This window comes from Rhodococcus sp. NPDC057135 (genome assembly GCF_042670865.1).
Classification (GTDB): Bacteria; Actinomycetota; Actinomycetes; order Mycobacteriales; family Mycobacteriaceae; genus Rhodococcus_F.
The window spans coordinates 1-56,528 of record NZ_JBHUUU010000014.1; the positions used below are offsets into that span (position 1 = coordinate 1).

56 protein-coding genes and 1 tRNA gene (1 of these 57 running past the window's edge) are annotated in these 56,528 nt (G+C 62.2%); 37 read left to right on the forward strand and 20 right to left on the reverse strand.

The features are described from left to right. Positions 1-64: 64 nt before the first annotated feature. Positions 65-1,027, reverse strand: a complete 963-nt coding sequence (locus ACFT1A_RS23590; RefSeq protein WP_378449000.1) for a DUF6542 domain-containing protein — start codon at positions 1,025-1,027, stop codon at positions 65-67. 217 nt (positions 1,028-1,244) lie between these two features. Here ACFT1A_RS23590 and ACFT1A_RS23595 point away from each other — a divergent pair, with 217 nt between their 5' ends. Further along, positions 1,245-2,420 carry an exonuclease SbcCD subunit D gene (locus tag ACFT1A_RS23595; RefSeq protein WP_378449001.1) on the forward strand — a complete coding sequence of 392 codons (1,176 nt, stop codon included), beginning with the start codon at positions 1,245-1,247 and terminating at the stop codon, positions 2,418-2,420. Beyond that, entirely contained in the window at positions 2,417-5,395 is a 2,979-nt protein-coding gene (locus ACFT1A_RS23600) for an AAA family ATPase (RefSeq protein ID WP_378449002.1), read from the forward strand. Before ACFT1A_RS23595 ends, ACFT1A_RS23600 begins: the two co-directional genes overlap by 4 nt. On the opposite strand, the gene ACFT1A_RS23605 is transcribed toward ACFT1A_RS23600, so the two are convergent. Further along, complete coding sequence (locus ACFT1A_RS23605; RefSeq protein ID WP_378449003.1) at positions 5,396-6,589, reverse strand: AI-2E family transporter; 1,194 nt, start codon at positions 6,587-6,589, stop codon at positions 5,396-5,398. It lies immediately after the preceding gene. A gap of 152 nt (positions 6,590-6,741) precedes the next feature. Here ACFT1A_RS23605 and ACFT1A_RS23610 point away from each other — a divergent pair, with 152 nt between their 5' ends. Further along, on the forward strand, positions 6,742-7,146 hold the full coding sequence (locus ACFT1A_RS23610; RefSeq protein WP_378449004.1) for a hypothetical protein: 405 nt from the start codon (positions 6,742-6,744) through the stop codon (positions 7,144-7,146). Positions 7,147-7,152: 6 nt separating this feature from the next. Here ACFT1A_RS23610 and ACFT1A_RS23615 read toward each other — a convergent pair whose 3' ends face one another. The 3 genes from ACFT1A_RS23615 to ACFT1A_RS23625 form a co-directional block, all read right to left on the reverse strand. Then, a complete protein-coding gene (locus tag ACFT1A_RS23615; RefSeq protein WP_003945213.1) occupies positions 7,153-7,362 on the reverse strand; it encodes a YbdD/YjiX family protein in 210 nt (69 codons plus the stop codon). A gap of 2 nt (positions 7,363-7,364) precedes the next feature. Continuing rightward, positions 7,365-9,647: a carbon starvation CstA family protein gene (locus ACFT1A_RS23620; RefSeq protein ID WP_378449005.1), complete on the reverse strand. Its 2,283-nt coding sequence runs from the start codon at positions 9,645-9,647 to the stop codon at positions 7,365-7,367. Between the two features lie 112 nt (positions 9,648-9,759). Further along, complete coding sequence (locus ACFT1A_RS23625; protein ID WP_378449100.1) at positions 9,760-11,337, reverse strand: FMN-binding glutamate synthase family protein; 1,578 nt, start codon at positions 11,335-11,337, stop codon at positions 9,760-9,762. Between the two features lie 93 nt (positions 11,338-11,430). Here ACFT1A_RS23625 and ACFT1A_RS23630 point away from each other — a divergent pair, with 93 nt between their 5' ends. After that, positions 11,431-11,913 (forward strand): CD225/dispanin family protein, encoded by a 483-nt coding sequence (locus ACFT1A_RS23630; protein WP_378449006.1) that lies wholly within the window; start codon positions 11,431-11,433, stop codon positions 11,911-11,913. 70 nt (positions 11,914-11,983) lie between these two features. After that, positions 11,984-13,063, forward strand: a complete 1,080-nt coding sequence (gene ychF, locus ACFT1A_RS23635; protein WP_030536245.1) for a redox-regulated ATPase YchF — start codon at positions 11,984-11,986, stop codon at positions 13,061-13,063. 47 nt (positions 13,064-13,110) lie between these two features. On the opposite strand, the gene ACFT1A_RS23640 is transcribed toward ychF, so the two are convergent. Together ACFT1A_RS23640 and ACFT1A_RS23645 are read right to left on the reverse strand one after the other, a co-directional pair. After that, positions 13,111-15,069 (reverse strand): hypothetical protein, encoded by a 1,959-nt coding sequence (locus ACFT1A_RS23640; protein ID WP_378449007.1) that lies wholly within the window; start codon positions 15,067-15,069, stop codon positions 13,111-13,113. A gap of 117 nt (positions 15,070-15,186) precedes the next feature. Next, entirely contained in the window at positions 15,187-16,176 is a 990-nt protein-coding gene (locus ACFT1A_RS23645) for a pseudouridine synthase (protein WP_378449008.1), read from the reverse strand. A gap of 188 nt (positions 16,177-16,364) precedes the next feature. On the opposite strand from ACFT1A_RS23645, the gene ACFT1A_RS23650 reads away from it, so the two are divergent. Then, positions 16,365-16,437 (forward strand) — tRNA-His (locus ACFT1A_RS23650). Between the two features lie 307 nt (positions 16,438-16,744). Here the strand turns inward: ACFT1A_RS23650 and ACFT1A_RS23655 are convergent. Further along, complete coding sequence (locus tag ACFT1A_RS23655) at positions 16,745-17,842, reverse strand: glycerophosphodiester phosphodiesterase family protein (RefSeq protein WP_378449009.1); 1,098 nt, start codon at positions 17,840-17,842, stop codon at positions 16,745-16,747. Positions 17,843-17,904: 62 nt separating this feature from the next. Beyond that, positions 17,905-18,774, reverse strand: coding sequence for a PE-PPE domain-containing protein (locus ACFT1A_RS23660; RefSeq protein WP_378449010.1), 870 nt, complete (start codon positions 18,772-18,774; stop codon positions 17,905-17,907). 107 nt (positions 18,775-18,881) lie between these two features. On the opposite strand from ACFT1A_RS23660, the gene ACFT1A_RS23665 reads away from it, so the two are divergent. The 7 genes from ACFT1A_RS23665 to ACFT1A_RS23695 all read left to right on the forward strand — a co-directional run bounded on the left by ACFT1A_RS23665 (position 18,882) and on the right by ACFT1A_RS23695 (position 23,555). Beyond that, complete coding sequence (locus ACFT1A_RS23665; protein WP_378449011.1) at positions 18,882-19,847, forward strand: L-lactate dehydrogenase; 966 nt, start codon at positions 18,882-18,884, stop codon at positions 19,845-19,847. Between the two features lie 40 nt (positions 19,848-19,887). Next, on the forward strand, positions 19,888-20,274 hold the full coding sequence (locus ACFT1A_RS23670) for a phage holin family protein (RefSeq protein WP_003945275.1): 387 nt from the start codon (positions 19,888-19,890) through the stop codon (positions 20,272-20,274). Beyond that, positions 20,271-20,636, forward strand: a complete 366-nt coding sequence (locus tag ACFT1A_RS23675) for a VOC family protein (RefSeq protein ID WP_347874286.1) — start codon at positions 20,271-20,273, stop codon at positions 20,634-20,636. Before ACFT1A_RS23670 ends, ACFT1A_RS23675 begins: the two co-directional genes overlap by 4 nt. 75 nt (positions 20,637-20,711) lie before the next feature. Continuing rightward, positions 20,712-21,206 carry an SRPBCC family protein gene (locus ACFT1A_RS23680; RefSeq protein WP_378449012.1) on the forward strand — a complete coding sequence of 165 codons (495 nt, stop codon included), beginning with the start codon at positions 20,712-20,714 and terminating at the stop codon, positions 21,204-21,206. Positions 21,207-21,238: 32 nt separating this feature from the next. Continuing rightward, the gene (locus tag ACFT1A_RS23685) at positions 21,239-22,567 is read left to right on the forward strand and encodes a WS/DGAT domain-containing protein (RefSeq protein ID WP_378449013.1); all 1,329 of its coding nucleotides are present in this window, start codon (positions 21,239-21,241) and stop codon (positions 22,565-22,567) included. A 20-nt stretch (positions 22,568-22,587) separates the two neighbouring features. Beyond that, positions 22,588-23,151, forward strand: a complete 564-nt coding sequence (locus ACFT1A_RS23690) for a mismatch-specific DNA-glycosylase (protein WP_378449014.1) — start codon at positions 22,588-22,590, stop codon at positions 23,149-23,151. Positions 23,152-23,204: 53 nt separating this feature from the next. Continuing rightward, positions 23,205-23,555 carry a hypothetical protein gene (locus tag ACFT1A_RS23695; RefSeq protein WP_378449015.1) on the forward strand — a complete coding sequence of 117 codons (351 nt, stop codon included), beginning with the start codon at positions 23,205-23,207 and terminating at the stop codon, positions 23,553-23,555. A gap of 61 nt (positions 23,556-23,616) precedes the next feature. Here the strand turns inward: ACFT1A_RS23695 and ACFT1A_RS23700 are convergent, their stop codons facing one another. Together ACFT1A_RS23700 and ACFT1A_RS23705 are read right to left on the reverse strand one after the other, a co-directional pair. Then, positions 23,617-25,314, reverse strand: coding sequence for a fumarate hydratase (locus tag ACFT1A_RS23700; RefSeq protein WP_378449016.1), 1,698 nt, complete (start codon positions 25,312-25,314; stop codon positions 23,617-23,619). 114 nt (positions 25,315-25,428) lie between these two features. After that, positions 25,429-26,550 carry a winged helix DNA-binding domain-containing protein gene (locus tag ACFT1A_RS23705; protein ID WP_378449017.1) on the reverse strand — a complete coding sequence of 374 codons (1,122 nt, stop codon included), beginning with the start codon at positions 26,548-26,550 and terminating at the stop codon, positions 25,429-25,431. A gap of 271 nt (positions 26,551-26,821) precedes the next feature. Here ACFT1A_RS23705 and ACFT1A_RS23710 point away from each other — a divergent pair, with 271 nt between their 5' ends. The 8 genes from ACFT1A_RS23710 to ACFT1A_RS23745 all read left to right on the forward strand — a co-directional run bounded on the left by ACFT1A_RS23710 (position 26,822) and on the right by ACFT1A_RS23745 (position 34,191). Continuing rightward, the gene (locus ACFT1A_RS23710) at positions 26,822-26,953 is read left to right on the forward strand and encodes a hypothetical protein (protein WP_285236466.1); all 132 of its coding nucleotides are present in this window, start codon (positions 26,822-26,824) and stop codon (positions 26,951-26,953) included. A gap of 332 nt (positions 26,954-27,285) precedes the next feature. After that, a complete protein-coding gene (locus tag ACFT1A_RS23715) occupies positions 27,286-28,290 on the forward strand; it encodes an alpha/beta hydrolase (protein ID WP_378449018.1) in 1,005 nt (334 codons plus the stop codon). Next, a complete protein-coding gene (locus ACFT1A_RS23720) occupies positions 28,287-29,273 on the forward strand; it encodes an alpha/beta hydrolase (protein WP_378449019.1) in 987 nt (328 codons plus the stop codon). Before ACFT1A_RS23715 ends, ACFT1A_RS23720 begins: the two co-directional genes overlap by 4 nt. A gap of 85 nt (positions 29,274-29,358) precedes the next feature. Beyond that, a complete protein-coding gene (locus ACFT1A_RS23725) occupies positions 29,359-29,838 on the forward strand; it encodes a VOC family protein (protein WP_214927046.1) in 480 nt (159 codons plus the stop codon). 110 nt (positions 29,839-29,948) lie between these two features. Continuing rightward, positions 29,949-30,911: an ABC transporter substrate-binding protein gene (locus tag ACFT1A_RS23730; RefSeq protein WP_378449020.1), complete on the forward strand. Its 963-nt coding sequence runs from the start codon at positions 29,949-29,951 to the stop codon at positions 30,909-30,911. A 168-nt stretch (positions 30,912-31,079) separates the two neighbouring features. Then, on the forward strand, positions 31,080-31,778 hold the full coding sequence (locus tag ACFT1A_RS23735) for a CPBP family intramembrane glutamic endopeptidase (protein WP_378449101.1): 699 nt from the start codon (positions 31,080-31,082) through the stop codon (positions 31,776-31,778). A 69-nt stretch (positions 31,779-31,847) separates the two neighbouring features. Next, the gene (locus ACFT1A_RS23740) at positions 31,848-33,248 is read left to right on the forward strand and encodes an amidohydrolase family protein (RefSeq protein WP_378449021.1); all 1,401 of its coding nucleotides are present in this window, start codon (positions 31,848-31,850) and stop codon (positions 33,246-33,248) included. A gap of 1 nt (position 33,249) precedes the next feature. Continuing rightward, complete coding sequence (locus tag ACFT1A_RS23745; RefSeq protein WP_378449022.1) at positions 33,250-34,191, forward strand: antibiotic biosynthesis monooxygenase; 942 nt, start codon at positions 33,250-33,252, stop codon at positions 34,189-34,191. Here the strand turns inward: ACFT1A_RS23745 and ACFT1A_RS23750 are convergent. After that, positions 34,179-34,409 (reverse strand): PLD nuclease N-terminal domain-containing protein, encoded by a 231-nt coding sequence (locus ACFT1A_RS23750; protein WP_378449023.1) that lies wholly within the window; start codon positions 34,407-34,409, stop codon positions 34,179-34,181. The two genes, ACFT1A_RS23745 and ACFT1A_RS23750, sit on opposite strands and share 13 nt — an antisense overlap. 889 nt (positions 34,410-35,298) lie before the next feature. Here ACFT1A_RS23750 and ACFT1A_RS23755 point away from each other — a divergent pair. Continuing rightward, positions 35,299-36,081, forward strand: a complete 783-nt coding sequence (locus ACFT1A_RS23755) for a DUF1906 domain-containing protein (protein WP_378449024.1) — start codon at positions 35,299-35,301, stop codon at positions 36,079-36,081. On the opposite strand, the gene ACFT1A_RS23760 is transcribed toward ACFT1A_RS23755, so the two are convergent. Together ACFT1A_RS23760 and ACFT1A_RS23765 are read right to left on the reverse strand one after the other, a co-directional pair. Further along, positions 36,068-36,568 carry a nuclear transport factor 2 family protein gene (locus ACFT1A_RS23760; protein ID WP_378449025.1) on the reverse strand — a complete coding sequence of 167 codons (501 nt, stop codon included), beginning with the start codon at positions 36,566-36,568 and terminating at the stop codon, positions 36,068-36,070. The genes ACFT1A_RS23755 and ACFT1A_RS23760 overlap by 14 nt on opposite strands. 235 nt (positions 36,569-36,803) lie before the next feature. After that, positions 36,804-38,249 (reverse strand): MFS transporter, encoded by a 1,446-nt coding sequence (locus ACFT1A_RS23765; protein WP_378449026.1) that lies wholly within the window; start codon positions 38,247-38,249, stop codon positions 36,804-36,806. A gap of 86 nt (positions 38,250-38,335) precedes the next feature. On the opposite strand from ACFT1A_RS23765, the gene ACFT1A_RS23770 reads away from it, so the two are divergent. Further along, positions 38,336-38,794: a MarR family winged helix-turn-helix transcriptional regulator gene (locus tag ACFT1A_RS23770; protein WP_230814148.1), complete on the forward strand. Its 459-nt coding sequence runs from the start codon at positions 38,336-38,338 to the stop codon at positions 38,792-38,794. Here ACFT1A_RS23770 and ACFT1A_RS23775 read toward each other — a convergent pair. The 3 genes from ACFT1A_RS23775 to ACFT1A_RS23785 all read right to left on the reverse strand — a co-directional run bounded on the left by ACFT1A_RS23775 (position 38,785) and on the right by ACFT1A_RS23785 (position 40,582). Further along, positions 38,785-39,186, reverse strand: coding sequence for a hypothetical protein (locus ACFT1A_RS23775; RefSeq protein ID WP_378449027.1), 402 nt, complete (start codon positions 39,184-39,186; stop codon positions 38,785-38,787). The genes ACFT1A_RS23770 and ACFT1A_RS23775 overlap by 10 nt on opposite strands. Before the next feature lie 78 nt (positions 39,187-39,264). Beyond that, on the reverse strand, positions 39,265-40,008 hold the full coding sequence (locus tag ACFT1A_RS23780; RefSeq protein WP_095972224.1) for a hypothetical protein: 744 nt from the start codon (positions 40,006-40,008) through the stop codon (positions 39,265-39,267). A 271-nt stretch (positions 40,009-40,279) separates the two neighbouring features. Next, positions 40,280-40,582 (reverse strand): 4a-hydroxytetrahydrobiopterin dehydratase, encoded by a 303-nt coding sequence (locus tag ACFT1A_RS23785; protein WP_283301546.1) that lies wholly within the window; start codon positions 40,580-40,582, stop codon positions 40,280-40,282. Between the two features lie 16 nt (positions 40,583-40,598). Here ACFT1A_RS23785 and ACFT1A_RS23790 point away from each other — a divergent pair, with 16 nt between their 5' ends. Continuing rightward, on the forward strand, positions 40,599-41,024 hold the full coding sequence (locus ACFT1A_RS23790; protein ID WP_378449028.1) for a (deoxy)nucleoside triphosphate pyrophosphohydrolase: 426 nt from the start codon (positions 40,599-40,601) through the stop codon (positions 41,022-41,024). On the opposite strand, the gene ACFT1A_RS23795 is transcribed toward ACFT1A_RS23790, so the two are convergent. Further along, complete coding sequence (locus ACFT1A_RS23795) at positions 41,002-41,178, reverse strand: hypothetical protein (RefSeq protein WP_019744526.1); 177 nt, start codon at positions 41,176-41,178, stop codon at positions 41,002-41,004. The genes ACFT1A_RS23790 and ACFT1A_RS23795 overlap by 23 nt on opposite strands. Positions 41,179-41,502: 324 nt before the next feature. Here ACFT1A_RS23795 and typA point away from each other — a divergent pair, with 324 nt between their 5' ends. The 6 genes from typA to ACFT1A_RS23825 all read left to right on the forward strand — a co-directional run bounded on the left by typA (position 41,503) and on the right by ACFT1A_RS23825 (position 47,900). Beyond that, positions 41,503-43,410, forward strand: coding sequence for a translational GTPase TypA (gene typA, locus ACFT1A_RS23800; RefSeq protein ID WP_378449029.1), 1,908 nt, complete (start codon positions 41,503-41,505; stop codon positions 43,408-43,410). Positions 43,411-43,561: 151 nt separating this feature from the next. After that, complete coding sequence (locus ACFT1A_RS23805; protein ID WP_378449030.1) at positions 43,562-45,346, forward strand: ABC transporter family substrate-binding protein; 1,785 nt, start codon at positions 43,562-43,564, stop codon at positions 45,344-45,346. Next, positions 45,343-46,227 (forward strand): N-acetyl-1-D-myo-inositol-2-amino-2-deoxy-alpha-D-glucopyranoside deacetylase, encoded by an 885-nt coding sequence (gene mshB / locus ACFT1A_RS23810; protein ID WP_378449031.1) that lies wholly within the window; start codon positions 45,343-45,345, stop codon positions 46,225-46,227. The genes ACFT1A_RS23805 and mshB overlap by 4 nt, the downstream gene beginning before the upstream one ends. 107 nt (positions 46,228-46,334) lie before the next feature. Next, positions 46,335-46,493: a hypothetical protein gene (locus ACFT1A_RS23815; RefSeq protein ID WP_019744522.1), complete on the forward strand. Its 159-nt coding sequence runs from the start codon at positions 46,335-46,337 to the stop codon at positions 46,491-46,493. A 93-nt stretch (positions 46,494-46,586) separates the two neighbouring features. Beyond that, positions 46,587-47,003, forward strand: a complete 417-nt coding sequence (locus ACFT1A_RS23820; protein WP_378449032.1) for a hypothetical protein — start codon at positions 46,587-46,589, stop codon at positions 47,001-47,003. A gap of 51 nt (positions 47,004-47,054) precedes the next feature. Then, entirely contained in the window at positions 47,055-47,900 is an 846-nt protein-coding gene (locus ACFT1A_RS23825; protein ID WP_378449033.1) for a uroporphyrinogen-III synthase, read from the forward strand. Here ACFT1A_RS23825 and ACFT1A_RS23830 read toward each other — a convergent pair. Then, entirely contained in the window at positions 47,860-49,431 is a 1,572-nt protein-coding gene (locus ACFT1A_RS23830) for a PH domain-containing protein (RefSeq protein ID WP_378449034.1), read from the reverse strand. The two genes, ACFT1A_RS23825 and ACFT1A_RS23830, sit on opposite strands and share 41 nt — an antisense overlap. Beyond that, positions 49,428-49,931 carry a PH domain-containing protein gene (locus tag ACFT1A_RS23835; RefSeq protein ID WP_214885416.1) on the reverse strand — a complete coding sequence of 168 codons (504 nt, stop codon included), beginning with the start codon at positions 49,929-49,931 and terminating at the stop codon, positions 49,428-49,430. The genes ACFT1A_RS23830 and ACFT1A_RS23835 overlap by 4 nt, the downstream gene beginning before the upstream one ends. 82 nt (positions 49,932-50,013) lie before the next feature. Here ACFT1A_RS23835 and ACFT1A_RS23840 point away from each other — a divergent pair, with 82 nt between their 5' ends. From ACFT1A_RS23840 to ACFT1A_RS23870, 7 genes are all read left to right on the forward strand, one after another. After that, positions 50,014-50,202, forward strand: coding sequence for a hypothetical protein (locus ACFT1A_RS23840; protein WP_283301526.1), 189 nt, complete (start codon positions 50,014-50,016; stop codon positions 50,200-50,202). A gap of 118 nt (positions 50,203-50,320) precedes the next feature. Beyond that, positions 50,321-52,879 carry a bifunctional FO biosynthesis protein CofGH gene (locus ACFT1A_RS23845; RefSeq protein WP_378449102.1) on the forward strand — a complete coding sequence of 853 codons (2,559 nt, stop codon included), beginning with the start codon at positions 50,321-50,323 and terminating at the stop codon, positions 52,877-52,879. Next, entirely contained in the window at positions 52,879-53,637 is a 759-nt protein-coding gene (locus ACFT1A_RS23850; protein WP_378449035.1) for a hypothetical protein, read from the forward strand. The genes ACFT1A_RS23845 and ACFT1A_RS23850 overlap by 1 nt, the downstream gene beginning before the upstream one ends. Positions 53,638-53,783: 146 nt before the next feature. Further along, a complete protein-coding gene (fdxA, locus tag ACFT1A_RS23855) occupies positions 53,784-54,107 on the forward strand; it encodes a ferredoxin (protein WP_003945248.1) in 324 nt (107 codons plus the stop codon). A gap of 5 nt (positions 54,108-54,112) precedes the next feature. Further along, positions 54,113-55,216: a succinyldiaminopimelate transaminase gene (gene dapC / locus ACFT1A_RS23860; protein WP_003945226.1), complete on the forward strand. Its 1,104-nt coding sequence runs from the start codon at positions 54,113-54,115 to the stop codon at positions 55,214-55,216. Between the two features lie 64 nt (positions 55,217-55,280). Further along, a complete protein-coding gene (locus ACFT1A_RS23865) occupies positions 55,281-55,961 on the forward strand; it encodes a rhomboid family intramembrane serine protease (protein ID WP_378449036.1) in 681 nt (226 codons plus the stop codon). Positions 55,962-55,973: 12 nt separating this feature from the next. Then, positions 55,974-56,528: the 5' end (the start) of an acyl-CoA synthetase gene (locus tag ACFT1A_RS23870; RefSeq protein WP_378449037.1), read on the forward strand. Its footprint extends 858 nt past the window's final position; the window shows 555 of its 1,413 coding nt (coding positions 1-555); it begins with the start codon at positions 55,974-55,976; its stop codon lies beyond the right edge, outside the window.

Consider the following 56,528-nt stretch of genomic DNA (forward strand, 5'->3'; position numbering starts at 1 on the left):
GTATAAGTGACACCTTCCAGATGGAAGGTGCCCCGCATTTTTTGATTCAAGGTGCAGCTGCGTTTCAGGACTCGTCGCGATCGCGGTACCGAACTCGCGGCGGCGGATACGCCGGAAGATCGACTCCGGGTGGGCGGCGGCGAGGGGGCAGCGGCGGCGATACGTCGTCACCCGAGGCGAAGAAGGGCTCCATCCGCTCCTCACGCCGGGGCGCAGGGGAGGGCTCGGGCGCTCGGCGGCGACCGTACGACGGGTAGTCGTCGTCTGCTGTCGGTCTGCTGTCCGGCTGAGGGCGACGCGTAGGCGGTTGATGCGTGCGATCGACCCTGGGTGGCAGTGGGCTTCTCCGGGGCGGCAGCGGGCGCTCGTCCTGGGTCGGCTCGCGCCTGGGGGTGCTTCGGTAAGCGGGCTGTTCGTCCACCTCGGGGGCGCGGCGACGAGGTGGCTCGGAGGCGGGTGCGTCGGTCACTCGGCGACGACGCCCGGTCTCGGGCGCGGGGTCGCGAGTGGCAGCTGCGGAGGTGTCCCGAGCGGCAGACGCTGATGTTGCCGAACGGCGGGAGCGGGTCGAGCGCGCAGGCCCGGTGGGGCGCTGATTGAGCAGAAAGTATCGGAAGCCACCGATGATCAGCACGACCACGGTTGCGGCCAACATGATCGGAAAGCGGTTGACCAACGGGTACGCGATGTTGATCGCGATGTCGCGCAATGCGGTGCTGTTGTCCTTACCGATGAGCGTGTGCCCGATCGGCACCGCGGCGAAGAGCAGCAGGGGCGGTTGGGCCATCGCGGTGAACAATGCCTTGTTCGAAGCGGCAACCACGGCAAAGAGACAGCCCAGGAAGTAGAACGTCGAGAACACCGCTGTGAGCTCGCCGCCACCTCCGGTGGCATCGATCAGTACGCCGACGGCGGTGACACCGGCAGCAAGCAGGATCACTCCCCACCAGGGCAGGCCGGGGACGGTCACGATGAGCGATCGCTTGTCCAGCGGTACCCCGGAGCGAGCACGTTGGGTTGCAGACACATAACGACATTAGCGGTTCTTGCGTTGTCGGCCGTGTTTGTGCGGGTCGTGGCTGGCGCATTTATCGACGCGATGGCGCGATGGTTTCGGGTTCTTCGTCAAACGAACCGGACGGATTGTGTGCAGGGTCACCGGACGCTCGTGGGTTGGGGCACACCGTCGAAACCGTCAGCGTGGGAGATCGGTGGTGTCGGTGGGCTGCTCTACCGTCGGATTCATGAAGATTCTGCACACCTCCGATTGGCACATAGGTCGCACCTTTCACGGCGTCGATCTGTTGGCCGATCAGGCGAGTGTGCTCGGTTCCATCGCAGATTCCGTCCGCGAACACGGCGTCGACGTCGTGGTCGTGCCGGGGGACATCTACGACCGTTCGATTCCCAGTTCTGATGCGGTCACCGTGTGTAATCGAGGCTTCGAGGCAATTCGGGCGGCCGGGGCGGTCATCGTCGCGACGTCCGGTAATCACGATTCCGCGGTGCGGCTCGGGGCCGGGGCATCCTTTGCCGCTGCCGGCGGATTGCACTTGATCACCCGCGTCGGCCAGATCGGTACTCCGGTGATGCTGAGCGATCAGTTCGGGCCTGTCGCGCTTTACGGGATTCCGTATCTCGAGCCGGAGATCACGCGCGTCGAGTTGGACGTGCCCCGGGCTCGTACTCATTCCGACATCCTCGGAGCGGCCATGTCGCGTGTTCGGCGAGATCTCGCCGAGCGAACGGCGGTCGACCCGTCGACTCGATCGGTATTGCTCGCTCATGCCTTTGTCGTGGGCGGTGAGGCCTCGGAATCGGAACGCTCCATTTCGGTCGGCGGAGTGGAGACCGTCGCAGTGGGCGAGTTCGACGGCGTCGACTACGTCGCCCTCGGACACCTGCATTCTCCGCAGATGCTCTCGGAGAGTGTTCGATACTCGGGTTCACCGTTGCCGTATTCGTTCGGTGAACGCAGCCACCGCAAGGCTGCGCTCCTGATCGAGCTCGACGCAACCGGTCTGTCATCGGTGCAGCGGCTCGATCTCCCGGTGATTCGAGGGCTGAGCCAGGTGGCTGGAACGCTCGAGGAACTTCTCACCGAGTCGAGGTATGCCGATTCCGAGCAGTGCTATGTCTCCGCATTGCTTACCGACCCGGTCCGTCCCGTCGATGCCATGCGGCAGCTCCAGGCCCGTTTTCCCTTTGCCGTTCATCTCGAATGGCAAAGGCCGGAAGGACAATCGGATCTCAAGTACCGCGACGCGGTGCGGGGTCGAACCGACATGGAGATCGCCCGCGGCTTTGTCTCCGCAGTGCGTAGTGACCCGTCCGAGCGTGAGGTCACGTTGATGGCCGAAGCGCTCAGCGCTGCCGCGCGCGCCGAGGAGTCCACGGTCGAACTGGGTGAAACCGCGTGAGACTGCACAAACTCGAAGTCAGCTCTTTCGGGCCATTTGCCGACACGGTCGAGGTCGACTTCGACCGTTTGGGTGCAGACGGGTTGTTCCTCCTTCACGGTGACACCGGGGCAGGTAAGACCACGATCCTCGACGCGGTTGCGTTCGCCCTGTACGGCCGGGTGCCGGGTGCGCGCAACGAGGGCAAGCGATTGCTGTCCGATCACGCGCCCGCCGGTTCGGTGCCGCGCGTGGAACTGGAGGCGACCATCAGTGGTCGCAGAATCAAACTTGTTCGCAGTCCGGAGTATTCGCGTCCGAAGAAGCGCGGGACCGGTTCGATCACCGAGAATGCCAAGGCCACGCTGACATGGTTGGACGGCCGCGGCGAAAATCTCTCGCGCATCCCTGACATCGGTGACGAGATCAACCGTCTCATGGGAATGAGCGCTGATCAGTTCTTCCAGGTTGTGCTGCTCCCACAGGGTGAGTTCGCCAAGTTCCTGCGTGCCGAAAGTGACGAGCGAGGCAAGCTGCTCGAGCGCCTGTTCGACACCAAACGTTTCGTTTCCGTGGAGGCATGGTTCGACGCCAAACGGAAGGCAAGTGCCACCGCGCTCGCGGCCAGGGAGCAGTCCGTGCGGCTGCTGCTTGCCAAGGTCGAGACCGCGGCGGGACTCGAGGTCGGAGCCGAAGCGCACCCACTGGAATGGTCGCGCAAACTTCTGGCCGAGGCTCAGGACACCCGCGATGCAAGTCTCGCCGAGATGTTGACTGCCAAAGACGCAGCAGCCGAGGCTAATCGGGTGCTCACGGCAGCGCAGCGAACCGCAGAGCTGCTAGCTCGCCGCAATCGTGCGACCGCTGAACTCGCGGCATTCAACACCGGCGCCGCGCACCGATCTGCGATCGCCGCCGAACTCGAGACTGCCAAGCGCGCACTGCCGGTGGCGACCATCGCCGGCGACGTAGAAGCTGCCCGCGTGGCTCTTGCCGCATCGCTCGATTCGATGAACACCGCGATGTCGACCTACACCGCACTCGACGGGCCGGACATTTTCGAGCCGGAAGTGTGGCCGCCCACCGGCGATGAGCGCCAACGCGTCGTAGCTCGGATCAGGACGTGGCGTGACGAGATCGTTCGGCTGGACGCGATGGCGGAGGACGCTCGCAGTGCCGATGCGACAGAAGCCGAGATCGAGAAACTCGGAGTTCGGCGAAACTCCCTGTCCGAGCGCGTCGATGCCATTGTGCGTGAACGGACTCAACTGCCAGAGCTGGTGCGCGCGGCCGGCCAACGACTGGACGAAGCGCAACGCGCGCATGCCACCCTTCCCGGCCTCGAGGCTGCACTTGCGAAGACCTCGGATGCTGCGACAGCGGCACATGAAATCGTTTCTCTGCGTGCGCAAGCCGAGAAGATTCGTGTGCAGGTTTTGGATGCACGTGACGCGCACCAGGGTGCTCGTGGGCGCTGGCTCGATCTTGTGCAGAAGCGTATCGAGGGCATGGCAGCGGAGTTGGCGAGTTCACTCGCACCCGGTGATGCATGCCAGGTGTGTGGTTCGCGTGAACACCCGGCGCTGGCGCAGTCGGACGTCGTCACGGTCACCGAGCCTGATCTCGAGGCCGCGTCGGCAGCCGAACGCGCAGCCGAGAAAGCTCTGAGCAAAATCGTCGACCGTCAGGGAACCGTCGACCGTGACATCGACCGGGTGATCGCGCGCGGCGGCGACGGTGATGTCGAAGAACTCGACAGGCTTCGCGCTGCGGCGCAGAGCTCCGTCGACGAGGCAACGCGGGCTTCCGGGCAGGTAGAAGCGCTGGCCGAAAGGCTCGCGCAACTCAACGAGCGTGACGGCGAGCTGCAACAGGAATCCGCTTCTCTGACGGCCGAATTGGCGGCACTGACCGAGCGCATCTCGGCTCTGTCGGCCACGGTCACGCAGATTCGGGCGGCGATCGTTGCGGCGGCGGGAGACGATTCGTCCATCGCGGCTCGGCGCTCGCGGTTCGAAGGGCTGGCGTCCGCTGCCACGTCTGCGTCCGAAGCGCGGGACGAAGCCGTCCGTGCGCAGGTGCGATCGGCAGAATTGTCGACCAAGCTGGCCGATGCGGCGGCCGCTGCCGGATTCGATTCGGTTGACGCTGCGATCGAGGGCGTCCGAGCGCCTGCCCGAATCGCGGCGATCGAAACCGAACTCGCCAAAGCGCGTGACCTCGAGGTGGCCGCTCGGACCGTCCTCGACGATCCTGACGTCGTCGCAGTAGGCGAGATCGAGACAGTCGACGTCGACGGTCCTCGCGAGCGTGCTCTTCAGTGCGCAGAGGTGGTGAACTCGGCTGTTGCAGCCGCATCCCTGGCCGAGAACCGTGTGTCGGATCTCGAACGGTTCAGTGGACAACTCGAGAAGGCATTCGAGGCGGTTGCGCCTGAGCGGGAACTGCACGACGAACTCGCTGCCCTCGCCGACGTGATCGCCGGTAAAGGGCAGAACAGTCGCAAGATGTCGCTGAGGGCCTATGTACTCGCGTCGCGGTTGGAAGAGATCGCGGTGTCGGCATCTGTCCGGCTGCAGCGAATGTCCGGGGGACGCTACGAGTTCGTCCACAGCGACCAGGCCGGCACTCGGGGTCGCCGCGGGGGTCTGGGACTCGACATCCGTGACGACTTCACGGGCGTCGTCCGCTCGGCGAAGACTCTCTCCGGCGGTGAATCGTTCTTGGCGTCTTTGTCTTTGGCGCTCGGACTCGCCGATGTGGTCGCTGCGGAGTCGGGGGGAATCGTCCTCGACACGATGTTCATCGACGAGGGATTCGGAACGCTCGACGCGGATACCCTCGACTCGGTCATGGGGGTATTGGACGAGCTCCGTGATGGTGGACGTGTGGTGGGAATCGTCAGCCACGTCGACGAGATGCGGCAGCGAATCCCGAGTCGCCTGCACGTCATTCGCGGACGTGCAGGCTCCTCGGTGAAGGTGATCGCGGGCTGATCAGGCCTTCTTGTTCTCTACCTCTGACTCGGCTTCGTCATCCTGCTCTTCGAGGACGTCCGAGGCGTCGCCGGCCGGCATCGGCTCGTTGTCGCTCGCGCGTTCGTCGATCTGCTCACCGATGTAGCGGATGACCACCGCAGCCACGGCGGCGACCGGTACTGCCAGGAAAGCGCCGACGATGCCGTACAGCGAGCTACCGGCAGCCACGGCAAGCAGCACGATGACGGCGTGGAGTTTCATCGACTTGCTCTGCAGGACAGGCTGAAGGACGTTTCCTTCGATCTGCTGAACCGCCAGGATGATGATGAGCACGATGATGGCGGTGGTGAGACCGTTGGCCACCAGGGCAACCAAGACGGCCAGGGCGCCGGCGACAAACGCACCGACGATCGGGATGAAGCCACCGATGAACGTGAGAATTGCCAGCACCGGTGCCAACGGGACGCCGAGGATCAGCAATCCGGCGCCGATGAAGACCGCGTCGATCAAGCTCACCAGCGCTTGAGTCCTGATGAACCCGCCGAGCGTGTCCCACATGCGAGTGAGGACCTCTTCGAGGTGCCTACCGGCACGGCCGCCACCGACAGCGTGCAGCCACGGGATGAACCTCGGTCCGTCCTTGATGAAGAAGAACGCGAGAATCAGGACCAAACCGAGCGTGACCAACAACGAGCTTGCCGTGCTCACACCGCTGAAAACGCCTGAAGCGATAGCAGTTCCACTTTCCTGCACCTTGGTGATGACGGCGTGGACAGCGTTGTCGATCTGGTCGTCCTTGAGATTCAACGGCGGACCCTGGAGCCAGTCCTGAACCTGGTTGATGCCCTCGGTGGTCTTGTTCGCGAGCTCGGGGGCCTGGCTGACCACTGACGGAACGATGCCTGCGATCACTCCGGCCAGGATGCCGATCGAGAGCACCAGGGTGATGCCGGCTGCCGCGGCCGGGGGCATACCGCGCTTGATCATGCCGCGGGTCGGTGGCCACATGACTGTCGCGACAACGATCGCCAGAGCCACCGGCAGGACGATGACCCAGAGCTTTTCGATCAGCCAACCGAAAATCCAGGCACCCAGCGAAATCGACGCCAACACCAACGACCACTTCGCGAGCCACATACCCCCTTGCCCGATGATCTCGCCGCGGTCGCGCTTTCGCACCCCTGCGGACGTCCCCTTGTCTTGCTCGCTCACTGATCGTCCTTTCCGTCGGCGCAGGGATCTCCTCGCCGATGTGAGAATCCGGTGATCTAGCTGAGCTGATCGTAACGACTGCATGCGATAACTCGTGTGTTGCGCTGCAATACTGTGTTTTGAAGCATGCCGCTCGGACTAACATTTCCGTCATGAGAATCGCAGCAGCAGTCGGGGCAGCAGCAATCGTCGTTCTCGGGCTCACCGCGTGTAGCACCGAGGATCAGGACAACGCACAGAACAAGATCAGCGAGGCAGTCACGAGCGGGCAACAGGCGCTCGAGACGGCGAAGCAGTCAGCCGGCAACGCCATCGATCAGGGCAAGACGGCGCTGTTCGTCGCCACGTTCCGTGGGGCTTACGCACCGTTGTCGGAGAACCGCGACGACGCAGACATCGAGGAGATCTTGACGACCACGTGCACCGAGGTCTCCAACGGCACGGACGAGGCGAAGGTCAAGGCCACGATCACCGACCTGGCCGAGAACAACGGCAACAAGCCCACCGACGAGCAGGCTGGCCACATTTACGAACTCGCGAAAGCCACCTGCCCCTGACCGGATTCAGCAGCAGCGGGCGCCTGGATTGGCGTCGGCTGCTGCGTGTCGGCGTCGCCAGAACTCCCGTTCGCTGATCACCGGTGAGTCGGCGTGGTGGCGTCGGGTGTGCTCGACGTAGCGCTGATAGTCGAGATCACCCATCACCGAGCGAACCCACCACAGCGTTCCGCGGAACGCTGTGGTGAGTTTTGCCGTCATGGTCGCCGTCGTCATGGTCAGTGCCCACCTCCGTGCGCGGCTCCGGGCGCGCGGACCTTCCCGGCTTTGATCAGCTCGTCCCATTCCTTCTGGATTTCCTTCTCGGCGGGCGTCGGAATGAAGCTGGCGGGACCGAAGATCTTCGACGGTTCTTCCGGAGACTCGGTGGTCGGCAGACCACCGGCTCGGATTGCCTTGACACACACGATGATCCCAGCGATGACGACGACAATCACCAGTGAGGCAAAGATGATCGACAGCGTGCCCTGGATGAAGGTGTTGCGGATGACGGCGTCGATGGCTTCGGGAGTCTTCGCGGAACCGTGCGCCGTCTCGCCTGCAGCCTTCGCATCCTTGAAAACGTTGTGCTGAGCCCAGTACCCGATCGCGGGGTTGTCGGAGAAGATCTTCTGGTACGACGCGGTCATGGTCACGACCAGGTCCCACACCAACGGCACGCCGGGGATCCAGGCCCATTTGAACAGGCCCTTCTTCATGACGATCGTCAGGGCGACCGTCAGGGCGATCGCGGCGAGTAGTTGGTTCGCGATGCCGAAAAGCGGGAAGAGGGTGTTGATGCCGCCGAGTGGATCGGTGACACCCATGAGCAGGATCGCGCCCCAGGCCGCGACGACGATCAGTGAGCACAACCATGCGCCGATGCGCCAGGACGGGTCCTTGAACTTCTTTGCCGGACCGCCGAAGTTGCCGAGCGAGTCCGAGAGCATGAATCGAGCGACGCGGGTGCCGGCATCGATCGTCGTGAGGATGAAGAGAGCCTCGAACATGATCGCGAAGTGGTACCAGAACGATTTCAGCGAGTCACCGCCGAACACGTCGCTGAGCACTTCGGACATGCCGAATGCGAGCGTCGGGGCACCGCCGGTTCTCGAGATGATCGATTCTTCGCCGACGGCTTCGGCTGCCTGAGTCAGCACGTCCGGTGTGATGGGGGCAGTGCCGAGGGGCAGGTTGTTGACGTATTCGGCTGCGGTTTCGGGGGTACCGCCGGTCAGCGCCGCGGGAGCGTTGAGTGCGAAGTACAGGTGCTGATCGAGGATGCAGGCGGTGACCAGAGCCATGATCGCGACAAATGATTCGGTCAGCATGCCGCCGTACCCGATCATCTTGGTCTGGCTTTCTTTTTCGAGCAGCTTCGGCGTCGTACCCGAGGCGATCAGCGCGTGGAATCCCGAGAGCGCGCCACAGGCAATGGTGATGAACAGGAACGGGAACAGCGAACCGGCAAAGGCCGGGCCTTCGCCGTTGGAGGCGAACGGCGTCACTGCCGGCATGTTCAGCGCGGGTCGTGCGACCAGAATTCCGATGGCCAGCAGTGCGATGGTGCCGACCTTCATGAACGTCGACAAATAGTCACGCGGCGCCAGGAGCAGCCACACCGGCAGCACCGAAGCGGCAAATCCGTACGCGATCATCAGCCACGCGATGGTGACCTTGGAGAGCGTGAACCAGTCTGCGCCCCAACCGGTATCGGCAACCCAACCACCGGAGACGATGGCCAGCAGGAGGAGGACGACGCCGATCAGAGAGACCTCGGAGACCTTGCCCGGGCGTAGATACCGTAGGTACACGCCCATGAACAGGGCGATGGGGATGGTCATCGCGATCGAGAACACACCCCACGGGGACTCCGCGAGGGCATTGACGACGACGAGGCCCAGCACCGCGATAAGGATGATCATGATGACGAACACGCCGATCAACGCGGCGACACCGCCGACGAGGCCCAGTTCCTCGCGGGCCATCTGACCGAGGCTGCGCCCGCGGCGCTTGGACGAGATCCACAGGACCATGAAGTCCTGCACCGCCCCGGCGAACACGACGCCGACGATGATCCAGATCGTTCCCGGAAGATATCCCATCTGCGCGGCCAAAACAGGCCCGACCAGTGGACCGGCACCGGCGATTGCCGCGAAGTGGTGACCGAACAGCACCCGACGATCGGTCGGCATGTAGTCGGCGCCGTTCTCCATGATCTCGGCGGGAGTGGCGACGTCGTCGCGGGGTTTGACGATTTTGCGTTCGATCAACCGCGCATAGAAACGGTAGGCAATCAGATAGGTACAAATTGCGGCCAACACGAACCACACGGCACTGATGTGTTCACTGCGGACAATCGCGATCATGTACCAGGCGCCCGCGCCGACCAGTCCGAGAACGAGGAAGACGACGCGCGCAGTCGTGGAAATGGGTGTTTTGTCGATGACACCGACAGGTGGCAGGTCAGGATCGGTTTTCAGGTACTCGACATTTGGTTCCGGCGCAGTCGTCAAGCTCATCGTCGAACTCCGTCCACTCGTGCACGTGTGGCCGCCGTCACAGCGGACCATCTGTCACTGTAGGACCAGAAGGGCGAATCCGCGCGATCTGAGGCGCGGGAGTCGACCGGCGTCAGAATCGGTGAGCGTCGGCGTCGATCCAATCGGTGAGCCAGCTCTGCGGCGGGGAGTCGAGCAGTTCTCCCGGCATCAGCCAGTCGAACAGGTCGGCATAGGTTCGGGTGGTGAGACCGTCGACGCGGCGGTTGAGCATTCCCGGTTGTAGTTCGTCGAACGAATCGATGCCCATCGACGCGATCATCTGTTGAGCGCTGGCGACAGTTGCCTTCTGGAAGCGGTAGACGCGCTCGCTCTTGTCGGGGATGTCGAGTGCGCGTGTGCGTGCCGGATCCTGAGTGGCGACGCCGACCGGGCACCGGTTGGTGTGGCACATCTGGGCCTGAATGCAGCCCACTGCGAACATCATTGCGCGGGCCGCCATCGTGAAGTCTGCGCCCTGGATGATGCGTTTGACGATGTCGGAACCGCTCGCCACCTTTCCGGAAGCGCCGACTTTCACGAGAGGGCGCAGACCAGTTCCCACCAAGGCGTTGTGCACCAGCATCAGGCCCTCGGTCAACGGCATGCCCATGTGGTCCTCGAACTCAACCGGACCTGCGCCGGTGCCGCCTTCGGAACCGTCGACGATGATGAAGTCGGGCGTGATGCCTCGCTCGATCATCGCTTTGCAGATGCCGAGGAATTCACGACGCGAGCCGACACACAGTTTCATCCCGACAGGCTTGCCACCCGACAGTTTTCGCAGGGTGGCGATGAAGTTGATCAGTTCGACCGGGGTGCTGAAGGCGGTGTGTGCCGGCGGCGAAATGACGGTCTGGCCGACGGGAACGCCGCGGGTCTCGGCGATTTCGGGGGAGACCTTGACCCCGGGAAGCACGCCGCCCAAGCCGGGTTTGGCGCCTTGTGAGAGCTTGACCGAAATGGCTTTCACTTGATCGGAGCCGGCGCGCTCGGCAAAACGGTCAGGATCGAATCGGCCGTCCTCGGTTCGGCATCCGAAATATCCCGAGGCGATTTCCCAGATCAGATCGCCACCGTGTTTGCGGTGATACGGACTGATCGCGCCTTCTCCGGTGTCGTGGGCGAAGCCGCCTTTGGCGGCGCCGGCATTGAGGGCCTCGATTGCGTTGGCGGACAACGATCCAAAGCTCATCGCCGAGACGTTCAGGAGAGCGATGTCGTACGGTTTCGTGCAATCGCGTCCGCCGAGGCGAACTCGCGGAACGGTGTCGGGGGCGGTCCGTGCTCGAATCGAATGCGTCATGAACTCATAGCCGATCGCATTGACGTCACGCTCGGTCCCGAACGGCTCCTCAGCTAGCGTTCCCTTGGCACGCTCGTAAACCAGATCTCGCGTTTCCCGATCGAATGGCATTCCGTCGGTGGATGATTCGACGAAGTACTGCTGGATCTCCGGTCGAATCTTCTCGAGCAGGAATCGCGCGTGCCCGAGGACCGGATAGTTACGGAGGATGCTGTGGGACCGCTGTGTGAGGTCGTAGGTGCCCATTGCGGCCAGCGCGAGAGTGACGACCGCGATCACCCACCATCCGGGTGAGACCACAATCGCGAGCGCGGCGGTGCCGAGACCCACTATCCATATCGAGAGCACGATCAGCATCCGAGTCACCTCGAGAGCGTAGGCGCTCACTGTGACACGGCAGCGGTAAGTCTCCACTAGGTTCTGCGATAGAGAACCGAATCCGACACCTTTGGGGGAATGATGACCGAACCGCAATATCCGACCGACCCGCAGGATCCGAAGGAGCAGCAATATCCGTCGGGCCAGCAGTATTCAGCCGGTCAGCAGTATTCAGCAGGCCAGCAGTACCCGACTGACCCGCAGTATTCAGCGGGACAGCAGTACCCGGCCGGTCAGCAGTACAGCGCGGCCCAGCAGTACAGCGCTGCTCCCACGTACGCGGCGCCGCAGTACGGTCCGCCGAAGTCCAATGCCGGGTGGGCCGTCGCGTCGATTCTTTTCTTCTGGCCTATCGCGTTCGCCGCGTTCAACCACCTCCACGACATCTACCCGAAGTGGGCGATGGGCGATCACCAGGGCGCGCAGTACGCATCCGAGAGGGTGAAGAAGCTCGGGCAGATCTCGCTCCTGATAGCCGTCATCTGCTGGGTGCTGTTCATCGCGTTCTACGTCATCTTCCTGGTTGCGATCGTGTCGTCCGTGGACTCGTATACCTACAACTGATCACCTGCCGCGACGTGACGGTGGGGCGAGTACCCGTCACGTCGCTGCGAGGCCGTAGAATCCACAGACCGTGAGCCTTACCCTCGGAATCGTCGGACTGCCCAACGTCGGCAAGTCCACCCTTTTCAATGCACTGACCAACAACGACGTGTTGGCAGCGAACTACCCGTTCGCGACCATCGAACCCAACGTCGGCCTGGTCGAGCTGCCCGATCCGCGGCTGCAGAAGCTCGCCGAGATCTTCGGCTCCGAGCGCATCCTTCCCGCGACCGTGTCGTTCGTCGACATCGCCGGAATCGTGAAGGGCGCATCCGAGGGCGCCGGCCTGGGTAACAAGTTCCTGGCCAACATCCGTGAAGCTGATGCCATCTGCCAGGTAGTGCGCGTCTTCGCCGACGACGACGTTATTCACGTCGACGGCAAGGTCGACCCGGCCTCGGACATCGAGGTCATCGAGACCGAGCTCGTGATCGCCGACATGCAGACTCTCGAGAAGGCTCTCCCGCGTCTGGACAAGGAAGCTCGCAAGAACAAGGAGCTCAAGCCGGCCCACGATGAGGCACTCAAGGCTCAGGCATTCCTCAACGAGGGCACGACGCTCTTCAGCGTCAAGGACAAGCTCGACTTCTCGTTGCTGCGTGAGCTGAGCCTGCTCACCACCAAGCCTTTCCTCTACGTCTTCAACGCCGACGAGTCGGTGCTCACCGACGAGGCGAAGGTCGCGGAACTGCGCGCTTCCGTCGCTCCGGCCGATGCCGTGTTCCTCGACGCCAAGGTGGAGCAGGAACTGCTCGAGCTGGACGAGGAAGACCGCCAGGAAATGCTCGACTCCATTGGTCAGACCGAGCCCGGCCTGCACGCGCTTGCACGCACCGGCTTCCACACTCTCGGGTTGCAGACCTACCTGACGGCTGGTCCGAAGGAAGCTCGCGCCTGGACCATCCACAAGGGTGACACCGCGCCCCAGGCTGCCGGCGTCATTCACACCGATTTCGAGCGCGGCTTCATCAAGGCTGAAATCGTGTCCTTCGACGACCTCGTCGAGGCGGGTTCCATGGCCGCGGCCAAGGCTGCCGGCAAGGTCCGCATGGAGGGCAAGGAATACGTCATGGCCGACGGCGATGTGGTGGAGTTCAGATTCAATGTGTAGTTGAGTTTCGGTTCAACATCTCGCCTTGAATTCCCATCGGTACTCCCTCAGTCTCGTCTCTCGCCGCATTCGAATTCAGCCAGGCAGAAGTCGTCGTTGATCTTGATGACCAACGCAATCACCAACTTCAATGCGGTGATATAGGCATTGAAGTGAGTACTCTCGCCGTCTGCGTTGGACTGCACTCCGTGGAGATACTTGTTTCGGAGTTGGGGTCCGTTGGTGAAACCAACTGCGTTGAGGAGGAAGTTGAAGTAATCGGCCTCCGCTTCAGTCAGCACGGTGGCGCGTCGGGTCACCCATCCTTTCTTCTCCATTGAGTCGATGACTGCCCGTCCATTCACGGAGAGGTGGTAGTAGCTTGTAGCTTGTGTGCTGAACAACGCCTTAAGGATGAGCAGTGTCTGCGCGTCCGCGAACTGGATTCTCGACTCAATGTCTTCAATGACACCCAACTTGATCAAATAGTCGATATCGGAACGTTGGTACTCTTGAAAATCGGTGTATGTGAGGTGGTGTCGCGCGATGAGGGCGGCTCCGCTCTCATCGTTTGTCGTTTCGTCTATGTACGTGAGTGACGATTGGTCAGAAAACAAGAGGTGAAGCACGTTGGTGATCTCTTCGTGTTTCGTGGCATATATGTATTTCCCTTGAAGTAGGCTTGGGATCTCCTTGTATACAACTGAATCGGCGATCATGAGGAATTCCCGATCGATCGTGCCGTCGACAACAAACATGGAGAACTGACTTGCGAGGCTCTCCATCTCGGCGAATAGGTGGCGTATCCTCTGAAGGTATGAAGTTTCCTTGTCGGATGGCGAGAACGTAAAGTCTCGAGCTGCGTACTGCTGGGCGATATACTCCTCGCAGAACCAAGCAATAACCTGTTCTAGATCGATGTTCTTCTCTTCCAGGAATCTGCGATACAGAATTGTCTGTACTTGAGCTGCGTTATCGACGACTTGGGTTGACGGCGTTGCCATGTACTCGCTCTTCCCTCTAGCGCCGATAAGTCTTTCCATGACCCCAAGGCGTGCCGGATAGTAGGGCAAGTTAAGGATTGCCTTGTCGTCGGCGAACTCGAAGAGGTGGAGAAAGTTATTGAGAATGCTGGGATAGTCGAGGGTATCTTCGAGCCATTTCCGCGAGTACGTGTATCTGTAAGTTAGGCCGTCGGACTCGTCGGTCTCAAGCAGGTCGGGCTCGATTTGGTCGTCGACTATTGCTGCTTCCCATCCGACCTTGAATCCCGTGCCCTCAGCAAAGAGGTCTGCTTCTAGTGCGGTGCTGCGCTGCTTCGCTTGAAATTTGAGCTTCGCATCGATCCCAAGCTTGGAATCAGTACGTGCGGTAGCGAGGAGTCGGGTGTAGTTCAAGTTCGGGTCGTCACTGACGACGTAGTCGGCGAGCAGTGTCCGAGTGTCACCTGGAGTGAGACTTTTCGGAAGGTGTATCTGCGATTCGATGTTGTCCTGCAGGTACTCCTGAATCAGGTACTCGGCGCTCGCTGGTGATGCTAGGAGTGCGTCGCGAATTTCTGAGTCGTAGGCTCGGACGAGGCGTTTGCTGGTGAGTTGGTCTCGCAGGTGCACACCTGTCGCATTGAGTGCGGGGAGCGCAGAGTCGGCTCGACAGCGTTCGAAGGCTTTGTAGCGGCCGAGGAGATCGAGAAGGTCGATATGAAACTGGCGCTCGACCCCCGCGACCTTGGCTCCGATGTTCGTGTCATTAACCTCGGAGAAGTATCGCGCCACGGTGCCTCGGATTAGGGGAATCCGTGCTGTGAGATCGCCTTGTTGCTCACTGTTCAGGTCTCTCGGTAATAGTCCATGTTCGAGATACTGCTGAATGTTATGGAGTTCGAGAGCATCGTTGATACTCGTAGGGACCTCGTTGGCGTTGAACGCCTCAACAATCTGAATCACCCGGGGCACGTACCAGCCGACAGAGAGATCGTGTGGGCCATAGAACTTTACTCGACGTTGCTGATTGTCGGTTGTTGTCATCGCACACTCCCATTTTACCCACTGTCCGTTGATGAGAGTGTGCAGGAGCGGTACGACAGTCGGGTGTGCTCCACCGCGCAGATGTTGTTTAGCTACGGAACGTGGTGGAGTTCCGCTTCAATGTCTAAATCCGGCTTCTGGTCCTGACTCCACTGGCATCTCGCTGAGCGACCGACTTGTCACAAACCGCCGCGCTCTCCCCGACAACGGATCGGTGAATTCGAGTTCCCTCGCGAGCAATTGGAGTGGGAGGGAATGATCGTCCGGTGCGTCGGGAAGTAGGTCGGGGTATCGCCGGTCGCCCAGAATCCCGGCGCCGAGGGCCGCCAGATGCACCCGCAACTGGTGCATCCGTCCGGAGCGCGGACGTAGAACCGTGTGCAGCACAGTACGTCCGGAGGCACTCACGCCCGTCCCTCGCGCCTCGATCATGGTCTCGGAGTTGGGTTCACGGCTGTCGTCGACGAGGACCCGCAACTCGCCGCGCCGAGCTTCGATGTGGTTGCGGTAAACGAGAGGGACGTCGAACCCCGGTGCATCCTGGCCCCACTGGGGCGGTCGCGCCGACACCGCCTCGTAGACCTTCGTGACCTGACGCTTCTCGAACAAAGACTGGTACGCGCCGCGCGTCGCGGGGCGAGCCGAGAACATCACCACCCCTGCGGTGCCGCGGTCGAGTCGATGGATCGGGGTCAGATCTGGGTTGTCGAGGCGGACCCGCAGTCGGACGAGCGCCGACTCACGCAGGTATCGCCCGCTAGGGGTGGTCGGGAGAAAATGTGGCTTGTCGATGACGACGAGATCGTCGTCGGTGTGCAGGATTTCCTCGTGGAACGGCACCGGATCCTCTGCCGGTAACTCGCGGTAGTACCAGACGAACCGGTGCGCGCTGAGTTCTGTGCTCCGGCGGATCGAGGTGCCGTCGATATCCACGAACTCGCCGTCCTCGAACCGCCGATACAGGTTTTCGGCGTCCAGATGGTCGAACTTGGCCACGACGTACTCGGCGATTGTCGCCCACGGCCCGGACAGGGGGATGCGTAGCCGCGTCGGGCCAACCCCGTTCTTGACGGGCAGCGGTGCGGACATGGACACACAGGCAATCATCCCATCGACTGCTGGTCAGCGGTGATTCGGTGTGGCCTTGCCAAAGACGTCCCCGCGGGGACGCGGAACCGAACTCGCAGCGGTGGTCGGCCTAGATCGTCGAGTCGAAAATCAGTAGCACGGACGACTGGCGGGTCCGTATGGTTCGGGAGGTAAAAGACCGCAGTCGAAAAGCGCTGCGGTCCATACCTTCTGTAGCTCAATTGGTGAGAGCACCCGACTGTGACTCGGGCGACGGCGGATCGTAACCGCCCAGAGGGACTCAGGCCTCAGCTCAGATGCGGCTGAGGTCGGGCCTCTAGGCGCAGAGACCGGAAGCCCTCTGCCTGCACATCTGCCGAACCAGCCTGAGCCGGTATTCCCTGAATCGTCGGACAGCATTCCAGTCGCCGGCCATTTCCGCGTCGGCAAGTAGGTATTCGCAGTTGTCCAACTGATCCTTCAAAGACATCATCAGAATTCACCTCCGATCACCCGAGCAAGTACCTGTCCAGGATGCGTCCGGCAGGACCCCGGGGACATCGGCCGTAGTACCTGTTCAGGTACCTGCTTCGGTGTGCGGTGGAGGCTACTTCTTGACCGCAGGCGCAGGTAGCGGCATGCCTCGCTCTGCCAGGACCCCTCGGAGGCGGTCGGGGTAGTCGGTGATAATTCCGTCGACCCCGAGGTCGATCAGGGCGTGCATGGTGGCGGGATCATCGACGGTCCACGGGATGACCTTCATGCCACGGGCATGTGCGCTCGCGATCATGTCGGCTGTCGGATAGAGGGTGAAACCGGGATCCCCGACCTTTCCGCCCTGCGGAGTTCCTTGGACGGGGGAGTAGGCGGAGGCACCAAAGGTTGCTACCGCCGCGATGCCGTCGCCACCGAAATCATCGATGTCCAGGCCGCCGAGCCACGGTGATGCTCCGTCCTTGCCTACCTGGAGAAAGTCGCCGTTGGTGAGCGCAACGACGGGAACACTCGGTGCGAGTTGACGGGTGAGCATGAGTGAGCCCCAGTCGAAGCTCTGAATGGTGACGCTGTCCAACAATCCGGCTGCCCGGATCGTGTCGAGGACAACAGAGACGAACTGCTCACGCGGGGCGGTCTCGTGAGGCGCTCCCGCTTCCACCTTGGTCTCGATGTTGAGCTTGATTCCGGGTGCGTTGTACGACTTCACAAGGGTGAGGACTTCTTCGAGCGTCTGCATTTTCGCTCCCGGAACATTTTGCTGCTCAGGGTATCCGGCAAGCGGGAGGGTGCCGCAGTCCATGGTTTTGATCTGTTGCAGGCTCAGTGTGTTGACGAATTTGCCGACGTACGGGAACTCCGGGTCGCCGGTAGTGGCCGGCTCGGTGTCGAGGCATTTCTTGTTCGAGATCTTCCGATCGTGTGTGACGACAGCGATCCCGTCCTCGGTGATCTGGGTATCGAGTTCCAGTGTGCTGACGCCCATTTCGAGGGCATTGGCGAACGCAGCCAGGCTGCTCTCCGTGTACAGGCCGAGTCCGCCGCGGTGGGCTTGGACGTCGAACGTCGAAACCGGCTGGGGCGCTGAACTACCGAACGAACCGGGCCAGTCGAGACTGCCGGTTGGCGATGCCGAGGCCGGGGTCGCCAGCGCAGCGAGGGGGAGTGCGACGGTCACGGCGGCGCACGACAATATTCTGCTCAGTTGCATGAAAGGAACGTAGAGGCGTCGAATGGCTCGCCGGGGTTCGTTAGGTAAACTAACGGTAAAGGTCAGGCCGCGTGAATGCGCTGCTCGACGCCGCTCGCTTGGGCCTTCATCCACGACGCCAGAAGCTCACACCCGGTCAGTCCACTGGCGTCGAGAGGTTCGATCGCGTAGCTGATGTGTCTACCGCCGCGAGGGTTCTTCAGCTGAAAGCGGTTCAGGTTTAACCTCGTCGGCAGATAGCCGAGTACTTCGAGGAACGCGGTGCGAATGCGTCGTAGATCGGTACGCCACTGCTTGGGGCTGAAACGAGTCTTCTGCGCATTCTGGAAGGCGTTGCTACGAAGGAGTTCCCACACCTTGCGTACCCACACCCGCGCCTGCGAGAAGGACATCCAGCGCGTCAAGTCTGCGATGTCGCGAATGTAGCTGTCGGCGCTGGCATTACAGATCATGTCCTGCGGGTGCCCGATCCACTTGACCGGAATCCACGGCTGGACTTCGGGTCCGTCGCCGGCAACTCCGTGTCCCTCACAACCTTCGATCACGCCGGCCGGTTGTTGAGGATCGGAGATCAGTCCGACTCCGATGATGTTGGCGCCGTTCAGCGTCGGAGAAGTCGTCGGAGAAGTCAATGTCGGAAGAGCCGAGCGAATCACGGTGCATCCCTGTGAGTATCCGATCAGCATCACGGGGCCGTCTGTCTGCGCGATTTCGGCGGTGAGGGCCTTCACACCCATCGCGGTGCTGTGCCGAAAGCTCAGGCCGCCGTCGGCGACCGGACCGTACGACGCAGGATAAGCGACCCAGCGAGAATCGAATCGACTGTCGAGTTCGTCGGTGACGGCGCTGAGGAGTCCGAGCACGCGGACGCTGTCGTCGCCGACGTGGGATTCGCCGGTGCCGCCAACTGCAAGAACGGTTACCTCAGCCATGTCAGCGATCATCCACGTCGATTCTGAGAGGTCTGCATCCAAACCCTGAGAAGAGACTGGCAATCCGTTGTGCTGCGAAATCGTTATAGAGCGAGCACCATTTACCCATGACGACGCCGAATCGTTCATCCAGACGAAAAGTGTCCGTGGTCGGTGCGGGAAGCGTCGGCACCGCAATTGCGTATGCGTGCCTGATACGCGGATCGGCCGACGCGCTCGCCCTCTACGACACCAACAGTGCAAAGGTCCGGGCCGAAGTTCTCGATCTCAACCACGGCACCCAGTTCACACCGCCGTGCACTGTCGAGGGAGGCGATGACATCTCGGTCACCGCGGGATCCGACTTGGTCGTCGTCACTGCGGGCGCCAAACAGCATCCCGGTCAGTCGCGTCTCGAACTTGCCGCGGTGAACGTCAAGATCGCGCAGACACTGACCGAACAACTGTTGGCGGTGTCGCCGGACGCGGTTCTTCTCTTCGTCACCAACCCGGTCGACGTGGCGACCTACGCAGCGATCCAGGCCGCGGGACCGTCGTACGGCGGCCGAATCTTCGGATCGGGAACGGTGCTGGACACGGCCCGATTGCGATTCCTGATGGCCACCGAACTCGGAGTCGCGGTCGAGAACGTCCATGCCTTCATCGTCGGCGAGCACGGGGACTCCGAGATTCCGCTCTGGTCGAGCGCGACCATCGGTGGAGTGCCGGCAACCTCGTTCGTGGGACCGTCGGGCGGCACTCTCGGCCCCGACCTACGGGCGAATGTCGCGAAGTCGGTGGTCGAGAGTGCTTACGAGATCATCGAAGGGAAAGGTGCCACCAACCTCGCCATCGGATTGTCGAGCGCGTTCATCGTGGAAGTTGTGTTGCGGGACGAACAACGGGTGCTGCCGGTATCGACTTTGCAGACCGGCGTCCACGGACTCGAGCACGTTTGTCTGTCGCTGCCCACGATGGTCGGTCGCGAAGGTGCCGGTCGAGTCCTCGAAGTACCGCTTTCAGAAAAGGAGGCTTCGGGGCTCCGATCTTCCGCCCGTACATTGCAAGAGGTGCAGCAATCTCTGGGATTGTGAATATCTGTTGTCCTCGATATCCGACATATAGGATCAAAAAATGATCAGCTTCCTGATTCGCGCCGCGATCTTCCTGGGTTCTGCCGCTGTCGGGCTTCTTGTTGCGTCGTTGATTCTTTCGGGCTTCTCGGCGCCTACATCCGGATTCATCGTTGCCGTCGTGATCTTTGCGATTGCGCAGTCGGTCCTGGCACCGTTCATCGCGACGGTGGCAAAGCGACATGCACCGGCATTTCTCGGCGGAATCGGATTGGTGTCGACATTTGTCGCTCTGTTGGTGGCGTCGCTCTTCTCCAATCTGTCGATCTCCGGTGTCTCGACGTGGATTCTGGGAACCGTCGTCGTGTGGCTGGTAACCGCAGTTGCGACGCTGGTTCTTCCGTTGTTGTTCGTGCGTAAGAAAGTTCAGGAGAAGAAGGCACAGTGACGCGCCCGAAAATCGGTATGGACTACACCGTCCTGGACTGCCCGGATCCGGCTGCATTGGCCAACTTCTACGTCCAGGTCCTCGAGTGGAAAAGTGTTCGCGACGAGGATGATTGGCACGTGATCGAAGGACCCGGCGGAGAGCGACTCGCGTTTCAGCTCGCTCCGGATTTTGTTCCGGTGGACTGGCCGACAACCGGCGTCGGCATCCATCTGGATTTGCTCGTGGATTCTCTCGACCCCGCGGAGGCTTGGGTGACGAACCTTGGCGCGCAGCGGGTGACCGGCATCCCGGAGCATCAGACTTTCCGCGTCTACCGCGACCCGGTCGGTCACTATTTCTGCCTGTGCCTGCGGGACTGAGTGTCGACTCGCCCCGATCTCGTCGACCGTGGATAATTCCGAACACTTGTCACGCCCGAGAATTGGAGATCGACGATGGCTTCGCAGAATTCCGACGAATTCCTGGTAGAACGTACGACGATCGTCAAGGCAGAAGCATCGGTCGTCTTTGCATTGATCAACGATTTCCATCAGTGGACTCAGTGGTCGCCGTGGGAAGGTCTCGACCCGGCGATGCAGCGCACGTACGCGGGTCCTGACGCGGGCGTCGGGGCGTCGTATGCCTGGGCCGGAAACAAGAAGGCGGGCTCCGGTTCGATGGTGATCACCGAATCCGTCCCGAACGAACGCGTAGTTTTGGACTTGGCCTTCCTCAAACCGTTCAAGGCACAGAACGTCACCACCTTTCTCATCTCTCCCAATGCCGGCGTCTCTCCGAATGCCGGTGAAGTTCAGGTGACGTGGAAGATGACTGGAAAGAAGAATCTGTTCTTCAAGATCTTCGGTTTCATCTTCAGCATGGACAAGCTCGTCGGTAAGGATTTCGAGAAGGGCCTGTCCCAGCTGAAAGCTGCTGCAGAAAAGGGCTGACGAGCCGGTGGTACCGTCTCCCGGTGTTACGGATGACGCCCACCGACGCCCAAACTTTCTGGATTTCGGAGAAGATCCCCAACGATCAGCTGCTGCTTTACTGCTTCGACGGGCAGAGCCAGTCCATGGACGAGCTACGACGCTCGGTGGTGGAAAGAGCGTCGCTCATTCCGGATCTCAATGTTCGGATACGCGAATCGCCGTGGCACCTCGACTATCCGCTCTGGGAGCCTATGCCGGTCGATGCCTCGTTGGTGAGAGTGCATGAGCTGCCCGAAAACTCGTGGCTCTCGTGCATTCACGGCATCGAGAAGCTACTCGAAAACCACGTCGACCCACGCGAGTCGCCGTGGACGCTGCACCTGTTTCACGGCGTCACCGGCGCGCCGCGTTGTAGCGGCCCAGCGCTGATCGCAGTTCTGCAGGTCGCGCATTCCTTGGCAGACGGCAAACGCGCGTCGGCGATTGCTCGCCAGCTGTTCTCGCCGCAACCGCCCGCAAAGCAGAAGACGGTCGAGCGACGCAGTGGATCAGTCGAGATTCTGGGCCGCGCCGCCCTGCGCCTGCCGGGTCAACTCGTTTCACTGTTCCGCGACGGCCGAGCGGGGCACAAAGCGCAGTTGCAACTGCAGGCGGACACCGAATCGGGAGTTGTTGCGCCGCAAGCGGCAAGCCGTCCCAAGGTGCGCTCCAACATCCCTCCCGGACCTCACCGACTGGTCCGCATGGTGGTGCGGGACGGTGCAGATTTCCGCGGCAACGGCGTGTCCGTCACAGTCGGAGCGATGACAGCCATCTCGGTAGCGATGGCGAACTACCTCACCGAACGAGACGGCTCGGTACCACCCGAATTGGGAGCTGAGGTGACCATCGCCAAAGCCGGCACACCGACGGCGCGCAACCACTTCCGCAATGCGGGTGTCGGACTGTTCCCGGATGTCGACGACCTCCGTGAGCGAGCCCAACGGATCAAGGAGTCGATGGACGAGCGCCGCGCACGTGCGTCCCATCCATCCAGCGCAGCTTCGGATCTCGCGTTGAACGCTGTTCCCGGACCGCTCGTCCGCTGGGGAGTGCAGCAATACGATTTCACGGCAGTGCCCGACGAGGTCACCGGAAACACCGTCGTGTCGAGTGTCGCGCGCGGTGATGCGGATCTGGTGCTCGGAGGCGGCGTCGTTCGGTTCACAGCGGGCTTCCCGAGTTTGTCGCCGGTCATGTCGTTGACCCACGGCGTACACGGGATCGGGGACACGGTGACGATCAGCATCACCAGCAGTCCGGCCTCGATTCCCGACATCGATGTGTACGAGCAGATGATGCACGATGCGATCGACGAGGTGCGCGAGACGCTGTCGTGACGGCCTGATGTACTGGCAGCATGGGATTCACGCGCGCCGAACTGGAATCGTTCCGAGACGCCGAGATCGAGGATCTGATCGGGCCGGATTGTCGGCTGTTGTTCGTCGGTATCAATCCGGGACTCTGGACTGCCGCAACAGGCGCGCATTTCGCCAGGCCGGGCAATCGGTTCTATCCGGCACTGCTGCGGGCAGGCATCATCGAGCATGCGATCGATCCTTCCGCGGGTATGTCGGACGCTGACACACAGCATCTGATCGATCGGGGAGTGGGCATCACCAATTTGGCGGTACGCGCGACGGCCAGAGCAGACGAGTTGACGGCGGAGGAACTTGCCGCCGGGGGACTGCGGGTGCGGGCGGTCGTGCGTGCGACAAAACCGAAAGTGGTTGCCTTTGCCGGAATCACCGCCTATCGAACTGCTTTCGGTGACAAACGAGCCAAGGCGGGGCGGCAGGATCATGCTTTCGAGGGGTCAGCACTGTGGATTGTGCCCAATCCCAGCGGTCTCAACGCACACGAGACCGTGGACACGTTGGCAGCGAAATATCGTTCTGCTGCAGCCGAAGCCGGAATTGTCTGACAAGAACTCTCAGTTCCGTTCGCCTGGAACGAAGTACGGGATAGAGTGGCCGTATGTCTGTTCTTTACAACATCTTTGTAGTGATTCACCTACTCGGTATGGCTGCGCTGGTCGGTAGCTACTTCACCGTCCTCAAGGCTCCCTCGATCACCGAGGTCATGGTGTGGGGTGCCAGGATGCAGTTCGTGTCCGGCCTGATCATCGTCGGGTTGGGCGAAGGCGCCCTGGACAAGAACTACATTCACGCGAAGATCGCTGTGAAACTTGTACTTTCACTGGTCATCGTGGCGCTTGCCGAGATCACCCGGGCGAAGCAGAAGAAGGATCAACCCAATCCGAATCTGGTACACGTCGTCGGCGGGTTGTCGATCTTGACTGTTTTTGTGGCTGCGCTCTGGACCTGACCAAACACGAAAAAGAGCCCCGGCGATCGAAACCCGCCGGGGCTCTTTGCTGTTGACGTGTCTACAGACCCGGACGCTTGCCGATCGTCAGGGTCACTTCACCGGTGTGCGCAAAGAAGTCGTTGCCCTTGTCGTCGACGACGATGAAGGCGGGGAAGTCCTCGACGTCGATCTTCCAGACGGCTTCCATTCCCAGTTCGGCGTACTCGAGGATGTCGACCTTCTTGATGCAGTCGAGCGCCAGGCGAGCGGCCGGCCCACCGATCGACCCGAGGTAGAAACCGCCGTGCGAGTTGCAGGCGTCGGTGACCTGCTTGGAGCGGTTTCCCTTGGCCAGCATGATCATCGAGCCACCGGCGGCCTGGAACTGCTCGACGTACGAGTCCATACGGCCGGCCGTGGTCGGGCCGAACGAACCGGACGCCATGCCGTCGGGCGTCTTGGCGGGACCGGCGTAGTACACCGGGTGGTCCTTGAGGTACTGCGGCATCTCTTCGCCTGCGTCGAGGCGTTCCTTGATCTTGGCGTGCGCGATGTCGCGTGCCACGACGAGCGGACCGGTCAAGGAGAGACGAGTCTTCACCGGGTGCTTGGAGAGCTCGGCCAGGATCTCCGACATCGGCTTGGTCAGATCGATCTTGACCGCAGCGCCCTTGCCGGTACCCGAAATTCCATCGGTCTCTTCGTCGAGCTGAGCGTCCGTGACCTCGGGCAAGAAGCGGCCAGGGTTGAATTCGAGCTGTTCCAGGAATACGCCCTCCGGCGTGATCTTGGCCTTGGCTTGTCGATCTGCCGAGCAGGACACCGCAATGGCGACGGGCAACGAAGCGCCGTGGCGGGGGAGTCGGACGACGCGGACGTCGTGGCAGAAGTACTTGCCGCCGAATTGTGCGCCGATACCGATCTTCTGCGTGAGCTCGAAAACCTTCTTCTCGAGCTCGTGATCTCGGAAGCCGCGACCCGTGATGGCGCCTTCGGTGGGCAACTCGTCGAGGTAGTGCGCCGACGCGTACTTCGCCGTCTTCATCGCGAACTCGGCCGAGGTACCGCCGACGACGATTGCGAGGTGGTACGGCGGGCAGGCTGCGGTGCCGAGTGAGCGGATCTTCGCCTCGAGGAACTGCATCATCGAGTCGGGGTTCAGGATCGCTTTGGTTTCCTGGTACAGATAGGACTTGTTGGCGCTTCCGCCGCCCTTGGCCATGAAGAGGAACTTGTACGAGTTCTCGTGTCCGGCAGCAGTATCGGCGTACAGCTCGATCTGCGCGGGCAAGTTGTTGCCCGTGTTCTTCTCGTCCCACATCGTGATGGGCGCGTTCTGCGAGTAGCGCAGGTTCAGGCGCGTGTAGGCGTCGTAGACACCGCGGGCAATGGCCTTCTCGTCGTCGCCTGGGGTGAGCACGTGCTGCCCGCGCTTGCCCATGACGATGGCGGTTCCGGTGTCCTGGCACATCGGTAGAACACCGGCAGCGGCGATGTTGGCGTTCTTGAGAAGATCGAGCGCTACGAACTTGTCGTTGTTCGACGCTTCGGGATCGTCGAGAATGCTCGCCAGCTGCGTCAGGTGATCCGTGCGCAGGTAGTGAGAGATGTCGTGCAGCGCCGTTTCGGTCAGCAGACGCATCGCCTCCGGCTCGACCTGCAGGAAGGTGCGGCCGTCCGGTCCCTCGACTGTCGACACCCCTTCGGTGGTGAGCAATCGGTACTCGGTGGTGTCATCACCGATCGGCAACAGGTCCTCATAGAGGAAGTCGGCCATCATCTCTCCTGAACAAGGGTGCGTGCGAAGGTCGCATTCAGGTTATCGTTGGGGGTTTCCTTCTCCGAATCGGGGCGGGTGTGAGCTGGAATTATCCTGACCTCGCTGGCTCGATCAAGATGCTTCGACCAGTTCGGACAGCTCGACGCCCCGAAATTCGGCAAGTATTTCGGCCTGCTCGGCCACTGCGGCGCGGGCCGATCGTGACCACGTTCCCCACGGGGTGATCGCGACCTTCAGCTTCTTTCCGGACGCTCGTGGTCGCCACAGTCCGGTGATCGTGCCGCCGACCAGAACCGTGCCCGGTCGCCCGAGGGTCGGCCATACCGTCTTCTGTGCGGCCGGGTCGGGAACCAGGGTCTCCCGATCCTTGAGCTGTACATATGGATCGAAAGGGCCGAGTAGGCGAGTACTCGAATCGGTGGGGGAGCCGAGCAAGCCTTCGCGGTCCTGTTCGAGAATCCATCGCTTCTCGCCGTTCACCTCGATCTCCTCGGCATCGGTGGGCCAGTGGGCTTTGACGTCCTTGACCGGAGCATCGAGAAACGACGCGACGTGAGCAGGAGTGGCGGGTCCGTAGAAGCGCAGATACCCGCGAATCACGTCGAAGCGGGGATCGGCGTCAGAACCCGAGGCGGTGTACGGGCGTCGACGCCAACCCGGAATGCGTTCGAGCACTGGGGGAGATGTGCCCGGCTGCAGTTCGAGGCCCGCCTGAAGCGCCGCGAGCCGGAACGGCATCTCGTACAGATGGGTGGCGTTGCACGGTCGGCAGAATCGCAAAAAGGGTTCGGTCACTCGCGTGGTCAATTGCGCGGACATCTCGCCCTTGACGGTTGGTTTCGAGACGATGTCCCGCATCGCGGTAGCAACTGTTTGCAGGGCAGTCAGCGTCGGGATACCGGCGGCCTTCAGTGGCCGGTTCGCATCGTAAATGCGTTTGGCTGCATCGGCTTCACCGAACGGCGACGTGGCGACGGCGACGGCAGGCAGATCGCGTCGACGGTAATGGTGGGGAGCTCCGCGCAACGTCCAGGCAAGAGCGAGGTCAGTGGCGTGGACGCGTACGCCGCGGATCCTCAGTGCCCACGCGGCGCCGTCAGGTCCGGTGTTCTGAATCCCGAGGTCGAGAATGTCGCAATCGTTGTGATCGGCGTCACCGGAGTGTGGCCTGTCGAGTTGATGGCGATGCCATCGGAAATTAGCTACCTGCGTGAGTGACGCTGCGCTAGACATGATTTCAGTTTACTGGTGGGTAACCGCAGGATTTGGGGCGGTTGATCGATGCGGCGACAGAATCGGTCAGATTCGACCGATTGGCCGGAATTTTTTCAGTAGCAGACCTTATTAGTCGAAATAATGACCCCTTTGTCGGAATCCTTTGCCAACTGGTCGTTCGTATGATTACTGTTACCCACGTCACGGATACATTACAGATGTGACGCAGCTGTCACAGCGCTGTCGGGTGCTTTTGGCAGCTGACCTCTGACTTCTCTAGGAGATTCACATGGGTTCACTGATGTCGATCGTCGAACTTGCACTCAAGGGCATTGGCTCGCTCGGTGCCGGCGACCAGTTGTTCGAAACCTTCATCGGTTCGGTTCAGACGAACACGGGCAGCCTCAAGCCGCTCCTCTGATCCCGCCCGCCGGAATCGGACTGTTCGACCACAATCTTCCGCTCGGGTTACCGAGACCTAAACAACTGTAGGAGTTTTCATGGGATCCTTCGAAATCGTGGGGAACGTCATCACGGCCGTCAACAACGTCGGCACCGCATTCTTCAATTCGCTGACCACGCTCAGCGGCGGCACGGTTACGCCCAAGTAAGCGTCGTCTGACGAGGAAGGCTCACGCACTCGGTGCGTGAGCCTTTCCGCGTCGACGGGATCGAGTTTTTCCGATCACGTCGGGTTTGCCTGTTTCAGGCGGTAGCGTTCGAAAAGTTCCGCTGCCGAAGAGAGTGACCCGGATGATCGAGACTGGTGCGTTACGAACGGTTTTCCGCGTCTTCGTCGCGCTGACCACGGCGGTATGTGGGTTCCACCTTCTCGGCGCACCGGGTCATGCTCAATCAGTGAACAGCAGGCTGGTCGACATCTCGGTGTACTCACCGTCGATGGGGCGCGACATTCCGTTGCAGGTCTTGCGGCCGGCTGATACCTCGACGCCCGCTCCGACGCTCTACCTACTCAACGGAGTCGACGGAGGCAAGGACGACGCGACGTGGTCGGTGCGGACCGATGTGCCGAAGTTCTTCGCGGACAAACATGTCAACGTGGTCACGCCGCTCGGTGGGGCGTTCAGCTACTACACCGATTGGGAGCGGCCGGACCCCGGCCTCGCGAAGTCCGGAAACAACAACGGGGTCAACATGTGGACCACGTTCCTGACGGAAGAACTACCGCCGGTGATCGATTCGACGTTCGGGACGACTGGCGAGAACGCACTGGCCGGATTGTCGATGGCGGGCACGTCGGTACTGGACCTGGCGATGTCGGCACCCGCGTTGTACAACAGCGTCGGGTCTTTCAGTGGGTGTGCGATGACGAGTCCCGGCCTCGGTCAGGACTTCGTGAAACTCGTGGTCGCAGTGGGTGGTGGCAACGCGGAGAACATGTGGGGTCCGTACGATGGTCCGGGTTGGCCGGCCCACGATCCGGTTGTCAACGCGGACAAGCTACCTCGCATTCCGATGTACATCACTACCGCAACCGGGATTCCCGGTTCGTACGACACACTTGCCGATCCACGGATCGACAACGATGTCACAGATTTGGCGTTGCAGCTTGTTCTCGGTGGCGGAATCGAGGCAGCAACTCACTACTGCACCACCCAGCTTGCGGACAAGACGAACGCATTGGGTATGAACAACATTCGCTACAACTTCAAGCCGGCAGGAACGCATTCATGGGGATACTGGGAAGACGACTTACACGACTCGTGGCCGATGATCGCCGCGTCGCTCGGCGTGTGAGTTCCCGTCGAGCGAGCCTTCGAAGCGTTGTTCTCGTCGGCGCGCTCGCCCTGACTTCACTACTGGCGCTGCCGTCGACCGCACTCGCTGACGAGTCCCCGAAAATAACGAGCGCCACTGAACTGTCTTCGCGCTTGGTTCTTCTCGACGTTCTCAGTCCCGCCATGGGGCGTACCATGCAGGTCAAAGTACTGCTCCCGGCCGACCGCTCGGAACCGCGCGGGACGCTGTATCTCCTGGACGGCAATTCCGGGCAGATCGAAGAGAACAACTGGTTGGCCCCCGCTAACGGCGATATCGTCCCGTTCTTTGCCGACAAGAACGTGAACGTCGTACTCCCCATCGGCGGCACCGGCACCATGTACACCGATTGGCAGGAAGATCACCCGAAATTCGGTCGTCTGAAGTGGGAGACGTTCCTGACAAAAGAGCTTCCCTCACTGATCGACGAGAGGTTCGCGACCAACGGGCACAACGCAATCGGCGGGATTTCGATGGGCGCAGAAGCCGCGCTGATCCTGGCCCAACGCTCAGCCGGGTTGTACGACGCGGTCGCCGGCTACAGCGGCTGCTACACAACCGTCGGAGGATTCGGCAAGGCGTTGACCGATCTTGTGGTGATCAACGGAAATGCCCGTTCGGAGCAGATGTGGGGTCCGGCCGGCAGTGAGGCTTGGCAAGAGCACGACATCTTCGCCAATGCCGACAAGCTCCGCGGAACCAAGGTGTATCTCGCCTCGGGGTCGGGACTACCAGGCCCGCACGAAACCCTCGATACTCCTGCCCTGGGGCGCGTACTGGTCGTCGGCGGGGTCATGGAACTGGGATCGAACCTGTGCACCGACCAGATCACGCAGGTGCTGCGCGATCGAGGAGTCGATGTCACCCGCAGCGCTCAGCCGGTGGGGACGCACGGTTGGCCGTACTGGCGCGACGAACTCGTTCGTTCCTGGCCGATGCTCGAATCTGCGTTGTCCGCTTGAGCAGTTCCTGGCGATGAGTTTTCGTTTCGGGTCGGGTCTATAACCCTGTACACCTGATTCGTAACCTCTCCGACAAGGACAGAACATGCCTTCCATCACTCCCTGTTTGTGGTTCGACAACCAAGCAGAAGAAGCAGCGAACTTCTACATCTCGGTGTTCGGCTCCGGGCAGATACTCGGAATCGAAAGGTACGTCGAAGGATCGCCCTCCGGAATGCCGGCAGGCTCGGTGATGACCGTCAGCTTCGAACTCGGCGGTCAGCGATTCACCGGATTGAACGGCGGACCGATGTTCACGTTCTCGGAGGCCGTGTCGTTCGAGATTCCGTGCGTCGATCAGGCGGAGGTCGATCACTACTGGTCCCGACTGACCGAGGGTGGGGAAGAAGGCCCGTGCGGCTGGGCCAAGGACAAGTTCGGACTGTCCTGGCAGGTTGTCCCAAATCGTCTCCTCGAACTGATGAAGGATCCAGATCGAGCCAAGGCGCAACGCGTCACGGACGCGATGATGAAGATGAAGAAGATCGATATCGCGGAACTCGACAAGGCCGCAAACGCATCCTGAACACGATCTGGCCGATGGGCGACAGTCTTCCTTAGCTGATGCTAGCCTTCCCTAATTCTCGCTGGAGCGTTGGAGGAGTGCTGGTAACCATGCGGATCAAAGTCTCTCGAATGAAGATTGCAGTGACGGCACTGGCAGCCTCGCTGGCCGTCGCCGGGCTTGCCGGTTGCAGTAGCGACAGTGCTGACGGACCGGCCGAAGCGGGCGCAACCATTTCGACGATGTTCGGCGACGTCGAGGTCCCGGCCGACCCGCAGCGCGTCGTGGCGCTTGGTTGGTCGGATGCCGAGACGGCACTCGCTCTGGGCACTCAACCAGTGGGCGTCGCGGACTGGATGGCGTTCGGCGGCAAGGGCGTCGGACCGTGGATCGCGGACGAGTTCACCACCGACCCGAAGATCCTCGGAACGATGGACCTGAGCGTCGAAGACGTCATCGCGCTCGAACCGGATCTCATTCTGTGGACGCGAAGCGACAACACGCAGGCGACCTACGACAAGCTCAGTGCCATCGCGCCGACGGTCGGGCCGCCTCCAGGTCTCGCCACGGCCTACGGGACGACGGTCGAGCAGCAGACCGAACTCGTCGCCAAGGCACTCGGCAAAGAATCGGAAGGCAAGGCGCTACTCGACGGCCTCGACGCCAAGTTCGACGCCGCGATTGCCGCCAATCCGAACTTCGCGGGCAAGACCGCGGCGGTCGGCGCCTACAGTTCCGACGGCTACGGCGCCTACGTACCTGGCGACGCACGCGCCGACTTCATGACCCGTCTCGGCTTCACGATTCCGGCCGCGATCACCGAGAAAGCCACCGGCAATTTCTACGTTCCGGTCGCCAACGAGAACCTCAACCTGTTCGACGCCGATCTCACCGTGCTGTTCCCGATCTTCCTCGACAGCAGTGCGTTTGCAAACGATCCGCTGTTGCGTGCAATTCCGTCGGCCCAACAGGGACACTTGTTGATCCTCGATGACGCTTCACTCGTCAATGCGTTCTCGAGTGGCTCCGTACCGGGGCTGACCTACGCAATCGACAACGCGGTTCCGAAATTCGCGAGCACGCTCGGAGCCTGATCAGAGCCATTTCAGAGCCTGCCCGTCACTGTGAGCGTGTTCGCAAACAGTGGCGGGCGGTTCTCGTGCGTCCGTACACTGGAAAAAGTGAACTTTCAGCTAACGAGCGGCGCCCCCGTGGAGATCGGTCCAGTGGAGATCGCAGCGACCGCTCCTCGTTTTCCGCGGATGCATGCGTACGTGGATATCGCTGTTGTGATCGTGGTGCTGGTGGGAACCAATCTGATTGCACACTTCACCACTGCGTGGGCGAGCATCGCCACGGTACCTATTTCTGCTCTTGTTCTGTTGGCGCTCACCAAGCGCCGGGGAATGGGTTGGGCGGAGCTCGGGCTGTCGCCTCGTGACCTGCGGAAGGGGTCGAAGTACGCCCTGGCCGCCGTCGGCCTGGTCCTGACGGTTGTCGCCGTCGGCGCGCTGCTTCCGCTTACGCGCCCCTTCTTCATGGCGGATCGCTACGCCACAATTTCCGGCGCCATCATCGCGTCGATGATCGTCATTCCGCTCCAGACCGTCATTCCCGAAGAGTTGGCTTTCCGCGGCGTCCTGCACGGCACATTGAACCGGGTCAGCGGATTCCGGGGCGTTGCAACGGCCGGTTCATTGATGTTCGGACTGTGGCACATCGCGTCGTCGATGGGTTTGACCAGCGGCAACGAAGGGCTTTCCGGCTTTCTCGGTACCGGAGTCGTCGGTCAGGTCGCTGGAATCCTCGGAGCTGTTCTCGCCACCGCTGCAGCCGGTCTCGTATTCACCTGGCTCCGTCATCGCAGCGGCAGCCTCATTGCGCCGATCGCTCTGCATTGGTCGTTGAACGGGGCGGGCGCGCTGGCTGCGGCTCTCGTTTGGCATGCAACTCTTGCTTGATCCCAATATCTGACAAAAAGGACAGCATTCGCCGCGCGGTTCTGGGTAGTTTTGTGCTTTGCTCAGTAAGTGACGCACCTTCATCGAGGCCATGTCTTCCACATTTCCGGTCGTCCGACGGTTGAGGATGCGGCGCAGTCGCTCGTCTCGATCCCCGACGGCGTGTTGGCGATCGACGATGCGGGAACCATCGTCTACTGCGGAGAATTCGAATCACTCCCGAGCGAACTCGAAGGCGCTGAAACCCACGATCACCGGCCAGGATTCCTGCTGCCCGGATTCGTCGACGCGCACATTCACTTCCCGCAGACGTACGCCGGCGACGCGTACGGCGGCGGTCAACTCCTCGAGTGGCTCGACCTCTGTGTCTTTCCCTCCGAATCGAGGTTTGCTGATCCCGAGTTCGCCCAGCATGCCGCCGAGGCCTTCTGCGCTCGCCGAATCGCCACGGGAACCACGGCCGCGATGGTGTTCGGATCGGCCTTTCCGCACGCGCAGGACGCCCTGTTCTCGGAAACTCTGAAACGCGGCCTTCGGGTGGTCAGCGGGCGGGGGATTCAAACCACCGGCCCGGCCTCCGCCGCTGCACTGATCACTTCTGAAGAGGACGCGATCAGGCTCACTCGCGAGGAGATCGACAAGTGGCACGCGGCCGACACCGGTGACGTGAATACTGCGTTGGTTCACGTCGCAGTGGTTCCGCGCTTCTCCCTTGCGGTGACGACCCGAACACTGAAAGAGCTGGGGGAGTTGTACGACTCGGTCCGCGACCGCGGCGTCTACTTCCACAGTCACCTCAACGAGAACAATCGGCCCGGAACCGGCGAGGTGGCAACCACACTCGCCGAGTACGAGGTCGAGACCTATCTCGACACGTACGACGGCAAGTTCCTCCCCGGCTCGAAGGTCGGTGGAAAGAGCTTCCTGGGTCCGCGCGCGATTCTCGCGCACTCGGTGCACTGCCAGGACTCCGAACTCGCACGAATGGCCGAGACCGGAACCTCGATCGCACATTGTCCGACGTCCCAACAGTTTCTCGGCTCTGGCACCATGCCGTGGAAACGAACCGTTGCGTCAGGGGTCAACATCGCGATCGGATCGGACTTCGGCGGCGGTGACGAGTGCCTGCTCACCCGAGTCCTCGGCGACGCCTTCAAGGTTCACATCTCCGAAGCCGGCGACGACGGAGTGTCGATGCACCCCGCCGAACTGTTGTTCACCGGAACTCTCGCCGGTGCTCGCGCGCTGGACATGGAGAACCGGATCGGCAATTTCGACGAAGGCAAAGAGGCCGACTTCCTGGTGATCGATCCGTCCGGATGGCCGCCGCTCGCCGGCCTCGTCGACCATGGAACGCGTTCGGATGATCCGATACTCGCCCGCGACCAGACGCTCTTCGGGCTCCTGATGGCGATGCGCGAACCCGCGATTGCGCACGTGTACGTGCAAGGGCGCCGGGTGTCGGGCTGACGTGTCCGCAACCGCCATCACCGGGTACCACCGAACGAGTTCGGGATTCCGGGCGTGGGTAGAGCGCGCGGCCGAGATCGCCGGTCGATTCGACGGCTACCTGAGCTGCGCTGTCAGTGATCAACCGGAACCGGTGTCGCACGGGTTGTCCGTCACCTTCGACAGTGCCGACGATCTTCATCGCTGGCTGGAGTCGGGCGAACGCCGCGATCTCGAAAGATCTGCTGAAGCAACGGGAATTCTCGCGCAGACGAGCGATCTGGTGCTGGTCGACGGCATTCTGCCGCCGCCCGGTATCGGTGTGTACGACCACACCGTCGTCGTGGGTAAGGAGAACGAGTTTCTGCGAACGCAACGACACCTCATCGATCTCAGTTCGCGATTCTCCGGCTACGAGTCGGTGATGTTGTTGCGGTCGGTCACCGACTCCACCCAGTGGAAGTCCGTCCTTCGGTTCCGGACCGAGCACCAGTTGGCGGTGTGGATGGCGTCGCCCGAAAGGGCCGCGGCACTACCGAAACTGCGAGCCGAGCTAGCCGAGGACTTCACCGAGACCACGCGGTCGACACCGTTCGGCACGATTCTGCGCACGGAGAACGGGCAGACCCGTGCGACGCCGAATTGGAAGACGGCGATGATCATTCTGCTCGTTCTCTATCCGACGGTGATGACGCTGTCGAGGTTTCTCGGACCGCTGCTCGACGGGATCGGAGCGCCGCCATGGCTCTCGATGTGGATGAGTCAGATAGTGAGCGTCGGCGCCATGACGTGGTTCCTGATGCCGACGGTCACGAGGTGGTTCCGCCATTGGCTGGACCCGGTCGACGGCGCCGTTCCCCGCACCAACTGGCGCGGCGTAGCGGCGGTAGTTGCGGTGTATGCAGTAACTCTGACCCTGTTCGCGTCGGTCAAGTGGCTGCAGTTCTGGGACTACTTCGACTGAATCCGGCCTCGGCGGAAGTAGACGAGCGGTCCGAAGAAGTTGACGAAGATGATCGCCGCCCACTTCTTCTTGCTGCCGTTCACCGTTTCGGCAGGTCGTCGTGCGAGGTCGGTCCACGCGGCAATCGCCAACAAGGACTGAAACGTTCCGAGCAGGGCGACTGCGCGGCGCTGCGCGGGTGACAGCTCACTCCAGGACTTCTTTTTCGTGAGGTTCATGAACTCCACTTTGCCCTCGAACGTCCGATCCGTGTCGAGTTGGGGTTGCAATCGGCACCCGAAGTTCCCCGAAACAGTGTGAATAGCGTCACCATCATGACCGCTAAGTACGGTGTCGGACCGCGGCGGGACGGTCGTTTCTGGCGTAAAGATCTCGCTAACTCGAACTGTGGCTGAATGTTTGCGTGAGCGCTAAGCTCGCGCGGCCCGATCGCGGGATTGGATTTGGCCAATCTGCTGGTACGGGCTCTATCGGGAGCAACAGCCAATCTGTTAAGTAAGGCTTGCCAATCTTGTAGTTGACATACAGGTTTGATGCTGCGCGGTAGCTGCTATCGGGAACGATGTTCGGAATATGTCAATAAATCGTCCGTAGGTGACAATTTGATCACTGCAAGTGGTGGTTACCTGTGTGTATGTCCGTGGGCTGAAGGGGCCGAAATGTAACGTCCCGGACACATTTGGTGTCGCGGAAGTAACGGAAGACCTCTACTCTTATCGCCAGCAGCCATTCACGTGGCAGCAAATCCTCTGGACCGTATCTTCGACAGGAGCACATCGCATGAGCAGCGCAGAATTCTCGGATGCCTTCACCTTCCTCAACGACTTCTTCAGCAACGCGTCTGATCTCTTCAGCGCTCTGAGCTTCTTCACCTCGCTCAGCTGATAGCTTCCGGCCGATAGGCCGACCCAGTGGCCCCCGAAGACGACGTCTTCGGGGGCCACTGTTGTCTGTCTGATTAACTGCCTAGCGTCCAATTTGGTGACAATGTGAGCATTGTTGGCCAAGTGCATGGCGGGGTTGATGTGACTGTGGTGGAATGCGAGCGAAAGAAGATAGCTTGCCTGCCCGCCACTTCGAGCGGGACACGCCGATGATCGGAGCTTTGTGCACGTCTCGCGAAGAAACCTCTTCAAGTACGCAGCCGCTGGATCGGCAGCTGCCGGACTCGCTGCATTGAGCGGTACGACGTCGGTGGCCAATGCCGGTTCGCTCGGGACCCTGCTCGATTACGCCGCCGGTGTGCCGTCCGCTCAGGCGATCAAGGCCGCCGGGTACGCAGGCGCCATCCGGTACGTCTCGGATCGACGGCCGGGCGCCGATTGGATGGTCGGTAAGCCCGTACTCGCGCGGGAAACCGACGCGTTGACGGCGGCCGGACTCCAAGTCGTTTCCTGCTATCAATTCGGCAAGGGCGGTACGGCGGACTGGCGCGGGGCCCGCGAGGCCGGCAAGCGTCACGCGTCCCGTGGCCTCGAACTACATGCTGCGGCCGGTGGGCCGTCCGGTCGGCCGATCTACGCGTCGATCGACGACAATCCCACCAGTACCGAGATCACGACACTGATTGCGCCATACCTCGAGGGGTGGGCCTCGGTTGTCGGCAACGGGGCACTCGGTGTCTACGGAAACACTCGCGTGATCGACGCGATGATCAGTGCAGGCGTCGGAACCTGGTTCTGGCAGCACAATTGGGGTTCGCCCGCAGGGTATGTGCACCCGCGGGCAAACCTGCACCAGTTCGAAATCGACAAGCGCAAGGTCGACGGCGTCGGCGTGGATCTGAATTCGATCCTCACTCGCGACTACGGGCAGTGGTCGTTGGCCGGCTCGGTCGGTCCGGTCCAGCCCGTCGGATCCTCGTTGCCGACGGGATCTATCGCACCATAGCGCCGAATTTGGCGAGCCAGGCCTTTGCGTCATCGGGGAGGGTGCCCGCTGCTTCGGCGGCGAGGCACCATGATTTTGCCATCGACAGAAAGTTCATCGGGTTGTAGGCGTCTTCTTCGCGAGACCACAAACCGTTGCCTGCGTAGTGCAGGATCGTGATGTTGGCGGCGCCGTGCTTGGATCCGTCACCCGGATCCTCCATCGGGTTGTCGATCTCGCACACGATCCATCCACGCTGCTCGTCGACGATGAACCAGTTGGCCGGGAACTCGGTCATCGCGCGCCCCGGGAACTCGGTCATCGTGCGAGTGACCCACTTGCGTACGGCCTCTCGGCCGTCGAGGGTGCCGAAAGCGTGTTCCACGTAGACGACGTCCTCGGTGAACATGTTCGCGAAGGCGTTCCAGTCGCCGGAGCGAGTGCACTCGACAACGGTGTTCTGGTAACCCGCGAAGGCGTTTTCGAGTTCCGTGCGTGTCCAGGTCATGAAAGGCTCCTCGGGTAGTCGTCGCCTCAAATTAGAACACGTTGCAGAATTGATTGTCGGTGATTCGATGCAGAAGAGTTCTGCGGTACCGTCGTTGACGGGTCGGGGACCCGTTATGTGAGAGGGCACCACGTGGATATCATCATCAGTTTCATCTACACACTTCTGTCGAAGTTGCAGACGGGCAGCATCGAAGGCTCTTCGGAGAAGTGAGTCCTCCGCCGGGTTGATTCCCTTATGAGACTTTCTGTTTGGGAATCAATCCGGCGAACACCATTGTCACGACGGCGGCGGCGATGGAAATCAGGAACGTGGCGCGAAACGCCTCGAATGAGGGGATCACTGCGGTGCCGACCGTGATGGTCATCCCGGCCAGAACGACGCTCACGATCGCGGCAGACGTCGACGTGCCGATCGATCGCATCAGAGAGTTCAGTCCGTTCGCGGCTGCGGATTCCGTGATGGGCACCGCGCCCATGATCAAGGCCGGCATGGCCGAGTAGGAGAGCCCGACGCCCGCGCCGATGAACATTCCGGCCACGGCGACCTGCCAGACGCTCGACACCGTGAAATATGCGAAGGCATAACCTAATCCGATGACGAGGGCGCCAAGCATCAACGTGATTCGTGGGCCGCGCCAAGCCGAAATTCGAGCGGAGACGGGTGAGAGAGCCATCATGACAAGTCCACCGGGGGCCAGTGCGAGTCCCGCTGCGACCATGGACAGTCCGAGTCCGTATCCGGTGGACGTCGGCGCCATGAGGAGTTGGGGGAGCGTCAAGGAATTGCCGTACATGGCAAAACCGACGGCGATCGACGCGAAGTTGGTGAAGAGAACCTGGGGCCGGGCCGACACGCGGAGGTCCACCAGTGGCGCGCTGCGTCGAAGTTCCCACCATCCCCACACAAGGAAGCTGAGCGCGGAAACCGCCAGGAGCCCCAGGGTTTTCGTGTCGCCCCACCCCCAGGTTCCGCCCTTCGTGATCGGGAGCAACAGGGTGATCAGTCCGATGGTGAGACCAAGCGCCCCGATGAAGTCGAAACGTCCCGGGCGTCGTACTTTCGATTCGGGAATGACAAAGGCAACCAGTGCGATGCAGATCAATCCGAAAGCCGCCGAAGTGACGAACAGGAAGTGCCAGTTGGCATTCTGTGCAATCACTGCGGCGATCGGCAGTCCTATCGCACCGCCGACGCCGAGGGTCGCGCTCATGACGGCCATGGCACCGGCAACCTTCTTCGGCGGAAGAACGTCGCGAATGATGGCTATACCCAACGGAATTGCCCCGACCGATGCACCTTGAAGTGCACGTCCGATCACCAACACGATCAGTGAGGGCGCGATCGCGCAGATGGCCGAGCCCAGGACGACCATCCCGAGACTGACCAGCAGCATTCGTTTCTTGCCGAACATGTCGCCGAGGCGTCCGCTGATCGGCGTGATCACGGCAGCGGCGAGGAGCGTTGCCGTGACCGCCCACGACGTGTCGGCGGGAGAAGAGTTCAGCAGGTGCGGCAATTGCGGAATGATGGGGACGACCAGCGTCTGCATCAAGGCGACGACGATTCCGCACAGTCCGAGAACGGTGAGCACGGGACCCGACGGTGCGTATTTCGTGTCCGTGGTTTTCGTCTCAGGGGTATTCCCGTCGACATTCGACGACCCTGTGTGAACGGACATTCGGCTCCCGCCCTGGCATGTTCTGTTTCGGTGCGTTCGCCCCAGTGTGCACGCTACACATCGTGTGTAGTCTGCACAATATGACGATGGACCGGGACCCAGAACTGGTGAATATCGAGTACGAGTTGACTCTGCTCTCGCGCTATCACGCGCTCGCTCAACGGGCGGAACTTCATCTGGACCGGTCGGCGTACCTGCTGCTCGGACGACTGGAATTACAGCACCCCATGAGCCTCAAGGAACTCTCCTGCGCATTCTCCCTCGACATCTCGACCATCAACCGGCAGATCGGTGCGCTACGCCGGTTGGGCTTGGTGGAGCGGGTGGAGGATCCGGACGGTGGCCTGGCGCGAAAGGTTCGACCGACAGCGCAAGGGCTGTCGAAACTTCGTGCTGATCGCGAACATTCGACAGCGGGCGTCGAAAAGGTCCTGCGCGAGTGGACGCCGGAGCAGCGTCTTGCGCTCGGTGATCTACTCCGGCAATTCAATCGCTCGGTGGAGAACTTGGAGGGCCGCGACTGGCCGCGACCGAATCAGGTCTGAGAGTGCGAAACGGATCGCAACGAGCGATCCGGATCGCTCGAATCCGATTCCGGCGCAATGACAACAAGTTTCGGATGTTCCTCGGGCGCTGCATGATTTCCACGCCAGGAGAGCAACGACCAGCGTGACAGTCCGGACAGCGCGGACCCGAGACTGGCGAACGAGCCCGAACTCAGGACCGATGCCGTAGATCCGATGCTTCCGATGGACAGGAAAGAGCCGACACTACCGATCGACAGAATCGAGTACGCCGATCCGATCGACAGGATGGACCCCTCGGATCGGATGGACAGTATCGACCGAGTCGACTTGTGCGACCGTATCGACTGGTCGTCTTGGCTTGATTTCCGGTCTGAACGGCCATGCGTGATGTCCACTCGTAGATGTCCCATCTATCGGGTCTATCACGGTGATCGGAGATGCAAAAGGGACCCACCGAAATTCGGTGGGTCCCTTTCACAAGACTTCGATCAAGCTACCGCGAACATGCCCACGGTCGGGAGGAAGCTGCAGGTGATGCGATCTGCGCCTTCCGGCTGGGTGGTCAGCGAACCGCTGATCACCGAGAGGACGCGTCCGGGACCCGTGTCGGCGATAGCTGACAGCGTGGCGGGGCCGTCCGGGTTGATGCGCGCGGCGTTGGTCAGGTTCTGGGTGGCGCTGCGCTGGTTGTCGATGTTGACCCAGGTAACGGTCATCGGCACCGGCTGGTCGTCGACGGCGGGAGCCGTACCGAGAGCGGTGAAGACGAATCCGGCCTGACCGGCAGCGGGGCCGGGAGGAGGCAGGTGAGCCGGGCCGGGAACAGCAAGTGCGGTTCCGACCGAATCGGCAGTTGCCGAGATGCAGCCCTTGCCCAGTGTCGGGTAGAGGAACTGCGCGATGACAGGGGCGTTCTCGTTCGGGATTTCCGGTCCGCCGCCGCCGCTGCCGTCGAGGAAGGTGATGACCTTCTCGAGGGTCGCCTTGATCTCGGGCGGAATGCCGGGGGAGTTCAGAATCGCACGAGCCTGGTCGAGCAACGCTTGCTGCGGGCCGCCGGCGACGTCAGCCGGACCTGCAGCGGCGCCGATAATGGCAGGCGCAAACGACGCGAGGAACTCGATCGGCACACTTTCGGGTGCGGGCGGTGCTGCCGGATCGGCCATTGCCTGTGCCGGCAATGCCAGTCCTGCTACTGCGGCAATAGCGACGGCGGTGAACGCCTTTCGCATACCTCGGGTTCGAAGCACTGTTTCCCCATCCTTAGTCATACCGCGCGGGCGCCTAGGCGAGCTCCGCGTTTGACGGCTCGAGGGGTCACTCTATGTACAGAGCCCCCGGGTTGTACAGCTGTTCAGTTGCTGAGCAGCTACGCACCGGGGGGAGTCTATGGCATGACCGGCCTCGATCGTGATTTACGGCGACCATACCTGTGACTGAAGTGATCTAAGTGAAAGTTGATGCAACTGTTACGTCAGATTGCGAGGATTGTTCACTCGAAGATCAGTCGAAACGGACCGAATCGTCGACAAGTACGTCAATTCGACGGGCCAGGTCGAAGTCCAGATCGGTGAGTCCGCCGGCCGAGTGTGTCGAGAGTGTGTACGTGACCTTGCGCCATCGAACGTCGATGTCGGGATGGTGATCTGCGGCCTCGGCGACGGCCGCGATGCGTTGGAGAAGGGCGATCGCGTCCGGGAAGGTCGCGGAGTCGACGGTGCGAGTGATCGAGCCCGGGGACAGCTGCCAAGCAGGCAGTTCGTCGAGTGCGCTTTGGATTGCGGAGTCGGACAACAAAGTGGCCATACTCCATCATGGTGCGATGAGTGATGTGCCTGCAAGGGATCGCGAAGTTGTTGCCGGCGCGATCTTCCGTGGAGGAAGGCTGCTCCTCGCGCAGCGGACGAGTCCGCCGGCGTTGGCCGGTCGCTGGGAACTGCCGGGCGGGAAGGTCGAGGAGTTCGAATCACCACAGCACGCGTTGGTGCGAGAGCTACTCGAGGAACTCGCGGTCGAAGTTCGGTGCGGCGCCAGAATCGGCGTCGACGTGCCACTGTCGCCGGGGTTGGTCCTGCGGGCGTACCGGGCGGAGTTGGTGTCCGGCGAACCGGTCGCGCTCGACCATGCTCAGTTGGCATGGGTCGACGCCGAAGAACTGTTGTCGATGGATCTGGTCGACAACGATCGAGCCTGGATCCCCGAACTGCTCGAGGAGTTGAGGGCGCTTACGCCGCGCGGGCCTTCTTGAGACCGGCTTTCAGTTCCTTCTTGGATGCGCCCTCGTTCTCGAGCTTCTTCATCCGCATGATGACGACGGGGCACTTGATGCACCGTGTCTTCTTCCGGCAGCACTTCTTTTTCGGCTTGAGCTTCGAGACCTTGCTTGCCTTGATTTTTCCCATGTGACGCTGCGGCTTTCCTGTTTCACTACGGCGGAGAGCCCGCTCTTGGAACGAGGTTAGCGTACCCTTAAACACCCTGTTTCTCCAGGTCGTAATCCTACCCGCTTCAGCGTGGTGCAAATCACTATTGGCTGGTGGGGGCGGTGATAGAGGCCGCACAATGCAGGAGTATCCGCTCGGAGCGAGTAGTATTTACTAGGCCGCGGTGCCTATTCAGGCGATTCGTGCCCTGATTCGGATCACACACTCGTGCAGCGGCCACCAGAAGAGCCGTGCGACTTGACTTTCGCGTGGCCGAATCAACTCAGCCAGGAGAGCCATCGCGTGACCACCACCAGCTTCCGTAACGTTGCCATCGTCGCACACGTCGACCACGGCAAGACCACCCTCGTCGACGCCATGCTTCGTCAGTCCGGCGCGTTCGAGGAGCGCGCCGAGCTGGTCGATCGCGTCATGGACTCCGGCGACCTCGAACGCGAGAAGGGCATCACGATCCTCGCGAAGAACACCTCGGTGCACAAGCGCAACGAGGATGGTTCGGTCACCGTCATCAACGTCATCGACACCCCGGGCCACGCTGACTTCGGTGGCGAGGTCGAGCGCGGTCTGTCCATGGTCGACGGCGTCGTCCTGCTCGTCGATGCGTCCGAGGGCCCGCTTCCGCAGACGCGTTTCGTGCTGCGCAAGGCGCTCGCCGCTTCGCTGCCCGTCATCCTGGTCGTCAACAAGACGGACCGCCCCGACGCCCGCATCGAAGAGGTTGTCTCCGAGGCTCAGGACTTGCTCCTGGACCTCGCGTCCGATCTCTCCGACGAGGCCGCAGAGGCCGCCGAGCTCGCGCTCGGGCTGCCGGTTCTCTACGCCTCCGGTCGCGAGGGCAAGGCTTCGACGGTGCAGCCCGAGAACGGTCAGGCACCCGACGCCGAAGACCTCGCCGCTCTGTTCCAGGTTCTGATGGAGTACGTCCCGGCCCCCAAGGGCACGGTCGACGCGCCGCTTCAGGCTCACGTCACCAACCTCGACGCGTCGGCATTCCTCGGTCGCCTCGCGCTGGTTCGCATCCACAACGGCGAGCTGCGCAAGGGTCAGACCGTGTCCTGGTGCCGAGAGGTCGACGGCGAGCCCGTCATCACCAAGACCAAGATCACCGAACTGCTCACCACCATCGGTGTCGAGCGTGTTCCCGCCGAGGTCGCGCTTGCCGGCGATATCTGCGCTGTTGCGGGCTTCCCGGACATCATGATCGGCGACACGCTCGCCGACCTCGACAACCCGGTTGCGCTGCCTCGCATCACCGTCGATCAGCCGGCCATCTCGGTCACGATCGGTACCAACACCTCACCGCTGGTCGGCCGCGTCAAGGGTCACAAGCTCACCTCGCGCATGGTCAAGGCTCGCCTGGACCAGGAGCTGGTCGGTAACGTCTCGCTCAAGGTCCTCGACATCGGGCGTCCCGATGCGTGGGAGGTCCAGGGTCGTGGAGAGCTCGCGCTCGCCATCCTCGTCGAGCAGATGCGTCGCGAAGGTTTCGAGCTGACCGTCGGAAAGCCGCAGGTGGTCACCCAGACTGTCGACGGTAAGATCCACGAGCCTTTCGAAGAGCTGACCATCGACAGCCCCGAGGAGTACCTCGGTGCCATCACTCAGCTTCTGGCCAACCGCAAGGGCAAGATGGTTCAGATGTCGAACCACGGCGCAGGCTGGGTTCGTATGGAGTTCATCGTTCCTTCACGTGGTCTTATCGGCTTCCGTACGGAATTCCTCACGGATACCCGCGGAACCGGCATCGCCAACGCAGTCTTCGACGGCTACGGCCCCTGGGCCGGCGAGATTCGTGCACGCCACACCGGTTCTCTCGTGTCGGACCGTTCCGGCACGGTGACGCCGTTCGCCATGATCCAGTTGGCTGACCGCGGAACCTTCTTCGTCGAGCCCGGCGCAGACACCTACGAGGGTCACGTCGTCGGTATCAACCCCCGTCAGGAAGACCTCGACATCAACGTCACCCGCGAGAAGAAGCTGACCAACATGCGTCAGTCTTCCGCAGACGTGATGGAGACCCTCGCGAAGCCCATCAAGCTCGAGCTCGAAGCGGCCATGGAATTCTGCTCCGGCGACGAGTGCGTCGAGGTCACCCCCGAGGATGTCCGCGTCCGCAAGGTGCATCTCAATGCAACCGAGCGCGCTCGCGAGCGTTCGCGCAGCAAGTCTCGCGACAAGGCTGCTCTGTAGTCTTTCGTCGGTTACAACCTGACAGGCGGATGTGCCTTTCGGCCGAGTTTTCGGCGGAAAGGTACATTCGCCTTCATGGTTTCCGGGCGAAAGTTCTGCCCGGAAATCGAGTGCGAAGGGGCGACGCGGCCCCGTACGGAAGGAATTGTCTGTGGCCTCAGGACGTCGCTACCTGGCGTTGGCAGTGGCAGTGACGGCGTTGTCGCTGACTGCATGTACAGCCGATCCGCCGCCTCCGGTCGAGAGCACCGAAACCGTCAAGCCCACACCGACTCCGGTCGTCCCGGCGACGAAGCAGGTAACTGTGGCAATCGACGAGGTAGGAGGCGGATTCAACCCGCACCTGCTCGCGGATCAGTCGCCGGTCAACTCCGCAGTCGGTAACCTCGTGCTGCCCAGTGCGTTTCGCGCGATCAAATCGCCGACGCAACCTGGTGCGACGGAGTGGGCGATCGACGATTCTTTTCTCGTTTCGGCTGAAGTGACGTCAGAGGCTCCGTTCACGATTCGCTACCAACTGCGCAACGAAGCCCAGTGGTCGGACGGTGCTCCCATTGCGGCAGAAGACTTTCGCTACCTGTGGCAGCAGATGATCTCGGTTCCCGGTGTGGTCAACCCCGCGGGCTATCAGATGATCGACGACGTGAACTCGTCCGGCGGTGGCAAGACGGTCAACGTGGTGATGCGTGCACCGTACCCGGCGTGGCGAGAGTTGTTCACCGATATTCTTCCGTCCCACCTGATCAAGGACACTCCCGGTGGTTTCAGCACCGGATTGAGCGAGGGGATTCCGGTGTCGGGAGCCCACTTTCACGTGCGCTCTGTCGACCGTGGCCGGGACGAAATCGTGCTCGAACGCAACGACCGATTCTGGGGCAAGCCGTCCGACCCGGATCAGATAGTTCTGCGACGCGGCGGAACGGCGTCGCAGTTGGCGGATGCACTGCGCACCGACGACGCTCAAGTGGCGCAAGTTCATTCGGGTAGTGCCACGGATATTCAGCTGTCTGCGATCCCGGGTGTCAGTACTGCATTCTCGTACGTTCCGCGCACTCTAGACATCAACGTGAACGGGCGCAGCAAGAACTTCGCGGACGTTCGGGTCCGTAAAGGTGTTCTGGGACTGCTCGATCCGGACCTGCTCGCCGTAGTGGCGGCCGGGAGTGAATCGGCGTCGGCCCCGGTGAAAGCTCAGATCCTCGCTCCGTCGGATCCGGGATACGCACCCACCGCGCCGCCGAAGCCGACCAGAGAGCAGGCGCTGGGCGAGCTGACTGCAGCCGGCTACCTGACGACGCCGGCCACCGGAATCGTCACGGGCACTGGAACGGTCGGATCGATCGTCCGCGACGGCGCTCAGTTGACCCTGCTGATCGGAGCTCCCGAGAACGACGACATCGCGATCGCCGTGGCAAACACCGCGGCCGACGAATTGCGCGACGTGGGGATCCTCGCGACTGTCGAATCGGTGCCGCCGGAGGAACTCTACGGCGAGGACCTGACGACAGGACGCGTCGACATGATTGTCGGTTGGAGTCGGGCAGGCGCCGACACGGCCACTTCACTGGCCTCGCGGTTCAGTTGCCCGAGCGCACCTTCCGCTCCGGCCACCAGTTCGGCGGTACCCACACCGACGCCGTCGCAGTCTCCGGAGCCTGTCCGCACGACAAGCGTCGAGGCTCCGAGTAACCTGTCCGGGCTCTGCGATCCTGCGCTGCAAGGTCGGATCGACGAAGCGCTCAGCGGCGTCGGGGATCTCGGATCGTTGATCGCCGATGCGGAGCCCAAGCTGTGGGACCTCGCTGCGGTCTTGCCGATCGTGCAGAGCCGAGCGCTGGTCGCGGTCGGGACCGGAGTCGAGGGCGTCGTCCTCGACGGCCCGGTGCAGGTGGGGATATTCGGAAACGCTACGGACTGGGTGAGGGTGGCAAAGTGACCGCGTCGGCGAAACGACTGCTGTTGGTACACGCACATCCGGACGACGAAACGATCACCACCGGAGGCACCATCGCGCGTTACGCGTCCGAAGGCGCCGAGGTCACGGTCCTTACCTGCACGTTGGGGGAGGAAGGCGAAGTCATCGGAGACGCGTGGGCGGGGCTCGTGGCTGCCGAGTCGGATCAACTGGGCGGCTATCGGATTTCGGAACTGAGCGCAGCGCTGTCGGCACTGGGCAGTGCCGCTCCTCGATTCCTCGCCGGCGCCGGTCGGTATCGCGATTCCGGAATGACCGGCACACCGTCGGCCGCGAATCCCCGTGCTTTTGTCAATGCTCGACGCGACGAGGCAGTCGGCGCGGCGGTCGCCGTCATTCGTGAGATCAGGCCGCACGTCGTGATCACGTACGACCCCAACGGCGGCTACGGGCACCCGGACCACATCCAGGCACACGCGATCACCACAGCGGCCGTCGAAGCTGCAGGAACGACGGCGTATCCCGACGCCGGCGAGCCGTGGTCGACCCCGAAGTTCTACTGGACGGTGACCGAGCGAAGCGGACTCGAGCGTGGCATCGCGGCCATTTCCGAGTTCCCGGCGAACTGGCGCCTGCCCGAGCCCGCGGAATTGCCGAGCGTCGATGACGGAGACGTGACGACGGCAATCGACGTTCGCGGCGTCGTCGATGCGAAGGCGCGGGCATTGAGCGCCCATGCCACTCAGGTGACGGTATCCCCGAGCGGAGCCGAATTCGCATTGTCGAACAACGTGGTCCAGCCGATCCTGACGGTCGAGCATTTCGTGTTGGTGGCGGGCACGCTCGGTCCCGTGGGTGAGGACGGTCGCGAGAGCGATCTGTTCGGCGGGCTGCACAGCTGACCTGGGCGTCGGCTCACAGGCATTGCGATCGACGCCGTAGTGGTGTGTGATGCGTGTCACCGGATGGGTGGTCCTTTCGGTAACAGCAAAGCCTGGGGGCTGAAGAAATGTACAACTGGGACCTGCAGAACCAGATCGTCGCCTTTGTCGATTCGTTGCGTCCGATGGCTGGTTACTACCACGACATGTATTACGGATCGCTCTACGCATTCGCAGATCAGCAAAGTCATCTGCTGACGCTGCTCGGGTTCCCGCCGGTTCCCTGATCGGCTTCGAACTTTTCGGGCGCGAGCCGGGGTGCTTGTCGGGAGGGGACCCCGCGCTCGCGCGAAGACGACCGATAGACCACTATCAAAACCATGATCACGGTCGAGAAGAACACGGACGCCTCGACGGAAACGTCGCTGTCGTGGCTCGACCCTGTCATCCTCGGCGTCCTGATTTTCGACGGATTCCTGTGCGCGGTGCTGTCCGTTCTGTTCCTGCCGACCCATTTCGGTACGACGGCATTTCCCATCAGCATTCTCGTAGCCGCGGTTGCGAACCTCGTGTTGGTGATCGCGGCCCGCACTGTGACGACTCCGGGCAGGGCCGCATTGCCGCTCGCCGGTTGGATCGTCGGGTTCTTGGTATGCATGGTGGGCGGCCCCGGCGGCGATGTGCTGGTGCTTTCGTCCCCACTGACGTTCTTGCTTTTGGTCGGTGCGATCGCCCCGGCCGCAGTTTTCCTTTTCAAAGTGGCGATCAACAGGCTTGCCACCCTCAGTTCGCAATAGATCTCGGCGCGCGCGTAGGAAAGTAACCCATACATAAGGGACACTCAGCCTGTGGCTGAACATGATCTGGCGGGTGCGACGATCGCCTTGACCGCAGAACGGCGTGCCGAAGAATTTGCGACGCTCCTCGAACGTCGAGGTGCAGAGATCGTTCGGACGCCGGTGATCCATGTGCTGCCGTTGGTGGACGACCGAGACCTGCGCACCCAGACCTCCGCCCTGATCGCCGATCCACCGGATCTGGTCGTGATCAGTACCGGAATCGGCTTTCGCGGATGGCTCGACGCCGTCGCGTCGTGGGGTTTGACCGACGAGTTCCTCGGAGCTTTGGCCCGGACACGAATCATCGCCCGCGGCCCCAAGGCGACGGGTGCCATCCGAGGCGCCGGATTGCGTGAGGAGTGGTCACCTTCGGGTGAGTCGTCCGAGGAAGTTCTGGCGCACCTCGGAAGTGAGGGAGTGGCAGGCTTACGCGTCGCAGTCCAGTTGCACGGCACCATCACCGAATGGGAGCCGTTGACGGATCTGAGCGCTTCCCTTGCCGATACCGGCGCGCTAGTCACTCCGGTGTCGGTCTATCGGTGGATCCGGCCGCCGGATCAGTCGCCAGTCCGCGCGCTGGTTGCTGCAGTTCGTTCCGGTGCAATCGACGCGCTGACCTTCACCAGCGCCCCCGCGGTCTCCTCGATGCTCAGCACGGCAAAAGAAATGGGCGAGCTGGAGCGGTTCGTCGCAGCCATGCGCGGACCGGTACCGACCTACTGCGTCGGACCGGTGACGGCCGCCTCGCTGGAACTGCTCGGTGTTCCCACCATCCAGCCGGAGCGATCGCGTCTCGGTTCGCTGGCAAGGCTCATCATCGACGACCTGCCCAGACGTCGCCTCCGCCCGGAGTGACCGCCTCGATCAAAGCCCACGCGTTCTCGGCGGGGAGATCGATCACCTCGTAGCTTCCGGTGCCGGCGGGCGTCGCGGCGACGACGGTCGCCACGCCTGCGCGACGTTGGAAGAACGTCTCGCGCACCGTCCAGCCGATGACACCTTCGGATTCGAGGCTGTGACGCTGGCGATCGAGCGAGCCGCTTCGGGTGATCAACCACCCCGGCAGAACTGCATGGCCGAGGCCGTTGTATCGGTCGTAGGCGAGGGCAGCGCCGCCGATCGCGAGTACAGCGACTCCGAACCACGCATAGATCGGCACGTGGAGGCCCGATGCCGCGCACACCACGCAGACCAGGAACGCCACTGCCGCCAGAAACAGCGCTCGGGTGTACCGGCGACGCCGCGCGGCCGGGCCGTGATTCATCAGGGGAGCGGACGCTTGGCGTGAGTCACCGATCACGGTGGCCATCACTCGCTCGGCCTCCTTGCGCGGTCCCTGCGGGAGCAGTAGCGAAGATTCCTTCTTCTCGGCACTCACTCCCGTCATGATGGCGTCGAGGCGCGCGCCGCGCGCCAGACGCAGCAGGAGCGGCTCTTTGAGCGTCGTGCCGCGCAGGCGGGCTCGGTCGAGTGTGGTCTGCCGGGTCTTCAACAGGCCGTGACTGACGTGCAAAATACGGCCGTTGTCGGTGAGTTTCATGTTGCCGAACGCGATCAGATACTGAACGCAGGCGAGTGCGCTCGACAGCACCAGCAGCACGACGAGTGCGATGACGACCATCACCGCGATGCCGAGGCTCTCGAGGGAGTCGAAGCTGTCGCTGACTGCCGAGGACTTCGCGACGGCAGTGCCGATGCCGTATTGGAAGGAGATGCCGATGATCGCCGCGATGATGGCAATTCCCGTGAACGAAAAGGGGGCATAGCGAACCCAACTCGGCTCCCAGTGTCCGATCTCGGTATCGACTGGTTCGGCGATGTTTTCGACCGGAGTGCCGGGGACCTCAGGGTTGCGTGCCTGTTGCGCGCCGGCCAGCAGCGCGGCACGAAGGTCCGGAACCAGGGCGGTCGAGAGGGCGTTGAGTTCGAACTTGTTCGAATCGTGGCCGCTCCCAGCGCGTTGGCCGGTCCCGATGCGCACGATCGACAGCCCCAGCAGTCGGTGCATGACCCCGGCCTCGACGTCGACAGATCGGATGCGGCTGCGCGGGACCGAGAGCAGCTTTTTCTGGAATACCCCGGTGCGCAGTTGAACATGAACGGGCCCGATGCGGTACGTGGTGGTGAAATACCGCAACAGGCCGAAGATGACGAGCAGAGTGACGACGCCGAGACCCCACCAGTGGTTTCCGGATTGGCTGCCGAGAACGACGGAGACGAGTAGGACCGGGAGGAGTTTGACGACTTCGTTGACGGGGTGGACCAGAAGCATGCGGCGGTCGAGGCGGAGCCAGGGCTGCTCCTCTTCGGCTGCCTCGGCAGCTGCCGTTTCCGCCTCGACCGGGATCTCGATCGCGGTCGGGTCGCCCAACTGTTTCTCGTTCATGTTGCGTCCCCCACGTTGGTGCCAGCGATCTCCGTCAGTTGAGCCACCGTGCGGTCGGCGATTTCCTGGTCGAGTGCGGAGATCTTGACAGCGCCGGCCGACGACGCCGTCGTGACAGTCACGGTTGCCAGACCCAACATGCGGTCGATCGGTCCGCGCTCGGTGTCCACGGTCTGCACGCGCGAGATCGGTGCGATGCGTCGTTCCTGGGTGAACCAGCCGGTGCGTGTGTACACCGCGGTGTCACTGATTTCCCATCGGTGGACGCGATACCGCCACGCCGGAACCATCAGAATGTAGGTGGCGGCGAAGAGCACGGTGACTGCGAATACCGTGCCGACCACCCAGGACGGGATTCCGGGTATCAAGACGGCACAGACGATTTCGGCGACGATGACGGGTACCCAGAACAGTGAGGCAGTGATTGCCCATAGCCTCGGGGCTTTGGTGCTGGGACGCCATAGTGGGTCGGCCATGGTGAGCGGTTGCGGCGCAGTCATGGGCACTACTTTGGTCGAGTGAGGGGCGATCTGTCGACATCGGCCCTATCGTGGAGTGTGGCGACCGCGAAGGGAGCACGTGATGACCGAACAAGATGCGACATTCGACCCGGAGGCTCCGGAATCAGATGCGCTCGAACAATCGACACCCGTAGATCCAAACGCCCCCGAAGAACCCGATCTGACCGATATTCCGCTCGACGCACCTGTGGCTGACGTGGTGGATCAACGCGTCGAGGTCTCGGTCGACGACGACTATCGGCCGTCGTGACCGAGGCGGTATCGCGGCAGTAAGGCCTCCTACTTCTGGCACCGGGTGGCACTAGTCGTCTCACATGGCGCATGATCGCTAGGTGAACCGAACTGGTGATGACTCCGGCAAACCCACCATGCTTCCGATGCCAGGTATTTCCGCGTCCGCCTCGTCCAGTCCGTCGCCCGGCCCGTCAGCGTCGGCGATGCGGCGAGTTCTCCGTCGCGCACGCGACGGAGCGACGCTCAATGTCGACGAGGCGGCAACGCTGCTGCAGGCACGTGGAACCGATCTGACCGATCTGTGTTCCTCGGCGGCCAAGGTTCGCGATGCCGGTCTGCTGGCAGCGGGTCGGCCGAACACCGTGACGTATTCGCGGAAAGTTTTCATTCCGCTGACTCGTCTGTGCCAGGACAAGTGCCACTACTGCACCTTCGTCACCGTGCCGGGGAAGCTGCGTGCCGAAGGGCACGGCATGTTCCTGGAGCCGGACGAGGTTCTGGACATTGCCCGGGCAGGCGCCGAATTGGGCTGCAAGGAAGCCTTGTTCACGCTGGGGGATCGCCCCGAGGCTCGCTGGCCGGAAGCAAAGCAATGGCTGGATGAACGCGGCTACGATTCCACCCTCGACTACGTGCGAGCGATGTCGATTCGGGTGCTCGAGGAGACCGGACTGCTCCCACACCTGAATCCCGGTGTGATGAGCTGGCAGGAACTCTCGCGGCTCAAGCCCGTCGCGCCGTCGATGGGCATGATGCTCGAGACGACGGCAACTCGGCTGTTCACCGACAAGGGCGAATGCCACTACGGAAGCCCGGACAAGGACCCCGCGGTTCGGTTGCGCACCCTCACCGACGCAGGCCGACTGAACATTCCGTTCACCACCGGCATTCTCGTGGGCATCGGGGAGAACTTCCTCGAGCGTGCCGAGTCGATCATGGCGATACGCAAGTCGCAGAAAGCGTTCGGTCACATCCAGGAAGTGATCATTCAGAACTTCCTGGCCAAGCCTGATACCGCGATGCGCAATACTCCTGATGCGGGACTCGACGAATTTCTCGCGGCCATTGCCGTCGCGCGCCTACTACTCGGGCCGACCATGCGGATTCAGAGTCCGCCGAACCTCGTCTCGAACAGCGAGTGCCTCGCCCTGCTCGGCGCAGGCGTCGACGACTGGGGCGGGGTATCACCGCTGACCCCCGATCACGTCAACCCCGAGCGCCCGTGGCCGAACCTCGAGACCTTGGCCGAGATCAGCGCCGAGGGCGGCTTCACACTGACCGAACGCACCGCGGCTCAGCCGGCGTATGTCCTGGCCGGGGCTCCGTGGATCGATCCGCGCATCGCCGGCCACGTGCAGGCGCTCGCGGACCCCAAGACCGGCCTCGCCCTGCCCGACACCAAGCCGGTGGGTCGGCCGTGGCAGGAGCCGGACGAGTCGTGGGAATCGAGCGGACGCGTGGATCTCAATACGGAGATCGACACGGACGGGCGCAACACCGAGACCCGCAGTGACCTGGGCAGTGCGTTCGGCGACTGGGAGACCGTGCGCGAGCAGGTACTCGAGCTGAGCGCTCCGATTCGCGTCGACACCGATCTGCTGGCTGCGCTGCGCAGTGCCGAACGCGATCCCGCCGGATGCTCGGACGACGAATACCTGGCCCTGGCCACCGCAGAGGGTCCGGGCTTGGAAGCCGTTGTGGCACTCGCGGATGCGCTGCGCAAGGAAGCCGTCGGCGAGGACGTCACCTACGTCGTGAACCGGAACATCAACTTCACCAACATCTGCTATACGGGCTGCCGGTTCTGTGCGTTCGCACAGCGCAAGGGCGACGCCGACGCCTTCACACTGTCGGCAGACCAGGTCGCCGACCGTGCGTGGGAAGCGCACGTCGCCGGCGCGACCGAGGTGTGCATGCAGGGCGGTATCGATCCGGAACTTCCTGTCACCGGTTACGCCGACCTGGTCCGGGCCGTCAAGAAGCGCGTGCCATCGATGCACGTTCACGCGTTCTCGCCGATGGAGATCGTGAACGGTGCATCGCGCAGCGGTGAAAGCATCAGGGATTGGCTGACGGCTCTGCGTGAGGCGGGACTCGACACCATTCCCGGCACGGCAGCGGAGATCCTCGACGACGAGGTGCGCTGGATCCTCACCAAGGGCAAACTGCCGACGGCGGAGTGGATCGAAGTGGTCACCACGGCCCACGAGGTAGGACTGCGGTCGAGTTCGACGATGATGTACGGACACGTCGACCAGCCGCACCACTGGGTCGGGCACTTGAACGTTCTTCGCGGAATCCAGGACCGCACAGGCGGATTCACGGAGTTCGTGCTTCTGCCGTTCGTCCACCAGAGCGCGCCGCTGTACCTGGCAGGCGCTTCACGACCAGGGCCGACCAATCGGGACAACCGCGCTGCGCACGCGCTGGCACGCATCATGCTGCACGGCCGCATTCCCAACATCCAGACCAGCTGGGTCAAACTCGGCATCACCGGAACGCAGATGATGCTCAACGGGGGAGCCAACGACCTCGGCGGAACGCTGATGGAAGAGACGATCTCGCGGATGGCCGGCTCCGAACACGGGTCCGAGAAGACCGTCGCAGAACTGCGCGCCATCGCCGAGGGAATCGGACGTCCGGCGCGCGAGCGAACCACCACACATGCACGACGCGAAGGAGCGATTGCCTGATGGCTGATGTATTGGGGGACCGCAAGGTCGTCGAGGTTCTCGATCGAGCGGTATGGGGGATCAACCCGGTTCTCGACCTCGCCTACAGCGATCCGCTCGGTATCAAGCGTCGGACCTTCGAGCCGACCGATCCTGAGCGAAACGCTGCCGCGATGGTGTTGGACGCAGCCGCTTGGGCCCTCGATGTCGTCAAGTTCCCCGGGACCGCGGCGTGGTCGGTGATGACGGACGAGCAGCGCTCGAAGTGGTGGACGACCAGGTTGGGCGCACTCAACACCGTTGCCGTCGCGTTCCCCGGCATCTTCGGCGTCCTCCTCAATCGGTTGCCGATCCAGGACCTGCTGGCTTTCGCGAATCAGGCCGTTGTGCTTGTTGCGGTTGCCCGTGAACACGGAGTGACCGAACGGGATCAGCAGGTGGACCTCTTGGCGTCGGTGCTGTGCCGGCGTGAGACCAAGTCCCGAGATCTGCTCGCCGGTGAGGATTTCGCCGAAAAGTCGGTCAGTGGCACCGACGAGACCTGGCGCCCCTTCGCATTGATCGGGACCTTGTGGCGCACGTCGAAGACTTTCCGCGCCATCACCGACGAGCTGCACAAGCGGCCGTCGCGGACAAAACCGTACGAGATTCTCGGCAAGATTCCGGTGGTCGGCGTCGTGGCGGATTACCTCGGTGAGCGGGGCGCACTGGTACGCGCGGCCGCCCTGGGGGCGAAGTGGATCGCGATTCGGTCGAGGAACATCACCGCAGTAGGCTGAAATGTGTTACCCCCGCCTGCTCAGAGTCGGTAGGCAGGGGGATAATAGGCTGTTCCCGCGGTACGTGAGAGTCGTATCGGATTTTCGGCCCCGAGCAACTGCGTGTTGCGGCGGCGATGCACGACAGGAAGGCAGGGAGATCGGCAGTGACCTACACGATTGCTGAACCGTGTGTAGATGTGATGGACAAGGCGTGCATCGAAGAATGCCCTGTCGACTGCATCTACGAGGGTGGACGCATGCTTTACATCCACCCCGACGAGTGTGTCGACTGCGGCGCGTGTGAACCTGTCTGCCCCGTCGAAGCCATCTTCTACGAAGACGACGTCCCGGACCAGTGGAACGCGTACATCAGCACCAACGTCGATTTCTTCGACGATCTCGGTTCGCCTGGTGGAGCCGCCAAGCTCGGCAAGGTCGACTACGACACGCCGTTCATCAAGGCGCTGCCTCCCATGGGTGAGGAATAGAGATCTTGTCTCGTACTCCGGTGGCCGCTGGGCTTCCTGATTTTCCGTGGGATTCGCTCGCCGACGTCACGGCGAAGGCGCACTCTCATCCCGACGGCATCGTGAACCTGTCCGTGGGTACGCCGGTGGATCCGGTGGATCCGGTGATTCAGGAGGCTCTCGCCTCTGTTGCCGAGGTGCCCGGATATCCGACGACTCATGGCACGCTCGCGCTTCGCGAGGCCGTGGCGGAGTCACTGGATCGCCGCTACAACATTCCCGACGTCGATCCGGCAGCGGTGCTGCCGGCCATCGGTACCAAGGAAATGATTGCGTGGCTGCCGAAACTACTCGGTCTCGGAGCCGACGATCTAGTGGTCATTCCGGAGTTGGCGTACCCGACCTACGAGGTCGCGGCGAAGTTGGCAGGCGCACGCGTCCTGCGCGCCGACGGCTTGAACAAGCTCGGTCCCGAGTCGGCGGCGATGATCTTCGTGAACTCGCCGTCCAACCCCACCGGCAAGGTGCTCGGCCTCGAGCACTTGCAGAAGGTCGTGGCCTGGGCGCGCGAGCGCGGCGCCATCGTCGTCTCCGACGAGTGCTACCTCGGATTGACCTGGGAAGCGGATGCACTCTCCATTCTCGATCCCCGCGTCAACGACGGCGATCTGACCGGTTTGCTTGCGGTCCACTCACTTTCGAAGACGTCCAACCTTGCCAGCTATCGGGCCGGGTTCGTCACCGGTGACCCGGCTCTGGTGTCGGAACTGCTCGAGGTGCGCAAGCACGCGGGAATGATCTTGCCGCTGCCGATCCAAGCCGCGATGACCGCAGCCTTGGGCGACGACCAACACGAGAACATCCAGCGCGAGCGGTACCGCGAGCGTCGCAGCGTCTTGATCGAAGCTGTTCGCGGCGCCGGATTCACCGTCGACAATTCCGAGGCCGGCCTGTACCTCTGGGCAACCCGCGGCGAGGAATGCCGAGCGACGGTCAGTTGGTTCGCCGATCGCGGGATTCTCGTTGCTCCCGGTGAGTTCTACGGACCGAGCGGAAGCAAGCACGTTCGGATCGCTCTCACCGCAACAGACGAACGAATCGCCGCAGCAGCAAAGCGCCTCTCCGCCTGAACTGTGTGCGTTCGCAGGTGTCAGGTTCCCTGATGTCGGTATCAGTCCGATGTAAGGTCGCGCTGTGACCACCTCAGGGACCGGCGGCTTGGACGCGGTACTGATCGTCGCCGTCGTTGTTGCCTCGGTTGCGCTGATGCTCACCTGGCTGAAGGATCGTCGAATATTCGGAGACTTCCCTCTTTCGGCCGCTGTTCTTTGGTTGGTGGTGGCAGTTCCGTCGATCCTGCAGGCGCTGATGCCGGGACTGCTGGACATGTTTCGTCGCGATCCCGCTTCGATTCGCGACGGTCAATGGTGGCGCATTCTGACCTCGGTGCTCGTTCAGGACGGAGGGGTCGCAGGAACCGTCACCAATCTCGTGACGCTGGCGGTGGTGGCGCCGCCGGCGTTTCGGCTCTGGGGCGCCGCACGCGGCTGGGCTCTCTTCCTGCTCGGTCAACTGCTGTTCGGTTTGCTCACCACCGCAGTCTTCCCGTCGACCGGCGCAGGAAACTCCGGCGCCACACTTGCTCTGGCAGCGGCGGCCGCGGGGATCGGCGTTCTGGTGCGCCCGCGAATGCCCGAGATTGTTCTGACTGCCGTGATTGTGGTCGGCGGCGCAACCCTGGTGACGGTCGACGACGCGCACGGATTCTCCGTTCTTTCCGGGGCTCTCTTGGGGGCGGCGCTGGTGACGCTGTTCCCGCCGCACTCGATGGATGCGCGTCGGGCAGGAGAAAGTTTGCGACCATCTGCGCTGTGAGATGCTGTCGTGGTGCTGCTGAGATCCCTGAACCCCCTTGCTGTTGCCCGCGGTGACGACCTCGACGACGCCGTGACGATCGGTGACACGGTTCTCTCGCGGAGTGTCATTCTCGGTGCCGCGACCTCGGTCGCGGAGCGAGTGGCGCAGGCCGATCGGGTTGCCGTATTGGCAACTCCCACAGCAAAAACGATCCTCGCCGTCGTCGGGGCATTGATTGCCGGCGTCACTGTTGTGCCGGTCCCGCCGGACTCGGGGAAGGCTGAGCGAGAGCACATTCTGCGTGACTCCGGTGCGCAGGCGTGGCTCGGCGAAACGGACGAACACTGCGAAGGCTTGCCCGTAGTTCCCGTCCGATTGCACGCGCGCTCGTGGCACAGCTATCCCGAACCGGCACCACAGTCCACAGCGTTCGTCCTGTACACGTCCGGAACTACCGGCCCACCGAAGGGTGTTCTGCTCAGTCGCTCGGCCATCGCAGCCGGGATCGACGCGCTCGGCGAGGCCTGGGACTGGACGTGGCGAGACACGCTGGTGCACGGGCTTCCGCTCTTCCACGTGCACGGA

Excerpts from the sequence above, each read along its gene's own strand:
- ACFT1A_RS23830 (WP_378449034.1), bottom strand. The coding sequence starts at position 49,431 with ATGAACGAGAAACAGTTGGGCGACCCGACCGCGATCGAGATCCCGGTC.
- ACFT1A_RS23765 (WP_378449026.1), bottom strand. The coding sequence starts at position 38,249 with ATGTCCGTTCACACAGGGTCGTCGAATGTCGACGGGAATACCCCTGAG.
- ACFT1A_RS23725 (WP_214927046.1), top strand. The coding sequence starts at position 29,359 with ATGCCTTCCATCACTCCCTGTTTGTGGTTCGACAACCAAGCAGAAGAA.
- ACFT1A_RS23615 (WP_003945213.1), bottom strand. The coding sequence starts at position 7,362 with ATGACGACGGCGACCATGACGGCAAAACTCACCACAGCGTTCCGCGGA.
- ACFT1A_RS23700 (WP_378449016.1), bottom strand. The coding sequence starts at position 25,314 with ATGGCCGACTTCCTCTATGAGGACCTGTTGCCGATCGGTGATGACACC.
- ACFT1A_RS23760 (WP_378449025.1), bottom strand. The coding sequence starts at position 36,568 with ATGACCTGGACACGCACGGAACTCGAAAACGCCTTCGCGGGTTACCAG.
- ACFT1A_RS23730 (WP_378449020.1), top strand. The coding sequence starts at position 29,949 with ATGAAGATTGCAGTGACGGCACTGGCAGCCTCGCTGGCCGTCGCCGGG.
- ACFT1A_RS23630 (WP_378449006.1), top strand. The coding sequence starts at position 11,431 with ATGACCGAACCGCAATATCCGACCGACCCGCAGGATCCGAAGGAGCAG.
- ACFT1A_RS23645 (WP_378449008.1), bottom strand. The coding sequence starts at position 16,176 with ATGATTGCCTGTGTGTCCATGTCCGCACCGCTGCCCGTCAAGAACGGG.
- ACFT1A_RS23660 (WP_378449010.1), bottom strand. The coding sequence starts at position 18,774 with ATGGCTGAGGTAACCGTTCTTGCAGTTGGCGGCACCGGCGAATCCCAC.
- ACFT1A_RS23685 (WP_378449013.1), top strand. The coding sequence starts at position 21,239 with ATGACGCCCACCGACGCCCAAACTTTCTGGATTTCGGAGAAGATCCCC.
- ACFT1A_RS23775 (WP_378449027.1), bottom strand. The coding sequence starts at position 39,186 with ATGGGACATCTACGAGTGGACATCACGCATGGCCGTTCAGACCGGAAA.
- ACFT1A_RS23595 (WP_378449001.1), top strand. The coding sequence starts at position 1,245 with ATGAAGATTCTGCACACCTCCGATTGGCACATAGGTCGCACCTTTCAC.
- ACFT1A_RS23710 (WP_285236466.1), top strand. The coding sequence starts at position 26,822 with ATGGGTTCACTGATGTCGATCGTCGAACTTGCACTCAAGGGCATTGGC.
- ACFT1A_RS23715 (WP_378449018.1), top strand. The coding sequence starts at position 27,286 with ATGATCGAGACTGGTGCGTTACGAACGGTTTTCCGCGTCTTCGTCGCG.
- ACFT1A_RS23795 (WP_019744526.1), bottom strand. The coding sequence starts at position 41,178 with ATGGGAAAAATCAAGGCAAGCAAGGTCTCGAAGCTCAAGCCGAAAAAG.
- ACFT1A_RS23665 (WP_378449011.1), top strand. The coding sequence starts at position 18,882 with ATGACGACGCCGAATCGTTCATCCAGACGAAAAGTGTCCGTGGTCGGT.
- ACFT1A_RS23780 (WP_095972224.1), bottom strand. The coding sequence starts at position 40,008 with ATGCGAAAGGCGTTCACCGCCGTCGCTATTGCCGCAGTAGCAGGACTG.
- ACFT1A_RS23640 (WP_378449007.1), bottom strand. The coding sequence starts at position 15,069 with ATGACAACAACCGACAATCAGCAACGTCGAGTAAAGTTCTATGGCCCA.
- ACFT1A_RS23835 (WP_214885416.1), bottom strand. The coding sequence starts at position 49,931 with ATGACTGCGCCGCAACCGCTCACCATGGCCGACCCACTATGGCGTCCC.
- ACFT1A_RS23770 (WP_230814148.1), top strand. The coding sequence starts at position 38,336 with ATGGACCGGGACCCAGAACTGGTGAATATCGAGTACGAGTTGACTCTG.
- ACFT1A_RS23785 (WP_283301546.1), bottom strand. The coding sequence starts at position 40,582 with ATGGCCACTTTGTTGTCCGACTCCGCAATCCAAAGCGCACTCGACGAA.
- ACFT1A_RS23850 (WP_378449035.1), top strand. The coding sequence starts at position 52,879 with ATGGCTGATGTATTGGGGGACCGCAAGGTCGTCGAGGTTCTCGATCGA.
- ACFT1A_RS23620 (WP_378449005.1), bottom strand. The coding sequence starts at position 9,647 with ATGAGCTTGACGACTGCGCCGGAACCAAATGTCGAGTACCTGAAAACC.
- ACFT1A_RS23680 (WP_378449012.1), top strand. The coding sequence starts at position 20,712 with ATGGCTTCGCAGAATTCCGACGAATTCCTGGTAGAACGTACGACGATC.
- ACFT1A_RS23670 (WP_003945275.1), top strand. The coding sequence starts at position 19,888 with ATGATCAGCTTCCTGATTCGCGCCGCGATCTTCCTGGGTTCTGCCGCT.
- ACFT1A_RS23655 (WP_378449009.1), bottom strand. The coding sequence starts at position 17,842 with ATGCAACTGAGCAGAATATTGTCGTGCGCCGCCGTGACCGTCGCACTC.
- ACFT1A_RS23750 (WP_378449023.1), bottom strand. The coding sequence starts at position 34,409 with ATGAACCTCACGAAAAAGAAGTCCTGGAGTGAGCTGTCACCCGCGCAG.
- ACFT1A_RS23690 (WP_378449014.1), top strand. The coding sequence starts at position 22,588 with ATGGGATTCACGCGCGCCGAACTGGAATCGTTCCGAGACGCCGAGATC.
- ACFT1A_RS23790 (WP_378449028.1), top strand. The coding sequence starts at position 40,599 with ATGAGTGATGTGCCTGCAAGGGATCGCGAAGTTGTTGCCGGCGCGATC.
- ACFT1A_RS23705 (WP_378449017.1), bottom strand. The coding sequence starts at position 26,550 with ATGTCTAGCGCAGCGTCACTCACGCAGGTAGCTAATTTCCGATGGCAT.
- ACFT1A_RS23815 (WP_019744522.1), top strand. The coding sequence starts at position 46,335 with ATGTACAACTGGGACCTGCAGAACCAGATCGTCGCCTTTGTCGATTCG.
- ACFT1A_RS23735 (WP_378449101.1), top strand. The coding sequence starts at position 31,080 with ATGCATGCGTACGTGGATATCGCTGTTGTGATCGTGGTGCTGGTGGGA.
- ACFT1A_RS23695 (WP_378449015.1), top strand. The coding sequence starts at position 23,205 with ATGTCTGTTCTTTACAACATCTTTGTAGTGATTCACCTACTCGGTATG.
- ACFT1A_RS23610 (WP_378449004.1), top strand. The coding sequence starts at position 6,742 with ATGAGAATCGCAGCAGCAGTCGGGGCAGCAGCAATCGTCGTTCTCGGG.
- ACFT1A_RS23840 (WP_283301526.1), top strand. The coding sequence starts at position 50,014 with ATGACCGAACAAGATGCGACATTCGACCCGGAGGCTCCGGAATCAGAT.
- ACFT1A_RS23820 (WP_378449032.1), top strand. The coding sequence starts at position 46,587 with ATGATCACGGTCGAGAAGAACACGGACGCCTCGACGGAAACGTCGCTG.
- ACFT1A_RS23845 (WP_378449102.1), top strand. The coding sequence starts at position 50,321 with ATGCTTCCGATGCCAGGTATTTCCGCGTCCGCCTCGTCCAGTCCGTCG.